Origin of the sequence: Amycolatopsis sp. NPDC005232, from assembly GCF_040607795.1 — a bacterium.
GTDB lineage: Bacteria > Actinomycetota > Actinomycetes > Mycobacteriales > Pseudonocardiaceae > Amycolatopsis.
The window spans coordinates 222860-278586 of sequence record NZ_JBEXHL010000011.1 but is presented as its reverse complement, the minus strand read 5'-3'; the positions used below and the strand labels follow the sequence as shown (position 1 = coordinate 278586).

55 protein-coding genes (2 of these 55 running past the window's edge) are annotated in these 55727 nt (G+C 71.5%); 25 read left to right on the top strand and 30 right to left on the bottom strand.

The annotated features are described in order from the left end of the window. A protein-coding gene (locus ABZU76_RS22835) for a VC0807 family protein (protein WP_354872780.1) crosses the window boundary here: on the top strand, window positions 1-555 show its 3' portion. 99 nt of this gene lie to the left of the window's left edge; the window shows 555 of its 654 coding nt (coding positions 100-654); its start codon lies off the left edge, out of view; it ends in the stop codon at window positions 553-555. Further along, window positions 555-1313 (top strand): SDR family NAD(P)-dependent oxidoreductase, encoded by a 759-nt coding sequence (locus ABZU76_RS22830; protein ID WP_354872777.1) that lies wholly within the window; start codon window positions 555-557, stop codon window positions 1311-1313. The genes ABZU76_RS22835 and ABZU76_RS22830 overlap by 1 nt, the downstream gene beginning before the upstream one ends. Window positions 1314-1452: 139 nt before the next feature. On the opposite strand, the gene ABZU76_RS22825 is transcribed toward ABZU76_RS22830, so the two are convergent. Continuing rightward, entirely contained in the window at window positions 1453-2649 is a 1197-nt protein-coding gene (locus ABZU76_RS22825) for a helix-turn-helix domain-containing protein (RefSeq protein WP_354872775.1), read from the bottom strand. Between the two features lie 154 nt (window positions 2650-2803). On the opposite strand from ABZU76_RS22825, the gene hpnC reads away from it, so the two are divergent. Genes hpnC through hpnH form a run of 7 tightly spaced genes read left to right on the top strand, consistent with a single transcriptional unit; the run spans window position 2804 to window position 11325 of the window. Further along, entirely contained in the window at window positions 2804-3679 is an 876-nt protein-coding gene (gene hpnC / locus ABZU76_RS22820) for a squalene synthase HpnC (protein ID WP_354872772.1), read from the top strand. Further along, the gene (gene hpnD, locus ABZU76_RS22815; RefSeq protein WP_354872770.1) at window positions 3676-4533 is read left to right on the top strand and encodes a presqualene diphosphate synthase HpnD; all 858 of its coding nucleotides are present in this window, start codon (window positions 3676-3678) and stop codon (window positions 4531-4533) included. The genes hpnC and hpnD overlap by 4 nt, the downstream gene beginning before the upstream one ends. Beyond that, window positions 4530-5882 (top strand): hydroxysqualene dehydroxylase HpnE, encoded by a 1353-nt coding sequence (gene hpnE, locus ABZU76_RS22810; protein WP_354872768.1) that lies wholly within the window; start codon window positions 4530-4532, stop codon window positions 5880-5882. Before hpnD ends, hpnE begins: the two co-directional genes overlap by 4 nt. Then, window positions 5879-6928 carry a polyprenyl synthetase family protein gene (locus ABZU76_RS22805; protein WP_354872765.1) on the top strand — a complete coding sequence of 350 codons (1050 nt, stop codon included), beginning with the start codon at window positions 5879-5881 and terminating at the stop codon, window positions 6926-6928. Before hpnE ends, ABZU76_RS22805 begins: the two co-directional genes overlap by 4 nt. Further along, window positions 6929-8851, top strand: a complete 1923-nt coding sequence (gene shc, locus ABZU76_RS22800; protein ID WP_354872763.1) for a squalene--hopene cyclase — start codon at window positions 6929-6931, stop codon at window positions 8849-8851. Beyond that, on the top strand, window positions 8848-10320 hold the full coding sequence (gene ispH / locus ABZU76_RS22795) for a 4-hydroxy-3-methylbut-2-enyl diphosphate reductase (RefSeq protein ID WP_354872761.1): 1473 nt from the start codon (window positions 8848-8850) through the stop codon (window positions 10318-10320). The genes shc and ispH overlap by 4 nt, the downstream gene beginning before the upstream one ends. A gap of 3 nt (window positions 10321-10323) precedes the next feature. Beyond that, entirely contained in the window at window positions 10324-11325 is a 1002-nt protein-coding gene (gene hpnH / locus ABZU76_RS22790) for an adenosyl-hopene transferase HpnH (protein ID WP_354872759.1), read from the top strand. A 77-nt stretch (window positions 11326-11402) separates the two neighbouring features. Here the strand turns inward: hpnH and ABZU76_RS22785 are convergent, their stop codons facing one another. The 8 genes from ABZU76_RS22785 to ABZU76_RS22750 form a co-directional block, all read right to left on the bottom strand. Further along, window positions 11403-12377 carry a zinc-dependent alcohol dehydrogenase family protein gene (locus tag ABZU76_RS22785; protein ID WP_354872757.1) on the bottom strand — a complete coding sequence of 325 codons (975 nt, stop codon included), beginning with the start codon at window positions 12375-12377 and terminating at the stop codon, window positions 11403-11405. A gap of 216 nt (window positions 12378-12593) precedes the next feature. Next, window positions 12594-13451, bottom strand: a complete 858-nt coding sequence (locus ABZU76_RS22780) for an alpha/beta hydrolase (protein WP_354872754.1) — start codon at window positions 13449-13451, stop codon at window positions 12594-12596. Window positions 13452-13514: 63 nt separating this feature from the next. Further along, window positions 13515-14450: a polysaccharide deacetylase family protein gene (locus ABZU76_RS22775; RefSeq protein ID WP_354872751.1), complete on the bottom strand. Its 936-nt coding sequence runs from the start codon at window positions 14448-14450 to the stop codon at window positions 13515-13517. Between the two features lie 37 nt (window positions 14451-14487). Further along, complete coding sequence (locus tag ABZU76_RS22770) at window positions 14488-14793, bottom strand: antibiotic biosynthesis monooxygenase (RefSeq protein WP_354872749.1); 306 nt, start codon at window positions 14791-14793, stop codon at window positions 14488-14490. A 111-nt stretch (window positions 14794-14904) separates the two neighbouring features. Beyond that, window positions 14905-15921, bottom strand: coding sequence for a helix-turn-helix domain-containing protein (locus tag ABZU76_RS22765; RefSeq protein ID WP_354872746.1), 1017 nt, complete (start codon window positions 15919-15921; stop codon window positions 14905-14907). A gap of 56 nt (window positions 15922-15977) precedes the next feature. Continuing rightward, complete coding sequence (locus ABZU76_RS22760; RefSeq protein WP_354872744.1) at window positions 15978-16997, bottom strand: alpha/beta hydrolase; 1020 nt, start codon at window positions 16995-16997, stop codon at window positions 15978-15980. Between the two features lie 29 nt (window positions 16998-17026). Next, entirely contained in the window at window positions 17027-17452 is a 426-nt protein-coding gene (locus tag ABZU76_RS22755) for an Ohr family peroxiredoxin (protein ID WP_354872741.1), read from the bottom strand. A gap of 32 nt (window positions 17453-17484) precedes the next feature. Then, entirely contained in the window at window positions 17485-17946 is a 462-nt protein-coding gene (locus tag ABZU76_RS22750) for a DUF664 domain-containing protein (RefSeq protein ID WP_354872739.1), read from the bottom strand. Between the two features lie 298 nt (window positions 17947-18244). On the opposite strand from ABZU76_RS22750, the gene ABZU76_RS22745 reads away from it, so the two are divergent. After that, the gene (locus ABZU76_RS22745) at window positions 18245-18817 is read left to right on the top strand and encodes an ABATE domain-containing protein (protein ID WP_354872737.1); all 573 of its coding nucleotides are present in this window, start codon (window positions 18245-18247) and stop codon (window positions 18815-18817) included. A 135-nt stretch (window positions 18818-18952) separates the two neighbouring features. Further along, window positions 18953-20545 (top strand): cytochrome c biogenesis protein DipZ, encoded by a 1593-nt coding sequence (locus tag ABZU76_RS22740; protein ID WP_354872734.1) that lies wholly within the window; start codon window positions 18953-18955, stop codon window positions 20543-20545. 40 nt (window positions 20546-20585) lie between these two features. Here ABZU76_RS22740 and ABZU76_RS22735 read toward each other — a convergent pair whose 3' ends face one another. Beyond that, entirely contained in the window at window positions 20586-22100 is a 1515-nt protein-coding gene (locus ABZU76_RS22735; protein ID WP_354872732.1) for a long-chain fatty acid--CoA ligase, read from the bottom strand. Between the two features lie 152 nt (window positions 22101-22252). Between ABZU76_RS22735 and ABZU76_RS22730 the strand changes: the two genes are divergently transcribed. Further along, the gene (locus ABZU76_RS22730; protein WP_354872730.1) at window positions 22253-22702 is read left to right on the top strand and encodes a MarR family winged helix-turn-helix transcriptional regulator; all 450 of its coding nucleotides are present in this window, start codon (window positions 22253-22255) and stop codon (window positions 22700-22702) included. Beyond that, window positions 22699-26523: an ABC transporter ATP-binding protein gene (locus tag ABZU76_RS22725; RefSeq protein ID WP_354872728.1), complete on the top strand. Its 3825-nt coding sequence runs from the start codon at window positions 22699-22701 to the stop codon at window positions 26521-26523. Before ABZU76_RS22730 ends, ABZU76_RS22725 begins: the two co-directional genes overlap by 4 nt. Before the next feature lie 56 nt (window positions 26524-26579). Here ABZU76_RS22725 and ABZU76_RS22720 read toward each other — a convergent pair whose 3' ends face one another. Genes ABZU76_RS22720 through ABZU76_RS22705 form a run of 4 tightly spaced genes read right to left on the bottom strand, consistent with a single transcriptional unit; the run spans window position 26580 to window position 31237 of the window. Further along, the gene (locus tag ABZU76_RS22720) at window positions 26580-27920 is read right to left on the bottom strand and encodes an MFS transporter (protein WP_354872725.1); all 1341 of its coding nucleotides are present in this window, start codon (window positions 27918-27920) and stop codon (window positions 26580-26582) included. Then, window positions 27898-28911 (bottom strand): 2-hydroxyacid dehydrogenase, encoded by a 1014-nt coding sequence (locus ABZU76_RS22715; protein WP_354872722.1) that lies wholly within the window; start codon window positions 28909-28911, stop codon window positions 27898-27900. The genes ABZU76_RS22720 and ABZU76_RS22715 overlap by 23 nt, the downstream gene beginning before the upstream one ends. Then, window positions 28908-30038: a maleylacetate reductase gene (locus tag ABZU76_RS22710; protein WP_354872719.1), complete on the bottom strand. Its 1131-nt coding sequence runs from the start codon at window positions 30036-30038 to the stop codon at window positions 28908-28910. Before ABZU76_RS22710 ends, ABZU76_RS22715 begins: the two co-directional genes overlap by 4 nt. Beyond that, window positions 30035-31237, bottom strand: coding sequence for an enolase C-terminal domain-like protein (locus ABZU76_RS22705; RefSeq protein ID WP_354872717.1), 1203 nt, complete (start codon window positions 31235-31237; stop codon window positions 30035-30037). Before ABZU76_RS22705 ends, ABZU76_RS22710 begins: the two co-directional genes overlap by 4 nt. Window positions 31238-31353: 116 nt before the next feature. On the opposite strand from ABZU76_RS22705, the gene ABZU76_RS22700 reads away from it, so the two are divergent. From ABZU76_RS22700 to ABZU76_RS22675, 6 genes are all read left to right on the top strand, one after another. Then, complete coding sequence (locus tag ABZU76_RS22700) at window positions 31354-32244, top strand: LysR family transcriptional regulator (protein ID WP_220239192.1); 891 nt, start codon at window positions 31354-31356, stop codon at window positions 32242-32244. A 150-nt stretch (window positions 32245-32394) separates the two neighbouring features. Next, a complete protein-coding gene (locus tag ABZU76_RS22695) occupies window positions 32395-32913 on the top strand; it encodes a lytic polysaccharide monooxygenase auxiliary activity family 9 protein (protein ID WP_354872713.1) in 519 nt (172 codons plus the stop codon). 74 nt (window positions 32914-32987) lie between these two features. After that, window positions 32988-34160 (top strand): glycoside hydrolase family 64 protein, encoded by a 1173-nt coding sequence (locus ABZU76_RS22690; protein WP_354872710.1) that lies wholly within the window; start codon window positions 32988-32990, stop codon window positions 34158-34160. 88 nt (window positions 34161-34248) lie between these two features. Continuing rightward, window positions 34249-35145, top strand: coding sequence for a sulfurtransferase (locus ABZU76_RS22685; protein WP_354872707.1), 897 nt, complete (start codon window positions 34249-34251; stop codon window positions 35143-35145). An 11-nt stretch (window positions 35146-35156) separates the two neighbouring features. Next, complete coding sequence (locus tag ABZU76_RS22680) at window positions 35157-35453, top strand: antibiotic biosynthesis monooxygenase family protein (RefSeq protein WP_354872704.1); 297 nt, start codon at window positions 35157-35159, stop codon at window positions 35451-35453. Continuing rightward, complete coding sequence (locus ABZU76_RS22675; protein WP_354872702.1) at window positions 35454-36038, top strand: TetR/AcrR family transcriptional regulator; 585 nt, start codon at window positions 35454-35456, stop codon at window positions 36036-36038. On the opposite strand, the gene ABZU76_RS22670 is transcribed toward ABZU76_RS22675, so the two are convergent. Together ABZU76_RS22670 and ABZU76_RS22665 are read right to left on the bottom strand one after the other, a co-directional pair. Next, window positions 36028-37155 carry an enolase C-terminal domain-like protein gene (locus ABZU76_RS22670; protein WP_354872699.1) on the bottom strand — a complete coding sequence of 376 codons (1128 nt, stop codon included), beginning with the start codon at window positions 37153-37155 and terminating at the stop codon, window positions 36028-36030. The two genes, ABZU76_RS22675 and ABZU76_RS22670, sit on opposite strands and share 11 nt — an antisense overlap. Next, window positions 37152-37910, bottom strand: a complete 759-nt coding sequence (locus ABZU76_RS22665) for a creatininase family protein (RefSeq protein WP_354872696.1) — start codon at window positions 37908-37910, stop codon at window positions 37152-37154. Before ABZU76_RS22665 ends, ABZU76_RS22670 begins: the two co-directional genes overlap by 4 nt. Window positions 37911-37951: 41 nt before the next feature. Here ABZU76_RS22665 and ABZU76_RS22660 point away from each other — a divergent pair, with 41 nt between their 5' ends. Next, window positions 37952-38881, top strand: a complete 930-nt coding sequence (locus ABZU76_RS22660) for an ROK family protein (RefSeq protein ID WP_354872694.1) — start codon at window positions 37952-37954, stop codon at window positions 38879-38881. 16 nt (window positions 38882-38897) lie between these two features. On the opposite strand, the gene ABZU76_RS22655 is transcribed toward ABZU76_RS22660, so the two are convergent. Genes ABZU76_RS22655 through ABZU76_RS22635 form a run of 5 tightly spaced genes read right to left on the bottom strand, consistent with a single transcriptional unit; the run spans window position 38898 to window position 43888 of the window. Next, window positions 38898-39698, bottom strand: coding sequence for an ATP-binding cassette domain-containing protein (locus tag ABZU76_RS22655; RefSeq protein ID WP_354872692.1), 801 nt, complete (start codon window positions 39696-39698; stop codon window positions 38898-38900). Continuing rightward, window positions 39695-40486 (bottom strand): ABC transporter ATP-binding protein, encoded by a 792-nt coding sequence (locus ABZU76_RS22650; protein WP_354872690.1) that lies wholly within the window; start codon window positions 40484-40486, stop codon window positions 39695-39697. Before ABZU76_RS22650 ends, ABZU76_RS22655 begins: the two co-directional genes overlap by 4 nt. Further along, window positions 40483-41373, bottom strand: a complete 891-nt coding sequence (locus ABZU76_RS22645; protein ID WP_354872684.1) for an ABC transporter permease — start codon at window positions 41371-41373, stop codon at window positions 40483-40485. Before ABZU76_RS22645 ends, ABZU76_RS22650 begins: the two co-directional genes overlap by 4 nt. Continuing rightward, window positions 41370-42344, bottom strand: a complete 975-nt coding sequence (locus ABZU76_RS22640; protein ID WP_354872681.1) for an ABC transporter permease — start codon at window positions 42342-42344, stop codon at window positions 41370-41372. The genes ABZU76_RS22645 and ABZU76_RS22640 overlap by 4 nt, the downstream gene beginning before the upstream one ends. Continuing rightward, a complete protein-coding gene (locus tag ABZU76_RS22635; RefSeq protein WP_354872679.1) occupies window positions 42341-43888 on the bottom strand; it encodes an ABC transporter substrate-binding protein in 1548 nt (515 codons plus the stop codon). The genes ABZU76_RS22640 and ABZU76_RS22635 overlap by 4 nt, the downstream gene beginning before the upstream one ends. Window positions 43889-43970: 82 nt before the next feature. On the opposite strand from ABZU76_RS22635, the gene ABZU76_RS22630 reads away from it, so the two are divergent. The 3 genes from ABZU76_RS22630 to ABZU76_RS22620 all read left to right on the top strand — a co-directional run bounded on the left by ABZU76_RS22630 (window position 43971) and on the right by ABZU76_RS22620 (window position 47625). Beyond that, window positions 43971-44774 (top strand): IclR family transcriptional regulator, encoded by an 804-nt coding sequence (locus ABZU76_RS22630; protein WP_354872676.1) that lies wholly within the window; start codon window positions 43971-43973, stop codon window positions 44772-44774. Further along, window positions 44764-45786: a serine hydrolase domain-containing protein gene (locus ABZU76_RS22625; RefSeq protein ID WP_354872673.1), complete on the top strand. Its 1023-nt coding sequence runs from the start codon at window positions 44764-44766 to the stop codon at window positions 45784-45786. The genes ABZU76_RS22630 and ABZU76_RS22625 overlap by 11 nt, the downstream gene beginning before the upstream one ends. 213 nt (window positions 45787-45999) lie before the next feature. After that, entirely contained in the window at window positions 46000-47625 is a 1626-nt protein-coding gene (locus tag ABZU76_RS22620; protein ID WP_354872671.1) for a M4 family metallopeptidase, read from the top strand. Window positions 47626-47878: 253 nt separating this feature from the next. Here the strand turns inward: ABZU76_RS22620 and ABZU76_RS22615 are convergent, their stop codons facing one another. Then, window positions 47879-48232, bottom strand: coding sequence for a DUF488 family protein (locus ABZU76_RS22615; protein ID WP_220239176.1), 354 nt, complete (start codon window positions 48230-48232; stop codon window positions 47879-47881). 121 nt (window positions 48233-48353) lie between these two features. Here ABZU76_RS22615 and ABZU76_RS22610 point away from each other — a divergent pair, with 121 nt between their 5' ends. Beyond that, window positions 48354-48968 carry a hypothetical protein gene (locus ABZU76_RS22610; RefSeq protein WP_354872669.1) on the top strand — a complete coding sequence of 205 codons (615 nt, stop codon included), beginning with the start codon at window positions 48354-48356 and terminating at the stop codon, window positions 48966-48968. Between the two features lie 19 nt (window positions 48969-48987). Here ABZU76_RS22610 and ABZU76_RS22605 read toward each other — a convergent pair whose 3' ends face one another. Next, window positions 48988-49719 (bottom strand): TetR family transcriptional regulator, encoded by a 732-nt coding sequence (locus ABZU76_RS22605; protein ID WP_354872667.1) that lies wholly within the window; start codon window positions 49717-49719, stop codon window positions 48988-48990. A gap of 108 nt (window positions 49720-49827) precedes the next feature. On the opposite strand from ABZU76_RS22605, the gene ABZU76_RS22600 reads away from it, so the two are divergent. Next, window positions 49828-50295: a hypothetical protein gene (locus ABZU76_RS22600; protein WP_354872665.1), complete on the top strand. Its 468-nt coding sequence runs from the start codon at window positions 49828-49830 to the stop codon at window positions 50293-50295. A gap of 264 nt (window positions 50296-50559) precedes the next feature. Here the strand turns inward: ABZU76_RS22600 and ABZU76_RS22595 are convergent, their stop codons facing one another. The 7 genes from ABZU76_RS22595 to ABZU76_RS22565 all read right to left on the bottom strand — a co-directional run. After that, the gene (locus ABZU76_RS22595) at window positions 50560-50934 is read right to left on the bottom strand and encodes a hypothetical protein (protein ID WP_354872811.1); all 375 of its coding nucleotides are present in this window, start codon (window positions 50932-50934) and stop codon (window positions 50560-50562) included. A gap of 204 nt (window positions 50935-51138) precedes the next feature. Next, window positions 51139-51384: a hypothetical protein gene (locus tag ABZU76_RS22590; protein ID WP_354872664.1), complete on the bottom strand. Its 246-nt coding sequence runs from the start codon at window positions 51382-51384 to the stop codon at window positions 51139-51141. After that, window positions 51348-52217, bottom strand: coding sequence for a hypothetical protein (locus ABZU76_RS22585; protein ID WP_354872661.1), 870 nt, complete (start codon window positions 52215-52217; stop codon window positions 51348-51350). The genes ABZU76_RS22590 and ABZU76_RS22585 overlap by 37 nt, the downstream gene beginning before the upstream one ends. A gap of 110 nt (window positions 52218-52327) precedes the next feature. Beyond that, window positions 52328-53137 carry a DeoR/GlpR family DNA-binding transcription regulator gene (locus ABZU76_RS22580; protein WP_220239169.1) on the bottom strand — a complete coding sequence of 270 codons (810 nt, stop codon included), beginning with the start codon at window positions 53135-53137 and terminating at the stop codon, window positions 52328-52330. A 665-nt stretch (window positions 53138-53802) separates the two neighbouring features. After that, window positions 53803-54699, bottom strand: a complete 897-nt coding sequence (locus tag ABZU76_RS22575) for a cyclase family protein (RefSeq protein WP_354872658.1) — start codon at window positions 54697-54699, stop codon at window positions 53803-53805. 16 nt (window positions 54700-54715) lie between these two features. Then, window positions 54716-55420, bottom strand: a complete 705-nt coding sequence (locus ABZU76_RS22570; RefSeq protein ID WP_354872655.1) for an ATP-binding cassette domain-containing protein — start codon at window positions 55418-55420, stop codon at window positions 54716-54718. Further along, a protein-coding gene (locus tag ABZU76_RS22565) for an ATP-binding cassette domain-containing protein (protein ID WP_354872652.1) crosses the window boundary here: on the bottom strand, window positions 55407-55727 show its 3' end. It continues 1407 nt past the right edge of the window; the window shows 321 of its 1728 coding nt (coding positions 1408-1728); its start codon lies off the right edge, out of view; the stop codon is at window positions 55407-55409. Before ABZU76_RS22565 ends, ABZU76_RS22570 begins: the two co-directional genes overlap by 14 nt.

Genomic DNA, 55727 nt, shown 5'->3' with positions numbered 1-55727 from the left:
CTGACTTTGGTCAGCTTCGACAGCGGGGTCATCGCCGCGCTGTGCTGGTCGGTCGTCGTCATCGTGACGCGCCTGGTGATGCGTAAGACCGTCCCCGCGGTCCTGTGGCTCACCTCCGCGCTGCTGATCGCCCGGACCGCGTTGGGCCTGGCCACCGGCAGCGCCTTCCTGTATTTCCTGCAGCCGACCCTACAGAACTTCGTTATCGCCAGCCTGTTCCTCGTGTCCGCGCCGTTCAACAAACCGTTGCTCGCGCGGCTGGCTGGTGACTTCTGCTCGTTCCCGGACACGCTGTCAGGCCACCCCGGCATGCGGCGCTTCTTCCAGCGCGTGTCGGTGCTGTGGGCGCTGGTGTTCGCCGTGAACGGTTCCGTGACGCTGGTGATGCTCGCGAAGGCGACCGTCGGCAACTTCCTCATGGTCAGCACCGCGGGCTCGTACAGCCTGGTCGCGCTGGCGATCGTCGGCTCACTGCTGTGGTTCCGGCGCTCGCTGCGTTCGGAGGGCATCGTGCTGCGGATGGCCTCGCGCAAGCCCGCGCTCACCTCCGTCTGATGCCCGCTCCCCGCGGCACAGCGCTGGTCACCGGCGCTTCCTCGGGAATCGGCGAGGCCACCGCGCGGCTGCTCGCCGCCTCGGGAACCCACGTTCTGCTGCACGGACGCGACCGCGAGCGCCTGGCCGCGCTCGCCGCGGAAACCGGCGGCACCGCCCTCGAAGCCGACCTCGCGGACCCCGAAGCCGCGGGCAAACTGGCCGAACGCGCGCTGGCCGTCACCGGCCGCGTCGACACGCTCGTGAACAACGCGGGCCTCGGCTGGGCCGGTCCCCTGCCCGAGCTCTCCCCCGAGCTCCTCGCGCGGCTGGTCACCGTGAACCTGACCGCGCCGCTCGAGCTCACCCGCGCCCTGCTGCCCGGCATGCTGGCGCGGGGCCACGGCCGGATCGTGTTCGTGACGTCGATCGCCGGACGCACCGGTGTCGCGGGCGAAGCCGTGTACGCGGCGACCAAGTCCGGGCTCGACGCGTTCGCCGACAGTCTCCGCTTCGAGCTGCACGGCACGGGTGTGGACGTCGGCGTGGTCGTGCCCGGCGTGGTGCGCACCGCGTTCTTCGAGCGCCGCGGCCGGCCCTACACCCGCACGACCCCACGGCCGGTGTCCGCGCAGCGCGTGGCCGCCGCGGTCGTGCGCGCGACGCACCGGCCCGGTGACTACTACGTGCCCCGCTGGCTGCGCGTACCGGTCGCGCTCCGTGGCGCGGTGCCCGGTGCGTACCGCGCGCTGGCGACGCGGTTCGGCGCCGAAAGCTGACCGCTTCCCGCGCAGACCGCGCACGGCACCTCCCTCGCACCGAGTCATGCCTGCAAGCGTCTCCCGTGTCTCAGCTTGTCCTCGCCGTCAATGAACTTAGCCCTGCTAACCAACTCTGTCCTCGGGGTTATTCCCTGAGTCACTCGGACGTCGGCTGTCCCCCGGGCGGACCCCAGGCCAGGGCCAGCAGCAACGTCGCCCTGGCCTCCGGGTCGTCGAGCGCGGGCCCGAACAGCTCGTGCAGGCGGCCGAGGCGGTAGGACACCGTCTGCGGGTGGATGTGCAGGTCCTCGGCCACGGCCTTGCGGTCGCCGAGGTGCAGCAGCCACGAGCGGAGCGTGGTCTGCAGGCGCTCGCGCGAGGAGTCGTTGAGATCGTCCAGCGGCGCCAGCGACCGCTTGCGCAGGACCTCCAGCAGCCGGTCGTCGCGGTGCACGATGATCGCGTCGAGGTGCTCGTCGGCGAACACGGGGTCGTCGGACAGCAGGTGGTCGCGGCGCAGCCGGGCCGTCACCTCCGCGATCCGCAGGCTCGCCGGGAGCCGGTCGACGGGCACGGTCGCGCCGACCACCGCGCCGCCGCCGCGCAGCGCCCGGGCCAGCCACGCGCGTCGGCCCGGCCCGCCCGGGTCCGGCACGATCGTCACGAGCTGGCCCGGCCGCCGCAGCCGCAGGCAGGTGTCGTCGAGCCGCGCCACGAGCTCGCGGCCCAGCTGGTTCTCGTCCTCCACCAGCACCACCGTGGCCGAACGCGGCAGCCGCCACTCCGCCCGCAGCGCGGCGGCCTGCACCGCCGCCCCGTCGGCGCGGTCGGACAGCAGCAGCTCGGTCAGCTCGTCGCGCAGCCGCTCGCGCATGCGCACGGCGTCGGACTGCTCCTGCAGGTAGCCCTTGAGCGAGGACTCCGACAGCTGGTCCACCAGCGCGAACACCGTGGTGGCGAGCGAGGCGAACAGCTCCGCCGGCACCTCGAGGTCCAGCGCGGCCTCCGACACGTGGCGCCACGCGACCCGCGCGCCCACGCGGTAGGCCGAGAGCAGGCTGGTCACGCGACGGCCCTGGCGGTACTGCGTCCGCCCGATCTCCTCGAACACCACTTGCTCGACGCCCGAGCCGAGCTCGGGCAGGTCCTCGTCCGGCTGTTCGGCGAGGTTGATGAGCCGGCGCACGAACCCGGCGCTGGCCGTCACGATCTCCGCCAGCTCTTCGGTGAGGAACGCAGCGTAGTCGGGGTGCTGCTCGACGAGCTGATCACGAACCTCGTTCAGAATGGCCGGGAGTCGCCTGGTCACGACGGTCTCCAGCTCACCCAGACGGGTCACCTGGTCTGATCCCATGAGCGCAGCTCGTCCTTCCGTAGCAGGTAGCAGGTCTACGGGTTCGGTCCGCTTTATCCTCACCCCACTTTGTCCGCTCGTGCCAAGTCGAAGCCAGCAAAATTCTTCTTCCGGTCGCAGAAGCCGCCCATCCGTGCGAGTCAGACTGTGTTCAATGAGATCGACTTCACCTGGTGGTCACGCAGCGGACACGGACGGTCTGCGGGAGAAGCGGCACGCGGAGAACTTCCCGGTCGCGCTCCGAGTGCTGCCCCGGCGGCTGCGGTCGGATCTGCAGGCCGTGTACGCCGTCGCGCGCACGATCGACGACCTCGGCGACGAAGCCGAAGGCGACCGCGTCGCGCTGCTGCAGGCGTTCGGCGACGAGCTCTCGGCCGCCTTCGACGGCGCCGATCCCACCGACCCCGCGATCCGCGGCCTGGTGCCGGCGATGCGCGCGGGGCGGGTGGAGTTCGCGCCGTTCCGCCGGCTGGTCGAGGCCAATCTGCAGGACCAGCGCGTGACGCGGTACGCGACGTACGACGACCTCCGCGCGTACTGCCGGCTGTCGGCCGACCCGGTGGGCCGGATCGTGCTGCGGCTGTTCGACGTGCACGACCCCGAGGCCGAGGAGCTCTCGGACCGCGTGTGCACCGCGCTGCAGCTGCTGGAGCACTGGCAGGACGTGGCCGAGGACCACGGCAACGGCCGGATCTACCTGCCGCAAGAGGACCTCGCGGCCTTTCGCGTCACCGAAGACGAGCTCGGCGCGGCGCGGGCGTCGCGCCGGCTGAGAGAGCTGATGCGCTTCGAGATCGACCGCGCCGCGGCCCTTCTGGGCAGCGGCGCTGGTCTGGTCGGGCTCTTGTCCGGCTGGGGCCGGCTGGCCGTGAGCGGGTTCGTGGCCGGCGGGCTGGCGACCGTCGACGCGCTGAGGGAGACGAACGGAGACGTGCTCGCCACGCAGGCCAAGCCGGGCAAAGCGAGTGTGCTGGCGTGGCTCGTGTGGCTGCAGGTGGGTGAGCCCAGGACGGGGAGGCGGTCGGGATGAGCACGGTCGAAGAGGCGTACGAGCACTGCGCGCTGGTCACCAAGGAGCAAGCGCGCAACTTCTACTACGGGATCCGGCTGCTGCCGCCCGACAAGCGCTCGGCGCTGTGCGCGGTCTACGCGCTGGCCCGGATCGTCGACGACATCGGCGACGGCGTTCTCGCGCCCGCGGCGAAGCTGCAGGGCCTGGCCGACATCCGAAAGTCGCTCGGGGACCTGTCCGCCAGCACCGACCCGGTGTATGTCGCGCTGGCCGACGCGGCGCGGCGGTACCCGATCCCGCTCGGCGCGTTCGACGAGCTGCTCGACGGCGTGGAGATGGACGTGACCGGCCGCGAGTACGTGCGGTTCGAGGACCTCGTCGAGTACTGCCGGTGCGTCGCCGGTTCGGTCGGGCGGCTGTGCCTCGGTGTGTTCGGCAGCAAGCCGGAGCCCGAGGCACCGACGTATGCCGACGAGCTCGGGATCGCGTTGCAGCAGACCAACATCCTGCGCGACATCCGCGAAGACCTCCTCAACGGGCGCGTGTACCTGCCCAAGGAAGACCTCGACCGGTTCGGCGTGGAGCTGAAAGTCGGCGAGGACGGCCGGCTGGCCGACGACGGCGGCGGGCTGACCGCGCTGGTCCACTTCAGCGCCGCGCGCGCCCGCGACTGGTACGCCCGCGGCCTGAAGCTCGTGCCCTCACTCGACCGCCGCAGCGCCGCGTGCTGCACGGCGATGTCCGGGATCTACCGCACGCTGCTCGACCGCATCGACGAGCAGCCCTCGCTCGTGTTCGACCGCAGGCTTTCCTTGTCCGGCAGGGAAAAGGCGGTGGTCGCGGTTCGGGCGCTCACGGGGATCGGCCGATGACCTCCGACGTCGCGGTCGTCGGCGGCGGGCTCGGGGGCATCGCCACCGCGCTGCACTGCGCCGACGCCGGGCGCCCGGTGACGCTGTTCGAGGCCCGGCCGCACCTTGGCGGGCTCACGCACTCGTTCACGCGCGGCGAGCTGCACGTGGACAACGGCCAGCACGTGTTTCTCCGCTGCTGCACCGCCTACCTCGCGCTGCTGGACCGCCTCGGCGTCGCCGACCGCGTGATGCTGCAGCCACGCCTGGAGATCCCGATCCGCACGCCAGGTTCGACGGAGTCGACGTGGCTGCGCCGCGGCGACCTGCCCGCGCCACTGCACCTGGCCGCGTCCCTGCTGCGCTACGACCCGCTGCGCCCGCTCGACCGCGCGCGCTTCGCGTTGGCAGCGCTGGCGTTGCGCCGCGTGGACCCGACCGCCGACCGCACGGACCGGCAGTCGTTCGGCGAATGGCTGCGCCGCCACGGGCAGAGCGCCGCCGCGATCGAGGCGCTGTGGGACCTCGTCGGCGTCGCGACGCTCAACGCGACGGCCGACGAAGCGTCGCTGGCCCTCGCGGCAACGGTGTTCCAGGAAGGCCTGCTCACCGACCCGGCCGCGGCCGACATCGGCTGGTCGCTCGTGCCGTTGCGTGAGCTGCACGGCGACGCGGCGCTCGACGCGCTCACCACGGCCGGCGCCGACGTGCGGACCGGCACGAAGGTGCGCGGCATCGAGCAGACGGCCGGCGGCTGGCGCGTGCGCACCGACGACGGCGAGGCCACCTTCGCCCACGTCGTGCTCGCCGCTCCCCCGCCCGTCACGGAGAAACTCGCGCCGCCGGGCGCGATCCCGTTGCCGCCCGGCTGGTCTGGCGGGCTGGGCAGCTCGCCGATCGTGAACGTCCACGTGGTGCTCGACCGCCGCGTGCTGGACGAGCCGTTCGTGGCCGGCGTGCGCACGCCGGTGCAGTGGGTCTTCGACCGCACGCGCCAATCGGGCCTCGAATCGGGGCAATACCTGGCGATGTCGCTCTCGGCCGCCGACGACCTGATCGACCTGCCGACCGCGACGTTGCGCGAGCGCCTGCTGCCGGAGCTCACCAGCCTGCTGCCCGAAGCTCGCGGCGCGCAGGTGCTGGATTTCTTCGTGACCCGGGAACGGCACGCGACGTTCCGGCCCGGCCCGGGCACGGCGTCGCTGCGCCCGGGCGCGGAGACGTCCGCGCGGGGGCTCTACCTGGCCGGGGCGTGGACCGCCACCGGCTGGCCCGCGACGATGGAGGGCGCTGCCCGCAGCGGTGCGGCCGCGGCGACCGCCCTCCTCGAGAAGAACGTGCACGAGGAGAGGGAGGGAGTCGGAGCATGACCGCCACCATGCGACCCGCCGCCAAGGCGGCCCCTGCGGTGCCGGCCACACTCGGCCGCACCCGTGACGTCGTGCAGCCCGCGCTGCGCGAGGCCGTCGACCGGCTGGACGAGACCAGTCGCGCGATCAGCGCGTACCACCTCGGCTGGACCGACGCCGACGGCACGCCGGTGAGCGGCAACGGCGGCAAGGCCGTGCGATCCGCGCTCGCGGTGCTCTCGGCGCTGGCGGCCGGCGCGCCCGCCGAGACCGGCGTGCCCGGAGCCGTCGCCGTCGAGCTGGTGCACAACTTCTCGCTCGTCCACGACGATCTCATGGACGGCGACACCGAACGCCGCCACCGCCCCACCGTGTGGGCGCTGTGGGGTGCGCCGGCCGCCATCCTCACCGGCGACGCGATGCTCGCGCTCGCGCAGGAAGTGGTGTTGGACAGCGATTCCCCGCACGCGATCCCTGCCGCGCGGCTGCTGTCGGAGACCACCCGCCGGCTCATCCACGGCCAGGTGCTCGACGTCCAGTTCGAGCAGCGCGACGACGTGACACTCCCCGAGTGCGTCACGATGGCCCGCGGCAAGACCGGCGCGCTGCTGTCCTGCAGCGCCGCGATCGGCGCCGTGCTCGCCGGCGCGCCCGCCGAGACCGTCGACGCACTCGCGGTGTTCGGCGAAGAGGTCGGGCTGGCGTTCCAGCTCGTGGACGACGTGCTCGGCATCTGGGGCGACGCTGCCGTGACCGGCAAGCCCGTGTACTCCGATCTGCGGGCGCGCAAGAAGTCGCTGCCCGTCACCTACGCGATCACCCACGGCGGCGAGAAGGGCCGCGAGCTCGCGGAGTGGCTCGCGGGCGAGGAAACGGGCGGTGTTGCCGACGAGGCCGAGCTGGCGCGCGTCGCCGCGCTCGTGGAGTCGGCCGGCGGCCGCGAGTGGGCCACGGCCGAGGCCGCGCGCCGCGTCGGTACGGCCGAGCGCGCGCTGTCGGCGATCCCCCAGGGGCCGCGCGGAGAGCTCATCGGCATCGCCCGTTTCATCGTGCACAGGGAGGCGTGAATGACGCAGACCGTTTCCGGGACGTCCACTTCGGACACCCCGCGCGAACGCTCGCGTACTCCGGAAGAAACCCTCGCCGCCGGCGTCGAGTTCCTGCGCGGCGAGCAGGACCCGGCGGGCTGGTGGAAGGGTGAGCTCGCCACCAACGTCACGATGGATGCCGAAGACCTGCTGCTGCGCCAGTTCCTCGGCATCCTCACCGAACAGCAGAAAGAAGAGTCGGCGCGCTGGATCCGTTCGCAGCAGCGCGACGACGGTACGTGGGCCAACTTCCCCGGCGGCCCGGCCGATCTGTCGACCACCGTGGAGGCGTGGGTCGCCCTGCGACTGGCGGGTGACCCGGCCGGCGCGCCGTGGCTCGTCGAGGCGGCCGGCTGGATCCGCGCGCACGGCGGCCTGGAGAGCACCCGCGTGTTCACGCGGATCTGGCTCGCGATGTTCGGGCAGTGGTCTTGGGACGACCTGCCGAACATGCCGCCGGAGCTGATCTTCCTGCCGTCTTGGTTTCCGCTCAACGTCTACGACTTCGCGTGCTGGGCACGCCAGACCATCGTGCCGCTCACGATCGTCGGCACGCTGCGGCCGAAGCGAAAGCTGCCGTTCGACGTGGCCGAGCTGCGCGTCGGTGAGAGCCCGAAGAAGTCCGCGGCGCCGTGGACGTGGGACGGGGTGTTCCAGAACCTCGACACCGCGCTGCACACGTATGCGAAGCTGCCGTTCAACCCGGTGCGCAAGGTCGCGATGCGCCAGGCCGCCGAGTGGATCCTGGCGCGCCAGGAGTCCGACGGCTCGTGGGGCGGCATCCAGCCGCCGTGGGTGTACTCGATCCTCGCGCTGCACCTGCTCGGCTATTCGCTCGACCACCCCGCGCTCAAAGCCGGCCTCGAAGGTCTCGAAGACTTCACCGTCCGCGAGGAGACCGAGCAGGGCTGGGTGCGCCGGCTCGAGGCGTGCCAGTCGCCGGTGTGGGACACCGCGCTCGCGATGACCGCGCTGCTCGACGCGGGCGTCTCCCCCGGCGACGAGACGCTGGTGCGCGCGACGGAGTGGATGCTGGGCGAGGAGATCACCGTGCCGGGCGACTGGATGGTGCGCCGCCCAACGCTGGCGCCGGGCGGGTTCGCGTTCGAGTTCGCCAACGACGGTTACCCCGACACCGACGACACCGCCGAGGTGGTGCTGGCGCTGCGGCGTATGGGCCGGCCCGACCACCTGCGCATCCGCGGGGCGATCGACCGCAGCGTGAAGTGGCTCGAAGGCATGCAGTCGAGCGACGGCGGCTGGGGCGCGTTCGACGCGGACAACACGCAGGTGCTCGCCACGAAGCTGCCGTTCTGTGATTTCGGTGCCGTGATCGACCCGCCGTCGGCGGACGTCACCGCGCACGTCGTGGAGATGCTGGCGGCCGAGGGCAAGGCGGACACGATCGAATGCCGCCGCGGCGTGAAGTGGTTGCTGGACAACCAGGAGGCCGACGGTTCGTGGTTCGGCCGGTGGGGCGCGAACTACGTGTACGGCACGGGCGCGGTCGTGCCCGCGCTGGTCCTCGCCGGGATGCCCGCGTCCGACGTCCGGATTCGCCGCGCCGTGCGGTACCTGACCGAGCACCAGAACCCCGACGGCGGCTGGGGCGAGGACCTGCGCTCCTACGACGACCCGGGGAAGTGGTCGGGCCGTGGCGAGTCGACGCCGTCGCAGACCGCGTGGGCGCTGCTCGCGCTGCTGGCCGCCGGCGAGCGGGACTCCGCCGCGACGACCGAGGGCGTGGCATGGCTGTGCGAGCAGCAGCGCGCAGACGGCGGCTGGGACGAGGACTTCCACACCGGCACCGGCTTCCCCGGCGATTTCTACCTGTCGTACCACCTCTACCGCGTCGTGTTCCCGCTGTCGGCGCTGGGCCGGTACGTGCGGAGCTCCTCGTGAGACCGGCCGTGCTGTGCGCGCCGCTGCGGATCGAGCGGGCCGCGTTGCGCGCGGCCGGGCTGCCGGTGGTGCGCACCGGCCTGGGTCCGCGGCGGGCGGCGGCCACCGCGGCCGGGTTGCCAGAGGGGCCTCGCGTGGTCGCCGGGATCGGCGGTGGTCTCGCGGCGCACGTGCGCCCGGGCGACGTGGTGGTGGCCGACGAGGTGCGCGGGCCGGACGGGGTGGTCGAGGTGCCGACCGCTGCACTGCTGGCCGGTGCGTTGCGGCGGCTCGGGTTGACGGTCCACCTCGGACCGGTGCTCGGCGTCGACCACGTGGTGGGGGAACGGGAACGCGACGCGCTGGCCGCGTCGGGTGCGCTGGCGGTCGACATGGAGTCACACCGGCTGGCCGCTGCCGGGCAGCCGTTCGCCGTTATACGATCCATTGTGGACACGGTCGGCGCGCCACTGGTCCGGCCCAGCACGGTTTCCCACGGCCTGGCCGGGCTGCGCAGCCTGCGGGCGGCGGTGCCCGCTTTGACGGCGTGGGCGGCGGCGACCGGGCCGCGGCAGCTGCTGATGGCGAGCCCGCGGTCGTTCTGCGCCGGCGTGGAGCGGGCGATCGACATCGTGGACCGCGCGTTGGCCAAGCACGGCGCGCCCGTGTACGTGCGGCGCCAGATCGTGCACAACACCCACGTGGTGCGGAAATTGCAGGAGCGCGGCGCGGTGTTCGTCGACGAGGTCGGGGAAGTGCCGGAGGGCGCGACGCTCGTGTTCGCCGCCCACGGCGTGACCCCCGGGGTGCGGCGCGACGCGGCGGATCGCGGCCTGTCGGTGATCGACGCGACGTGCCCGCTGGTGACCAAGGTGCACAACGAGGTGCGCCGCTACAGCGGGCGCGGCGACACGGTGTTCCTCATCGGGCACGCCGAGCACGAAGAAGTGGAAGGCACCGTCGGGGAGGCTCCCCGTTCGGTCGTGGTGGTGGAGGACGTCGCGGCGGCCCGCACCGTGACCGCGCCCGCCGCTCAGGGTTTCGCGTACACCATGCAGACCACGCTGGCGCTCGACGAGGCCGAGGAGATCGCGTCCGTGCTGCGCTCGCGTTTCCCCGGGTTGTCGGCGCCCCGCAAGGACGACATCTGCTACGCCACCACCAACCGGCAGCAGGCGCTGCGGGCGATCGCGCGCGAGGTCGACCTCGTGCTGGTGGTGGGCTCCGCCAACTCGTCCAACTCGCGCCGGCTCGTGGAAGTCGCGGAGCGCGAGGGAACGCCGGCCGTGCTGGTCGACGGAGTTTCGGACATCGACCTGCGCCGCCTCGCGGGCGCGGGCCGGATCGGCCTCACCGCGGGCGCTTCGGCGCCGCCGCACCTCGTGGACGAGGTCGTGGCGGGCCTGGGCGGACTCGGGCCGGTCACCGTCGCCGAAAACCGGCTGACGGAGGAAGAAATCACTTTCACCCTACCTCGGGAGGTGCTCTGAGCCATGGCCATGCCGTTGCGTCAGTCCGTGCGACTGGGCGGTTATCTGATGAAGCAGAAGCTGCTGCGCAAGGAAAAGTTCCCGCTGCTGGTCGAGCTTGAGCCGCTGTTCGCCTGCAACCTCAAGTGCGCCGGCTGCGGCAAGATCGCGCAACCCCACACCCTGCTCAAGCAGCGCATGCCGGTGGAGCAGGCCGTGGGCGCCATCGAGGAGAGCGGCGCGCCGATGGTGTCCATCGCCGGCGGCGAGCCGCTGATGCACCCGAAGATCGACGAGATCGTGCGGCAGCTGCTCGACCGGCGCAAGATCGTGTTCCTCTGCACCAACGCCCTGCTGCTGCACAAGCACATCCACAAGTTCAAGCCCCACCACAACTTCGCGTGGATGGTGCACATCGACGGCCTCGAAGCCCGCCACGACGCGTCGGTGCGCAAGGAGGGCGGGTTCGCCGCGGCCGTCGAGGCGATCAAGCTCGCCAAGGAAAAGGGCTTCCGGGTCATGACGAACACGACGTTCTTCGACGGGGACACCGCCGAAGACGTCGTCGACGTGCTCAACTACCTCAACGACCTGGGCGTCGACAACATGCAGATCTCGCCCGCGTACGCCTACGAGAAGGCGCCGGACCAGGAACACTGGCTCGGCGTGCAGCAGACCCGCGAGCTCTTCACGAAGGCCTTCGGCGGCGGCAACCGCAAACGCTGGCGCCTCAACCACTCGCCGGTGTTCCTCGACTTCCTCGAAGGCAAGCGCGACCTGGAGTGCACCCCGTGGGGCATCCCGTCCTACTCGCTGCTCGGCTGGCAGCGCCCGTGCTACCTCCTCGACGACGGCTACGCGAAGACCTACAAGGAACTCATCGAGGACACCGACTGGGACGCCTTCGGCCGCGGCAAGGACCCGCGCTGCGACAACTGCATGGCCCACTGCGGCTATGAGCCGACCGCGGTGATCGCCACGCTGGGCTCACTGAAGGAGTCGGTGCGGGCGGCTGTGGGGCACTGAGGTTTCGCGTTTTGGAGGAAGCCGCAGGTCTTTCCAGACTTGCGGCTTTCTTCTTGCCTCGACGGAGATGCCGGCCTTCACTCGCCGAAGGTGAAGAGGATCTTGCCTCGGCGACCAGGGGTCAGGGAGTGCGCGAAGGCTTCCTCGTAGTTCTCCAGCCGGTACGTCGCTTCGACCGGCGCGGTCAGCTCGCCGGTGGCGACCAGGTCGGCCAAGTCGGAGTACAAGGTGGTCACCTCGGCGGCCGTGGCGGTGCGGAGCCAGTTCATCAGCCAGAAGCCCGTGAGGGTGATCCCGCGGAAGACGAGGTCGGCCGGGGAGATCCGTGGGGCGCCTTCGGGGAAGGCGTAGGTGACGACGGTGCCGCCGTCTTCGAGGACGCGGGTGAGGTCCTTGACGACCGGGCCGCCGGTGGCGTCGAGGATCAGGGACAGCCGCTCGCCGGCCAGGGCGGATTTCAGGGAGGCGCGGAGGTTGTCGTCGGAGACCACAGCCGCGTCGCCGCCCGCGGAGAGGACTTCGGCGGCGGCTTCGGGGCGGCGGACGACGTTCAGGGTGCGCAGGCCGGCGCGCCGGGCCAGGGTGATGAGGTAGCGGCCCATGGCGGAGTTCGCGGCTGTCTGGGCGATCCACGAACCCGGCTCGAGCCGGCCGTGCAGGCGCAGCAGTTGGTAAGCCGTCGCGGGGTTGACGGCGAGCATGGACAGCTGGAGGACGTCGACGTCCTCGCGGATCGGCAGCACGTTTCGCCGCGGGAGCACCACTTTGTCGGCCCACAGGCCCTGTTCCATGGTCGGCAGGATGAGCACGCGCTTGCCCACCAGCTCGGCCTCGCCCTCGACGACCCGGCCCACGCCCTCCGCGCCGAGGGGCGCGGGCAGCGCCGGGCGGACACCGTAGAGGCCGCGCATCAGCAGGAAGTCCGCGGGGTTGAGCGGGGCGGCGAGCATCTCGACCACGACGTCGTCCGGCCCGGGCTTCGGAGCCGGGGTGTCGTCGAGGCGGACGGAAGTGGCGGGGTCGCCGAACTCGGTCAACAGAAGGCGGGCCATCGGTGAAGTCCTTTCAGGAAGTCGGCAGAAGGAACGGATCAGTGCGAACCCGCGAACGGCGGATCGCCAGGCGCAACGCCGCCCTCGGAACCGGCCGAGCCCGCCCCGCTCTCGGCAACAGCAGCCGGAGAAGAACCAGGGATCGGCCACCCCCGAAGGCTATGACAACCGTCATAATTGTCAAGCGCGGGAGAAACACCCAACCCGACAACGGCTCTATCGGGCCAGCAGATCGTGCAGCGCCGCACCGACGACGGCCGCGCCCGAGTGGGTCATGATCGTGGCCGCGTGGTCGGCGCCGGTGATGCGCCGGGGGCGGCGCAGGGAGGGCAGGGCGGCGCGGAAACCGGCCAGAGCCTTGTCGCCGTACGCGGGCGGCGTGTCCGCTCCCGAGCTCCACTCGGCGCACACCAGCTCGGTCGGCACGGCGATCTCCTGCCAGCGCGACTCGCCGAAGAACACGTCGGTCGCGTCGGCCAGCACGGCTTCGCGGCTGAGGAACACGCGGCCGTCGGACAGATCGTGGTCGAGGCAGTCGCGCAGGAGCGGGTCGGCGGCGTCGAGCAAGGGGTTGGTGCGCGTGAAATAGGCCAAGTACTCGTCGAGGTCCGCCCAGCGCCGCGAGACGCGATCCAGCTGCGGGGCGAACGCGGCGGGCACCGTATCGGCAGTGAGGCCCGAGGGCACGGCCATCGGGAGCCCGCCGTCGACCAGCACGAGCCCGCGGACACGGTCCGGCCGGCGCGTGGCGAGCTCCACCGCGACGAACCCGCCCAGGGACATCCCGCACACGTCGACCACCGGGTGGCCCAGCGCGTCGAGCACCCGGACCAGGTCAGAAGCGTGCTGCCGCAACGAAGACGGGCCGGCGACCGCGAAGCTGCCCGCGCGCCCACGCAGGTCCGGCATCACCAGCGACAGGTCCGGCCCCTCGGCCCGCAGCCAGTTCCACAGCCGGCGGTTGCTGGTCACCCCGTGGACGGCGAGCACCGGCGCCGAAGCCGCGGCCACCACCTCCACGGCCAGCGCCCCGCCCTCGACCGGCACCGACACCGTCCTCGCGTCACCCACCATGAGGACACCGTAACGACCGAGGACCACTGTGGACAGTCACGGCCCGACAGTAACGGCCGACAGTCACGGCCCGATCGGCTCCCAGTCCCGGTGGTGGTCCGACCACCACTGCGCGATGTCGAGCCGCCGCAGGAAGCGCACACCCGGCTGCTCCGTGGCATACCTGACGAAATCCCGCACGGCCGCCGCGCGTCCGGCCTGACCGCTCCACCGCGGGTGCAGCCCGACGGTCATCATCCGCGCCCCGAAGCCGTCGTCGGCTTCCTCACACAGGTAGTCGAGCGCGAGCCGCAGGCTCTCGAAGAACTGCGCCGGCGAGCCGTAGGTCGGGCTCAGCAGGTAGCGGGTGTCGTTGTACACCTTGGAATACGGCACGATCAGCAGCCCGCGCTCCGAAAAGTACGGCAGCTCGTCGTTGCAGGGATCCGAATCGTAGAGAAACCCGCCTTCCTCCACGAGCAGGTCGAGCGTGTGCTCGCTCGGGAACGACCGCACGTACCACCCGCGCGGCCGCTGTCCCGTCGTCCGCTCCAGCGACTCGATCGCGCGGTGCAGGTGGTCGCGCTCCTCGTCGACGGACATCCGCGCGTAGTCGAGCCAGCGGTAGCCGTGGCCGATCACGTCGTGGCCGCGTTCGCGGATCCACTCCGCGACGGCCGGGTTGCGCTCCAGCGCCACCGCGCACGCGCCGACGCTCACCGGCACCGAGTACCGGTCGAAGATCCGCGCCAGCCGCCAGATGCCGACGCGGCTGCCGAACTCGTAGTGCGTCTCGGTACCGAGGTCACGCACCTCGGGGCCGACCTCGTAGGCGTACTCGCCCCAGCCGTCGTTGCGGCCGTCGCCGTCGGGGATCGAGTACTCGGCCCCCTCCTCGTAGTTCACGACGACGTTGACCACGACCTTGGCGTCGCCGGGCCAGCGCACGCGCGGCGGGTACCGGCCGTAGCCGACGAAGTCACGCGGGGACGCGCTGGCCGGGTCACGGGGTTCGGGCACGAACCCAGCGTGGCACGGCCGCCGCGTCGCGGCAGGGTCAGTGCGGCGGGAGCTTCGTGGCCAGCAGGTCCACCGCTGTGATCGTGGGCGGCACGGCGAAAAGCTCGTCACCGCGCAGCTCGATCTGCCGTCTGACCTCACCCTGGAGGTGGGCCTCGCGGTCCTCCTCCGTCTCGAACGCGTCGAAGATCCGGAACGACGACGGCCCGAGGCGGAAGCTGAACCAGGCCAGGGTGCCCGGTTCGGCGTCCACAAGGGACTTCGCGTCGGTCAGGAACTGCGCCACGTCGTCCTCCTTCCCGGTCTTCGCTTCGAACTGGACTAAAAATCCGTACGCCGGCATGGTTTCCTCCTCGCCGGGGCCACCGTGGCCCCGCTCTTCGACGCTAGCTGGCGGGAAGCGTGGCCGAAGCTCAGATCCCGCCAGATAGAGCCTCACCCGGCGCCGGGTTCGTCACGAAGCGGCCGGAGTGGCGCGAAAGGTGGCCCGGTAGCTGCCCGCCGTGGTGCCGACCTGGCGTTCGAAGTGGCGGCGCAGCGTCTCCGCGGACCCGAACCCCACCATCGCGGCGATCTCCGAGATCCGGTGGTCCGTCGTCTCCAGCAGCACCTTGGCGGCCGCCACGCGCTCGCGGTTGATCCAGTCGAACACCGTCATCCCGGTGGCCCGCCGGAACTTCCGCACCAGGCTCCGCTCGCTCAGGTGCACCTGCGAGGCCAGCCCGGCCAGCGTCAACGGCTCGTGCAGGTGCTCCCGCAGCCACGCCAGGAACGAACCGAGCGCCGGCTCCCCCGCGATCCGGATCGAGTCCTTCACGAACTGCGCCTGCCCACCCGGGCGCCGCGGCGCCGTCACCAGCAGCCGCCCGACGTCGCCGGCATAGGCCTGGCCGAGATCCTCGGCCAGCAGGTGCAACGCGAGGTCCGTCGCCGAGAAGATCCCGCCCGACGTGTGCACCCTGCCGTCGTCCACATACAGGCAGCCCGGCTCCAGCTTGACCTGCGGGAACTCCCGGCAGAACTCCTCGGTGAACAGCCAGTGCGTGGTCGCCCGGCGCCCGTCCAGCAACCCGGCCCGCGCCAGCAGGAACGCGCCCCCGCAGAACGACACCATGCGCGCGCCGGCCTCCGCCGCGCCCCGCAACGCCCGCACCACGGCCCGCGGCCGCTCCGCCAGCGGCTCCTCGACACCCGGCACCATCACCGTGTCGGCCGTCAGCAGCGTCTCCAACGGCGCGAGCTCCCCGAAGTCCACGCCCGAAGACAGCACCTGACGCGGCTCCTCGCCGCACAGCACCACCTCGTACGCGCTGTCGGCATCGCCGGTCAGCTCGGCGATCGCCGCCATCCGCGGGCCGAACACCTGGTGCACCACGGTGACCTCCAGCGCCACGGAATCGGGCACGACGAGCACCGCGATCACGTGCTTGGCGCGGCCGCGCGAGGTGACGGGCGTTTTGGCGGGGTGCATCACTGCTCCTGATCCGGCGGGTGCACAGGAGACCGGGGCCCCGCCGCCGAGCGGGGTCACAGCCGGACCGCTTCGAGCACGGCGTCCACGAACGCTCGCGGCTTCTCCTGGGGCAGGTTGTGCCCAGCCCCGGGCACGCGGTGGTGCACGCGCGGGCCCGTGAAATGTTTCGCCGACGCCGTGCCGTCGGTCGCCGGGAAGCTGCCGTCGACGAGCCCGTCGAGCGTCACCGCCGGCACCGTGATCGGTGGCTGCGCCAGCAGCCGCGCCTCGAGGCCGGCGTAACGAGGATCGCCCGGCGCCGCGCCCTGGCGCACGCGGTAGTTGTGGATGACGACGTCCACGTAGTCCGGATTGTCCATCGCGGCGGCCGCGATGTCGAGGTCGGCACTCGTGAAGCGCCACTGCGGCGAGTTGCGCCGCCACACCACTTCCGCCAGGTCACGCCGCGAACGCGTCAGCGCCGTGCGGCCGCGCTCGGTCAAGAAGAAGTAGAAGTACCAGTGCGCCGATTCGGTGCCGGGCGCGTCCGGGGAGGACGCGAGCACGCCCGGGTCCAGGTTCTGGATCAGGTAGCTGTTCACCGACACCAGCGCGCGGCACCGCCGCGGCCACAGCGCCGCAGCGACGTCGAGGGCGCGCCCGCCCCAGTCGTAGCCGCCGAACACCGCGCTTTCGACGCCGAGCGCGTCGAGGAACGCGATCAGGTCCGCGCCGAGCGCGGCCTGCTGGCCGGAGCGCATCGTCGTGGCGTCGCGGAAGCGGGTGGCGCCGTGACCGCGCAGGTACGGCACGAGCACGCGGTAGCCGCGGCGCGCCAGCGCGGGCGCGACCTCGGCGTAGGCGTGCGGGCTGTACGGCCAGCCGTGGCCGAGCAGCACCACGTCGCCGCGGGCCGGGCCGACCTCGTGGTAGGCGAGGTCGAGCAGGTCGGTGCGTACGTGGCGGACCGGGCCCAGCCCACCCGCCACGGCAGCCGCCGCCGGAGTGGACAGGGCCGCGGCCGAATAGCCCGGGAGCGAGGCGACGACCGCCCCCGCTCCCACGGCCTTCCCGAACGCCCGCCGGGAGATCATGGTGTGCTCCTCGTCAGTCGGGCGCACCGTCAGGCGACGGTCGCGTCGATAGTGACCTCGACGTTGCCCCGGGTCGCCTTCGAGTACGGGCAGATCTGGTGCGCGGCTTGACCCAGCTCTTCGGCCGTCGCCTGGTCCACACCGGACACTTCGAGGTGCAGGGCGGCGCTGAGCCAGAAGTCGGCCGACTCGTTGTGCAGGGTGATGTCGGCGACCACGGCGAGGTCGGCGAGCTGCACCTTCTTCTGCGCGGCAACGATCTTCACCGCACCGAGGAAACACGAGGCCCAGCCGGCGCCGAGCAGCTGCTCCGGGTTGGTCGCGCCGCCCTTGCCGCCGAGCTCCTTCGGGATGGCGAGGGTGACGTCGAGCGAACCGTCGGAGGCGGTGGCGCGCCCGCCGTTGCGGCCCTCGCCGGTGGCGGTGACGACCGCGGTGTAGGTGGTTTCAGTCATGGCAACTGTCCTTTCTCGACAGAACTTCGGGGTCAGGCTGCGGTACGGGCTTGCGCGAGCAGGACGTCGCGCAGGATTTCGAGCTGGCCGTGGTGCTGGACGAGATCGGCGCACAGGTGCAGCAGCGCGCCACCGGCGTCGAGTGGGTCGCCGAAGCCGGCCAGCGCGACGGGCACGGTCGCGTGCGGGTCCGCGCGGGTCACGTCTTTCTTGAGCTGCCGCACGGTCTTGCGCACGCGGTCGAGCAGCGGCGCGACCGGGCCGGCGGCGGTGAACTCGGCGTCGCGGTCGCGGTGGGCGGCGCGGGCGGAGACGACCTCGCCGGCCCAGTAGGCCGTGGCGCCGAGACAGTGGTTGAGCACCGCGTACGGCGTGTTGGCGCCGGGCAGCTCGAGGCGGGTGTTGGCCAGGTCGTCGCCGAGCTGCTCGACGACGGCCGCCATGCCGGTCAGCGCCCGGGTGACGACGTGCAGGTACTGGCCGGTGGTGATCACAGGTACTCCCCCGGCACGAAACCGGGCACCGGGGTGCCGGTGAGCGCGCCCATCATGACGAGCACGTTCCGCAGGACGAGCAGGAGCGAGACAGTCGGATCCATCGAAGGCGAGACCTTTCCGGACGGGGGCCGCCAACCGCGGTTTCCGCGGGGCCCCGGTGGTGATGACGAAACTTTCGCACGCAAATTCATCACCAGTCAAGACGGTTACGCATTTTTGCCGCACATTCCAGTTAAATTGCTTTTACCGGTTAGCGATTGTTGCGTTCTTTTTCGTCACCTGTCAGACTGGTGCAATGGAACACGCCTTCCCCTGCGGGAACCCGGCACTCGACTTCGTCGGGACCCTGCGCGCCCGGCGCAACGCCGAACCCCTGGAGAAGCTCGGTTCACCGCGCAACCTCGACGCGTGGTTCCGCGAGTCGGGCGTCACCGACACCGACCCGGGGAGCCGGCCGCAGGACGTGACCGCCGCGATCGAGCTACGCGAGGCGATCTACGCGCTGGTCGCGGCGCGGCTGACCCACCACGAGCCCGACCTGCGGGCGATGGACGTGGTCAACGAGTTCGCGGCGCATCCCTCGACCGTTCCGCAGCTGGCACCGGAGGGTCGCCTGCTCGAAGCGACTCCCGCGCAAGCGCTGTCGTCGGTCGCCCGCGAGGCCGTGGAGATCCTCGGCGGGCCGGACGCCGACCTGCTCAAGGAGTGCGGCCGGCCCGAGTGCACCCAGGTCTACCTCGACCACTCCCGTGGCTCACGGCGCGAGTGGTGCGCCATGGCGACCTGCGGGAACAAGATGAAGGCCGCCGCCTACCGGGCACGCCAGCGCGGCAACCCGCCCCTGTCCCCGTCGCGACAGGTCGGCTGACCCGCTCCCCGACACGATCAGGCCGGTGAAGGCATTCCGCCTTCACCGGCCTTTTTCGTGTCTCAAGTCATAACCATCTTGAGAGGTTACGAATAGCCGCTACGCTACGAGCAAATTCGTCCCCGGGGAGAAACCATGCTCACTCTTGTGCTCGCCGGCCTGCTCGCGGGCGCGGTCACGAGCATTTCGCCGTGCGTGCTGCCGGTCCTGCCCGTGGTCCTCACGGCCGGGTCGCGCCGGCCCGTGCGCGTGGTCGCCGGGCTCGTGGTGAGCTTCAGCCTCGCGACGCTGTTCGGCTCACTCGTGCTCAGTGCGTTCCACCTGCCGCAGGACCTGCTGCGCGACGCCGGGATCGCGGTCCTCGCCCTGCTCGGGCTGGGCCTGGTCTCGCGGCGCGTCGGCGAGCTGCTGGAACGGCCGTTCGCGCGGCTTCGCGGACGTGCGGCCGACCCGGACGCGGGCGGGTTCGCCGTCGGCCTCGCCCTCGGCCTGGTCTACGTGCCGTGCGCGGGCCCGGTGCTCGCGACCATCGCCGTGCTCGGCGCGACGCACCAGGTCGGGTTCGGCGCGCTGCTCCTCACGGCGGCGTTCGGCGTCGGCGCCGGGATCCCGCTGCTCGCGCTCGCGCTGGCCGGCGACGCGCTGACCCGCCGCGTCCGGTCCCTGCGCGCCCGCGCCCGGGCGATCCGTGTGACCACCGGCGTCGCGCTGCTGGCGGTCGCGGTGGCCACGGCGGTCGACCTCACCGCCGGCCTTCAGCGCGCCGTGCCCGACTACACCGCGGCGCTGCAGAAGTCGTTCGAGGCCGGCACTTCCGCGACCGCGAGCCTGCACGAGCTCGCCGCCGCGCCCGAACCGACGGGCATCACCGCGTGGCTCAACACCCCCGGCGGGCGGCCGCTGACGCTCGCGAGCCGGCACGGGAAGGTCGTGCTCGTCACGTTCTGGACCTACAGCTGCGTGAACTGCCTGCGCGCCCTGCCGCACTACGAAAGCTGGTACCGCACCTACCGAGATTCGGGGCTCGAGGTACTCGGGGTGCACACGCCCGAGTTCGCGTTCGAGCACGAACCCGCCAACGTCGCCGCCCAGGTGAAGGCCCTCGGCGTCGACTACCCCGTGGCGATCGACAACGACTACGCCACCTGGAACGCCTACGGCAACCAGTACTGGCCCGCCTCCTACCTCGTCGACGCCTCCGGCCAGGTCCGCGGCTCCCACTTCGGCGAAGGCGCGTACGCGGACACCGAACAGCAGCTCCGCGGCCTCCTCACCGACGCCGGCGCCGGTCCCTTGCCGCCGCCCACCGACGTCCCCGACCGGACCCCGGTCCAAGCCTCCACGCCGGAGACCTACCTCGGCCCGGCCAACGCGCCCCTCGACATCACCGGCGACCAGCCACCGCCGGGCCGGACCCGCACGCTGCGCTTCCCCGCCGCCGTCGCCTCCGACACCTTCGCCCTGGACGGCACCTGGACCGCTTCAGGCGAGTCCCTCACCGCGGGCCCGGGCGCGCGCCTGCGCCTGAACTTCCGCGCCCGCGCCGTCCACCTCGTCCTCGCCGGGACGGGCACGCTCACCGTCGATCTCGACGGCACCCGCACGACAGTGGCGGCTTCGGGCGTCCCGAAGCTCTACACCCTGGTTTCCGGCCCGGCGGCCCGCCATTCGACGCTGACGCTGTCGCTCACCCCGGGGCTCCAGGCGTACGACTTCACGTTCGACTGAGCCGGCTGAACGAGCCGAACCGTCCGACCACAGTGGACGGTCAGTGCCCCCGCAACGGCAGCTTCGTGATCTTCCCCGTCGGCCCCTTCGGCAGCTCGTCGACGATCCGCACCCGGCGCGGGTACTTGTACGCGGCGATCCGTTCTTTCGCCCACGCCACGATCTCCTCCGGTTCCGCCGACGCACCCGCTTTCAGTGAGACCACGGCGACGATCTCCTCGCCCAGCCGCTCGTCCGGCTCCCCGATCACCGCGGCTTCCCCGATGGCCGGGTGCCGGTAGAGGAGTTCCTCCACCTCACGCGGGTACACGTTGTACCCGCCCCGGATCACGAGGTCCTTCTTGCGGTCCACGACGAACACGAACCCGTCCTCGTCGACGTAACCCAGGTCCCCGGTGTGGAACCACCCACTCCGGAACGCTTCGGCGGTCTCGGCGGGCCGCTTGTAGTAGCCCTTCGTGATGTTGTGCCCGCGCAGCACGATCTCGCCCACGTGGTCCGCACCGGGCGGCAGCGGCCGGTCCTGCGCGTCGACGATGCGCAGCTGCACGCCCCAGATCGGCTTGCCGATGGAGAGCACCTTGCGGTTGGCGGCGCCCGGGTTCACCGTGGTCGTCGACGCGGACTCGGACAGGCCGTAGCCCTCCAGCACGGGGATGCCGTACTTCTCCTCGAACGCCAGCAGCACCTGCTCCGGGATCGCCGCGCCGCCGGAGCTGCCGATGCGCAGGCTGCTCGTGTCGTACGCGGAGCTGTCGGCAATGGCCAGCGCGTGGTACATCGTGGGCACGCCGGCCATGATCGTCACGCGGTCGCGCTCGATGGCCTCCAGCACCGCCTTCGGCTCGAACCGCCGGACGACCGACACCGTGCGCGCGTGACGGGCGGCGGAGTTGAGGATGCTGGACAGGCCGTAGACGTGGAAGAACGGCAGCACCGCGAGCACCACGTCCTCGGGCTCCGTGCCGAACGTCTGGCCGCCGATCGTGCACGTCATGTACAGCGAGAAATGCGACAGCTCGGCGCCTTTCGGGCGCCCAGTGGTGCCGCTCGTGTACAGCAGCACGGCGGTGTCGTCGGCCGCGCCGGGGTACAGGTCGCCGTCGTCCTCGGCGTCGAGCAGCTCGGCGAACCCGACCGCGCCGGCGGGCCACCCGTCCAGCCCGCCCACGACGACCGCGGCCACCTCCGGCACCTCGGCGAGCGCCTTCGCCACCTCGCCGGCCAGCGCCGTGTCGGCGATGAGCAGCCGCGAGTCGGAGTCGGCCAGGTGGTAGGCGATCTCGTCGGCCTTGAGCAGCGGGTTCAGCGGCACCATGGTGAGCCCGGCCTTGAGGATCCCGAAGTACGCGAACACGAACTCGGGCACATTGGCCAGCTGCACGGCGATCTTGTCGCCCGGCGCGAAACGCCGTGCGCGCAACGCCGTCGCGACCCGGCCGGACGCCTCGTCCACCGCGGCATAGGAGTGGATTCCACCCGGAAAACGCAGAAAGTCCTTTTCCGGCTGGGCGAGTGCGGACTCGTGCAAGATCGTGGCCAGGTTGAAGCTCACGCTACCTCCGAACCTCGTTCTGCCCACGGCGCGCGTGAGCAGAGAACTCCGTTGTCGACCCAGTCCGGTCGAGCCCAGGCTACCGAATCTTGTTCGGTCCGCCGAGACCCACTAGTTCGACGATCGAACAAACAGGGGTTACAGTCGGGATCATGCCCTCCCCCGGAGAATCCCGCGAGCAGACCGCGACGAGCGCCGTGCGCGCACTGGCCCGCGTCTCGCGGCTGCTGGAGCGCTCGTCGGGAGAGCTGAACCTCGCCCACTACCGCGTGCTGTCCGCCGTCGCCTCGGGCGACGAGCGCGCCTCCCGTGTGGCCCGGCGGCTCGCGCTCGGCCGTCCGGCGATCAGCGCCGCCGTCGACGCGCTCACGAAACGCGGCCTCCTGGTCCGCGGCGATGTCGACGCCGACCACCGGGCCACGGCGCTTTCCCTGACACCGGAAGGCGAACGGCTGCTCGCCGCCACCGAGGCCGAGATGATCAAGGGGCTCCTCGCGCTGGTCGCCCGCACGCCCGACGGCGACGTGGTGCTCGAGTCGCTTGGCCGGCTCGGTGACGCGATCGACGAGGTCATGGCCGAGCGGTCGGCCGGAAACCGGTGAGCGAACCCGAAGAGAAGTCCCGCTGGTTGCGCCGCCTCGGCGGCTATGTCCTGCGCCACCGCCGCGAGCTGCTGATCGCCTTCGGCGCCGCCGTGCTCGGCAGCGCCTGCCAGACCGTGGTGCCGCTGCTGGAACGCCAGATCGTGGACGGGGTGATCCTCAGCCGCTCGGCGTCGCTGTGGCCGTGGCTGATCGCGCTGCTCGTGCTCGCCGCGGCCGCGTTCGTGTTCGCCTACCAGCGGCGCTACCGCGGCGGCCGGGTCGCGCTGGCCGTGCAGTACGACCTGCGCAACGACATCCAGGCCCACCTGCAGCGCATGGACTTCGCGAACCTCGATCGCATGCCCACGGGCCAGCTCGTGTCGCGCGCGACGTCCGACTCCGCGCTCGTACAGGGCCTGCTGAGCCTGTTGCCCATCATGAGCGGCAACATCCTGCTGGTCCTGCTCTCGCTCGGCGTGATGCTGGTCCTCTCGCCGCTGCTCGCGCTGGTGAGCCTGGTCGTGGTGCCGCTGCTGCTCATGGTGTCCTACCGGATGCGCCGGCGGATCTTCCCCGCCACCTGGGCCGCGCAGCAGCGCGAGGGCGACGTGGTGCAGATCGTCGACGAGGACGTCAACGGCGTGCGCGTGGTCAAGGCGTTCGGTCAGGAGGACCGGGAGCTGGGCCGCCTGGCCGACACCGCCGGCGACCTCTACGGCATGCAGCTTCGGGCCGTGCGGCTGCAGTCGCGGTACCAGCCGCTGCTTCAGGCGATCCCCGCGCTCGGGCAGGTCGCGATTCTCGTGCTCGGCGGCTGGCTCGCGCTGCACCACGGGCTCAGCCTCGGCACGTTCCTCGCCTTCTCCACCTACGTCGGGCAGCTGATGGCCCCCGCCCGTCAGCTCGCGGGTGTGCTCGCGATCAGCCAGCAGGCCCGCGCGGGCGTCGAGCGGATCTTCCAGCTGATCGACCTGGAGCCGGACATCGCCGACGCCCCCGACGCCGTGGAACTGCCGACGGCCAAGGGCGAGATCAGGTTCGAGAACGTCCACTTCGGATACTCGCCCGACGCGCCGGTGCTGCGTGGCTTCGACCTGCACATCGCGGCCGGCGAGCGCGTCGCGCTGATCGGCCCGAGCGGCAGCGGCAAGACCACCGCGACCACGCTCGTGTCCCGTTTCCACGACCCGGAGTCCGGCGCCGTGCTACTCGACGGGCACGACCTGCGCACGGTTCGGCTCGAATCCCTGCGGTCCCAGGTCGGTGTGGTGTTCGAGGAGAGTTTCCTGTTCTCCGACACCATCCGCGCCAACATCGCCTACGGCCGGTCAGACGCCACCGACGAGGAGATCGTCGCCGCCGCCGAGGTCGCCGAGGCCGACGCTTTCATCCGCGCCCTGCCGCAGGGCTACGAAACCGTGGTCGGCGAACGCGGGCTCTCGCTCTCGGGCGGGCAACGCCAGCGAGTGGCGCTGGCCCGCGCGATCCTCACCGACCCGCGGGTTCTCGTGCTCGACGACGCCACCAGCGCCGTCGACGCCAACACCGAGGAGTCGATCAACGCGTCGCTGCGCACGGTGCTGGCCGGGCGCACCACGCTGCTCGTCGCGCACCGCCGCTCGACGCTGCACCTGGCCGACCGCGTGGTGGTGCTCGACGGCGGCGTGGTCGCCGACCAGGGCACCCACGAGGAGCTGGTCGAGCGCAGTGCCCTCTACCGCACGCTGCTCACCGGCCTCGAGGAGGAAGCCGCCGAACGAGTCGGCGACCGCATCGAGGCCCTCACCGTGGCGGGCACCACCGCGTCGGCCTGGCGGGGGGAACGCAACGGGCAGAACGGCAACGGCCGGCGCGTCACGGCCCGCGCCGCCGGAGCCGTGGGCATCGGCGCCGGCCTCGGCGGCTCCGCCGGCGGCAGCGGGTGGCGCGCCGCACTGCCTCCGACCCCGCAGCTGCTCGCCCGCGTCGACCAGTTGAAACCCGTGCGGGACTTCGCGAAGGTCGACCTCGCCACCGAAGCCCGCCAGGAGCGCACGTTCTCCCTGCGCACGCTGCTGCGCGAGTTCCGCCGGCCGCTGCTGTTCGGGCTGCTGCTCGTGGTGATCGACGCCGTCGCGTCGGTGATCGGGCCGGTGTTCGTCAAGAGCGGCATCGACGACGGCGTGCTGCAGGGCGCGCAGGCCGTGCTCTTCGGTGCCGCAGGGCTGTTCCTGCTGATCACGCTGATCGCGTTCCTCGACGAGGTGGCGCAGACGTTCGTGACCGGCCGGACCGCTCAGCGCGTGATGCTGTCGCTGCGGATCCGGATCTGGGCGCAGTTGCAACGCCTTTCGCTCGACTACTACGAGCGCGAGATGGCCGGCCGGATCATGACGCGGATGACCACCGACGTCGACCAGTTCGAGTCGCTCATCCAGAACGGGCTGCTCTCGGCGCTGGTCGCGTTCGTGACGTTCGCCGGGGTCGGCGTGACGCTCGTCGTGGTCAACCCGCTGCTGGGCCTGTGCACGCTGTCGGTGGTGGTGCCGCTGGCCATCGGCACGGTGATCTTCCGCCGGCGCGCCGCGAAGCTCTACGAAGTGGCGCGCGACCGCGTGGCGATCGTGAACGCCGACTTCCAGGAGAGCCTCTCGGGCGTGCGCGAGTCCCAGGCGTTCGCCCACGAGGACGAGACGATCCGCCGGTTCCGCCGGCTCGGGCGCGACTACCTCGATTCGCGCTACTCCGCGCAGCGGCTGGCCGCCACGTACTTCCCGTTCGTGCAGTTCCTCTCGGCGGGCGCCGACGCGATCGTGCTCGGGGTCGGCGCCGGGATGATCTACACCGGCCGCCTGACGCCGGGCGCGCTGATCGCGTTCATCCTCTACATCGATCTGTTCTTCTCCCCCATCCAGCAGCTGTCGCAGGTGTTCGACTCGTGGCTGCAGACGCGCGTGTCGGTGAGCCGCATCTCCGACCTGATGCGGCTGGAGACGCTCACCCCACCCGCCGTCCAGGCGATCGACCCCGGCCGGCTACGCGGCGAAATCACCTTCGACGGGGTGCGCTTCGCGTATCCGTCGGCGCCGGCGCTCGGCACGGGTGAACGCCGTGGTCCCGCCGACCCGCGGCTGGTCGCGGGCTCGCAGGCCGTGGCGAAACCGCCGGAGGCGCTGCGCGAGGTCGACCTGACGATCGCGGCCGGCGAGACCGTGGCGCTGGTCGGCGAGACGGGCGCGGGCAAGTCGACGCTGGTGAAGCTGCTCGCGCGCTTCTACGACCCGGACACCGGCAGCGTCCGCGTCGACGGCCACGACCTGCGCTCGCTCGACCTCGCCGCCTACCGTCGCGCGCTCGGCTACGTGCCCCAGGAGGCGTTCCTGTTCACCGGCACCGTGCGCGACAACATCGCCTACGGCCGCGCCGACGCCACCGACGCCGAGGTGGAGGCGGCCGCGCGGGCCGTCGGGGCGCACGAGTTCGTGGCCACACTGCCCGGCGGCTACCTGCACGAGATCGCCGAACGCGGCCGCTCGCTCTCGGCCGGGCAGCGCCAGCTCCTCGCGCTTGCCCGCGCCCAGCTCGTGGACCCGGCGATCCTGCTGCTCGACGAGGCGACATCGAACCTCGACCTCGCGGCCGAAGCCCATGTCGCCGAGGCGATGCGGACGCTCTCGGCCGGGCGCACGACCATCGTGATCGCCCACCGGCTGCAGACCGCGCAGTCGGCCGACCGCATCGTGGTGCTCGACCGCGGCCGCATCGCCGAGGCCGGCGGCCACGACGAGCTGCTCGCCCGCGGCGGCCGCTACTCCGGGATGTGGGAGGCGTTCGAGCTGCTGTCGGGACAGCGTTCTTAGGACGTGGTGTGGAACCCGTTCCGGACCGGTGGGGGGCAGCCGGCCCGGAACGGGGGTCAGGCGCCCGCGCGCTCGGTCACCGCGGGAAAGGGCTCGACCATCGGTGCCAGGTCGATGCCGCGGGTCTCCGGCAGGGCGAGCACCGCGAGCAGGCCGGCGACGGCGACCACGACCATCGCGACCGCCACGAGGCTCGGGGAACCGGCGCCGAGCGTCACGAGGCCGACGCAGATCACCGGGGCGGGTCCCGACAGCACCGCGCCGGGGATCTCGCGGCCCAGCGCGAAACCGCTGAAGCGGTACTGCGCGGGGAACAGCTCGGCATAGAACGCGGCCTGCGAACCGAACATCGCGAGGCAGCCGCCGAGCGCGAGGGCGAAGGCGAGCACGATCAGGCCCACGTTGCGGGTGTCCAGCAGCCAGAAGAACGGGAACGGCACCAGCGCGCAGAAAGCGCTCACCGCGAGGTACACCGGCTTGCGCCCGGAGCGGTCGGAAACCTTGCCCAGCACGGGGATCACCGCCGCACCGACCGCGCAGCCGACCAGCACCGCCACGAGCGCGCTGCTCTTGGCCACGCCCTTGCCCGCCAGGTAGCTGAGCGAATAGGTCTGCACCACGTAGATGTTGAACGCCAGCACGCCGTTGGCGACCATCACCAGCAGCAGCCGCTTCGGCATCGCCTTGATCATGGTGAGGGCAGGCACCTTGGTGCGGGCCCGGGCTTCCTTCAGCTCGGAGAACACCGGCGACTCGGGCACGCGCAGGCGGATGAGCAGGCCGATGCCGACTACGACGAAGCTCAGCAGGAACGGCACTCGCCAGCCCCAGCTCATCAGCTGGTCGTTCGGCAGCGCCGAGACGCTCGCGCTCACCGCGGCCGCCAGCCCGATCCCGAGGAACACCCCCGAGGCGGGCAGCGAGGCGAAGTAGCCGCGCTTCTTCGCCGGCGCGAACTCCGCGACCATGGTCACGGCGCCCACGTACTCGGCGCCGACGCCCAGCCCCTGCAGCAGCCGGCAGACCACGAGCAGCACCGGCGCGAGCATCCCGATGCCCGCGTAGGTGGGCAACAGCCCGATCACGACAGTCGCGATCCCCATCAGCAGCAGCGTGCAGACGAGGGAGAACCGGCGACCGTACTTGTCCCCCACGTGGCCGAAGATCATCGCGCCGAGCGGCCGGGCGAAGTAGCCCACGCCGAAGGTCGCGAACGCGGCGACGCGTCCGGCGGTGTCGGAGAACTGGGGGAAGAACAGCGTGCCGAAAACGAGCGCCGCGGCCTGGCCGTAGACGGCGATGTCGTACCACTCGATGAGGCTCCCGATCACCGTCCCCGGGATGAGGCGGCGCCGGGACTCGGCCCAGATCTGGTCAGGTGTTCCGGTGGGGGTCATGGCTTGCTCCTCCTTGAGCGGTGCCATTCGGCGGGCGAACGACGTGGCGCAACGGCTCCCCTGCGGCGAGCCGGTTGATGTTTTCCGCGATGACCGCGTAGCGGCGGCGCGGCAGCTGGGTGGTCCAGGCGCTGGAGTGCGGCGTGCACCAGGCGTTCGGCAGGTCCCACAGCGGGTGTGCCGCGGGGGCCACGGCCTCCCCGCCGCTGCCGGGGTAGCGGTACCAGACGTCGAGGATCGCGCCGCCGATCCCGTTGTCCCGCAAGGCTTCGTAGAGCGCGGTCTCCTCGACGATCGGCGCGCGGGAGATGTTCACCAGCACGGCGTGGGCCGGCATCCGCGCCAATGCCGCGGCGTCGATCAGCCCCGTCGTCTCGGCCGTGAGCGGGCAGGCGAGCACGAGGTAGTCGGCCGTTTCCTGCACCTGCGCCAGCCGGGCGGTCGGCAGCACCTTCGCGATGCCGTCACCCCTCGCGAAGTCGTCCACCGCGAGCACCTCGACGCCGAACCCGGCGGCGCGCTCGGCGATGGCCCGCCCGATGCGCCCGTAGCCGACGAGACCGAGCGTCTTGCCGTACAGCTCGCCGTGCGGGACGCGGTGCGCATAGAGCTCCGGCCACGCGTCCGCGCCGAACGACGCCTGCAGTTCTGCCGCCCGGATCTCCCACTCCAGCAGCCGGGCGAGGACGAACTCCGCGATCGGCGCCTCGTGCTCGAACACGTTGGCCACGGCGGTTTCCGGGGTCAGCGCGGCGAAGTCGATCCGGTCGAGGCCCGCGCCAGGCACGTGCAGCAGCCGGAACGGCGGCGCCTGGCCCTCCGGGCGGGAGAAGCGCAACGAGACGACGACGTCGTCCGGCCCGAGTTCGGCGTCGAACCTCGCCGAGTCGGCGGCCGCCCACGGCAATCCGGCCACCTCGTACGGCTGCGCGAGGTGCGCGCGCAGGTCGTCCTCGTGGTCCGCGGCTTCGCCGATCAGCAGGATCCTCATCGCGAACCACCCGGCCGGGTCCCGTCGGCAGCCGCGCGGAGGATGGCGCGCACGGCGTCCGGCGTGACCGGCGCCGGGTTGCCCGCCCGGCCGCCATCGTGGGTGTCGAGCGTGGCCGGAGCACCGTCGGCCGTGGTCGCGATCTCGACGGCGCGGTCCTCGTCGCCGGGGCCGAAGCCGACGTCGGCGAGGCGCACCGGGAGTCCCGAGCCGGTGGCGAGGTCCCACAGGGCGCCGGCGAGGTCGTCGGTGCCGAGCGCGGCCGCGATCCGGCCGAGCGGCCCCGGCGCGTGGCGCACGAGGTGGTCGGTCACGTAGGGCAGCACCACGGCGTGCGCGACACCGTGCTCCACGTCGTAGCTGCCGCCGAGCATGTGCGCGATCGCGTGCTGCATCGCGAAGCCGCCGGTGAGCGCGGCCCCGGAAAGGTAGGCGCCGTAGAGCATTTCGTTGCGCAGCGCGAGATCGCCCGGGTTCGCGAGCAGCGCCGGCAGCGTGGTCGCCACCACCCGGGCGCCCTCGACCGCGGCGGGCGCGATCAGCGGGCTCAGGCTGGGCAGGTAGATCGCGTCGATGCAGTGCGCCAGCGCGTTCATCGCGCTCGACGCGCTGGTCGCCGGCGGCAGCGACAGCGACAGCTCGGCGTCGTAGATCACTGTGGACGGTCGCATCGCGAGGCTTTCGTGCATGCGCTTCACGCCGTCGGCGGTCATCCCGCAGAAGCCCGTCATCTCCGAGCCGGAGTACGTGGTGGGCACGGCGATGATGGGCAGTCCGGAGAGGTACGCGATGCCCTTGCACAGGCCTGTCGCCGCGCCGCCGCCGATCGCGACGAGGCAGTCGGCGCCGCGGCTCTCCGCCTTCTCGGCGCCGCGGCGCGTGAGCTCCACCGGCACCTGGCTCACGGCCTCGGGCAGCAGCCCCGCGCAGCGATCGCCGATCGCGGTCGCGAACCGGTCACCGAGCTCGGTGCGGCCCGGGGTCGTGACGACCAGCGCCCGGCTCGCGCCGAGGCGCTCCACCTCGTCGCGCAGGCCAGCCGAGGTGCCGGGGCCGAAGACCACCCGCGGCGGCGTGGCGTTGTGCACGCCGGCGGGGTGGGCGAACGTCCGCATCGTGGTGGTCACCAGTCCACCACCGTTCCGTCGGCCAGCACGGCCGAGCTGCTGTGCGGCACTTCCGGTTTGAACGGGTGCTTCGCGGCCTCCCGCTCGTCCACCTCGACCCCGAGTCCGGGTGCGTCGGGGACCTGCCAGTGGCTGCCCACCCGGGTCATCGGGGTGCGCACGACGTCGTCGTACCAGCTCACCGCGCCGCTCATCTCCTCTTGGATCACGAAGTTCGGGGTGCTCACGTCGAAGTGCAGGGCCGCGGCCCCGGCGATCGGGCCGTTGGGGTTGTGCGGCGCGACGCCCACGAGCTCGGTGTCGGCGACGGCCGCGATGCGCTTGCCCTCCAGCAGCCCACCGGTGTGGTTGAGGTCGGGCTGCGCGACGTGCACCGCCTTCGCCGCGAACACCGGCAGGAATTCCCCGAGGCCCACCAGCCGTTCCCCGGTCGCGATCGGCACGCGCGAACGCTCGGCGACCTGCCGCAGTGCTTCCGTGTCACCGGGCTGCACGGGTTCTTCGCAGAAGAGCGGCTCGTACGGCGCCAGCACCTCGATGTACTGCAAGGCCGCGGCGACGGACGCGGTGCGGCCGTGGAAATCGACCATGATGTCCACGTCGGGGCCGACGGTGTCGCGCAGCGTCGCCATCAGCTTGTCGACGTGTCGGCGCTCCGCGGCGACGGTGAGGTGGTTGCCGTAGGGGATGAACACGACTTTGAGCGCGTCGTAGCCCTGCTCGACGACCGCCGCGGCCTTCTCGCGCAGCCGGCCGGCGTCGGCCGTGTCGTAGACCGAGCTCATGTCGCCGAGCCCGAGGTGGGTGTACACGCGCACCGAGTCGCGGACCCGGCCGCCGAGCAGCCGCCACACCGGCAGCCCGACGGACTTGCCGAAGATGTCCCACAGCGCGTGCTCGATGCCGCTGATCGCGGTGGCCCCGATGATGCCGAGGCGGTAGTAGCTGTGCTTGGTCAGCACGCGCACGATCTGCTCGATGTCCCGTGGGTCGCGGCCGATCACCAGCGGCGCGAGGTCCTCGATCGCTCCGGTCACGGCCCGGGTCTTCCAGTTGAGGCTCGCCTCGCCCCAGCCGTACAGGCCGTCCTGGTCGGTGCGGACCTTGACCAGGATCCAGTTCCGCAGCTCCGCGTTGACGACGGTCGTCTCCACGGACGTGACGCGGATCGGCGGACCGTCGGACGTCGGCAACAGCATTCGGTGCTCTCCGTTCTTCGAGTGGCGCAGGCCACGGTAAGAGCGCCGAGACGATTGGGTCCAACTCTTTGTCTGGATCTATTGATTTGTTTTAATTATCAGAGTTGGCTGGGCCAATGGACCGGACCGGACTCGAGTGCTTCGTGGCGCTCGCCGAAGAACTGCACTTCAGCCGTGCCGCCGAGCGCTGTCACATCAGCCAGCCGGCGATGAGCCAGCAGATCCTGCGCCTCGAGCGAGCACTCGACGTGCGTCTCGCCCACCGGAACAAGCGCTCGGTCTCGCTCACCCGGGCGGGAGAGGTCTTCCTGGCCGAGGCGCGCAAGGTGCTGCGGCAGATGGACGACGCCGCGGCGCTCACCCTGCGAACCGACCGCGGTGAGGTCGGTCAGCTCACGGTCGGCGTCACCTCGCCCGCGCTCTACGTCGTCTACCCGGAGATCGCCGCATTGTTCCGCGCACGGCTGCCGAACGTCGGCCTCGTGGTCCGCGAGCTGACCACCGCGGAGCAGGAGCACGCGTTGCGCCGCGGCGACCTCGACGTCGGCGTGGTGCACCCGCCACTGGACGACGCCGGCCTCGCGGTCGAAGAGATCGGCCGGGCACCGTTCCAGCTCGCGCTCCCGGAAGGCCACCCGCTGACGGCGCACGAGTCACTCGAGCTGGGCGACCTCGAAGGCGAGCAGGTGGTGATCTTCCCGCGTCAGATCGCGCCGCAGCTCTACGACACCGTGCTGCTGCTGTGCCGCGAAGCGGGCTTCAGCCTGAAGATCGCGATGGAAGCCCACCCCGCGCAGTCGATCATCGCGCTGGTCGCGGCCGGCCTCGGTCTCGGGTTCATCGCCTCGGAGACGCAGCGCCTCACCCGCGCCGGCGTGGTCTACCGGCCGATTCGGGGCCCACGGCCACAGCTGGGCATCGGGGTCGCGTACCACGCCGACGGGATCGCCCCGGCGGTGCGCACGTTCGTCCACGCGGCGCGGGAAGCCGGCGCTTCGATGCACTGAACCATGACGATCAGTTGCCCGATAACCAACTTCCGTATGCACTTCGCCAGTTGTTGACCGAGTCCGGTTCCTGTGGTTATGGTCTAGACCACGAATCGATCCTTCGCTCGCCGTTCCCTCGGGTCGCGAGCAGTCCCCGAAGGAGCTCGGATGAAAGCGAACCGGAAGATCATCGCCGGCCTCACCGGCGCCGCCCTCGCACCCGTGCTCGTGCTCGTCGGACCCACCGGCATCGCGAGCGCCCACGGCTACGTCAACTCCCCCGCCAGCCGGCAGGCGCAGTGCGCGCAGGGGATCGTGGACTGCGGGGCGATCAAGTACGAACCGCAGAGCGTCGAAGGGCCCAAGGGCCTGCACGGCTGCAACGGCGGCAAGGAAGAGTACGCCGAGCTGAACGACAACTCCAAGCCCTGGCAGGCCGCGTCCGTCGGCTCCACGGTCACGTTCACGTGGACCTTCACCGCGCGCCACAGCACCGCGAGCTACGAGTACTTCATCGGCGACGAGCAGATCGCGAGCTTCGACGGCCACAACCAGCAGCCGCCGGAAACCGTGACACACCAGGTGGACCTGGGCGGCCACACCGGCCGCCAGACCGTGCTCGCCGTGTGGAACATCGCGGACACGGCCAACGCGTTCTACTCCTGCATCGACCTCCAGGTCGGCTGACCCGGCCGGTGAGGCCTGCGGCGGCGGGCCCCACCGGCCCACCGAACACTCCCCGTCCCCAGGAGGCGTTTTCCTTGATTTCCCGACGAGCTTTCCTCGGCGCGTCCGCCGCGGCGGCCACCTTTCCGTTGTGGGGCAAGGGCATCGCCTCCGCGGCGACGCCCGACACGGTGAAGGTCGCGTTCGACGACCGCTCCGGCGCCGGCGAAACCTACGCCTACATCACGGGTATCGCACCAGGCAACAAGGTCGTGATCCTCAAGGCCGACGGCACGCCGTACTACCCGCCCTCCCCAGCAGCGGACCAGACACCGCTCACCGAGGACTGCGCCATCCCGGTGAAATCGCTGCCGCAGGTGAGCGTGCCGAAGATGGCGGGTGCGCGGATCTACGTGGTGACCGACGCGAAGCTCGACTTCTTCGTCAACTCCGGCCCCGCGCTGGTGCACCCGAGCTTCGTCAACACCGCGGACCCGAACCACGGCCGCGACTGGTCGTTCTGCGAGTTCACCTTCAACGACGCGGTGCTGTTCGCCAACATCAGCTACGTCGACTTCGTCGCGATCCCCCTTGGCCTGCACCTGCGGACCACCGGCTCGGGCGACCAGACCGTGCCCGGCCTGCCCGCCCGCTCGCTCGACCCGATCTGCGACGCGCTCAAGGCCCAGGGCGGCGCGTGGGCCGAACTCGTGGACGCCGGCTCCGACGGCCGTCCGTTGCGCGCGTTGTCCGCGCAGCACCGCGCCGACCGCTTCACCGGTTACCTCGACGGGTACATCGACTCGGCCTGGCAGAAGTACGCGGGCGCCGACCTCACCGTCGACTCTCAGATCCCGGGCCTGGGCAAGTTCACCGGTCGCGTCGGCAGCGACGGCATGCTCGCCTTCACCAACGGCGAACTGTTCGCCAAACCAGTCACCGCGGACGTGTGGAGCTGCGACAGCGGCCCGTTCGCGCTGAAGGACGGTGACAGCGACGCACGCAAGGCCATCGTTCCGCGGCTGGCGGCCGCACTGAACCGCACGACGCTGCTCGACAACCCGAACCAGCCGGACGGCGAAGACCCCGCAAAGTTCTACACCGCCACCGAAACCAACCACTACGCCCGCATCGTCCACAGCCGCCTGCCGGACAACCGCGGCTACGCCTTCCCCTACGACGACGTCTCCCCCGGCCCGGACTTCAGCGGCGCCGTACAGGCGGGTGACCCGGACACGCTGACCATCACGATCAACGCGCTGCGCTGACCTGCCGGGAATGACACTGTCCAGAACTGTACTGTATGGTACAGACTGAAGGCGGGCACCGACCCGCCGAAGGGACGGGCCCGAGCCGATGCCACGCACCGATTTCCTGGTCACCACCGAGTGGCTGGCCGCACACCTGCACGATCCGGACGTCCGGGTCGTCGACATCCGCGGCTCCGTGCCGCCGCTGCCCGGCCAGGGCGCGGGGACCTCTTCACCGCGGCCGGCCGGCCTCGGCTACGAGAGCTCGGCCGACGAGTACGCGGCCGGTCACGTGCCCGGCGCGGTGTTCCTCGACTGGACGCGCGACATCGTCGACCCGGACGACGCCGTGCCCGTGCAGGTGGCCACCGAGCGGCAGTTCGCCGACGCGATGGCGCGGGCCGGGATCGGTGACGAGCACCTCGTGGTGGCCTACGACACGCACCCGGCGTCGACGTTCGCCACGCGGCTGTGGTGGGCGCTGCACTACTACGGCCACCACCGCGTGGTCGTGCTCGACGGCGGCTTCACGCGGTGGCAGCGGGAAAACCGGTCCGTCGACACGGCCGTGCCGCAGCACCCCCGCGCGGTGTTCACCCCGCGCACCCGCCCGGAACTGCGGGCCACGGCCGAGGACGTGCTGGCCGCTTTGGACAAACCGGAGATCCAGCTCGTCGACGCCCGTGATCCCGGCCAGTACACCGGCGAGATCGCGCGTCCCGGCAACCGGCCGGGGCACATCCCCGGTGCCGTGAACGTGCCGCGCGAAGACCTCGTGGACCTCGCCACCGGCACCTGGCGCTCCGCGGCCGAGCTGAAAGACCTCTTCACCGCGGCCGAGCTCGACCCCGGCCGGCCGATCGTGGCCTACTGCAACGGCGGCGTCGCGGCCTCGACCGTCCTCTTCGGACTCGCCATCGCCGGTTATCCCCTCGGGACCAACTACGACGGCTCGTGGAACGAGTGGAGCGCCCGCACCGACCTGCCCGTCGAAATCGCCTGAGGGAGGCAGTCATGGTCACGGAAGTCGCCACCCTCACCGCGCTGCCCGGCGGTGAAGACGAGCTGGGCCGGGCCATCGCTTCGGGTGTGCCCTACCTGCGTGCGCACCCGGACTGCCTGTCGGCGACGGTCAGCCGCTGCGTGGAAGAACCCGGCCGCTTCACCGTGGCGGTGGACTGGACGTCGGTCGAGGCGCACGAGCGGGGTTTCCGCGCCGGCCCGCTGTTCAAGCAGTGGATCGGCTCGATCGCAGGCAAGTTCGACCCCGCGACGCTCGACACCCGACACTACGAGACCTATCCCGCGTAGATGCGCCCCGAACCGACCACGAGCCGCGGCCGCCGCACGCGCGAGAAGATCGTGACCACGGCCGCGCGGCTGATGCACGAGCGCGGCATCGGCGGCACGCCGCTGGAAGAGGTGCTCGCCGAGAGCGGCACCGGCAAATCCCAGCTGTACCACTACTTCGGCGGCAAGCAGGACCTCGCCGTCGCCGTGCTGGAGTACCAGCTGGAGCGCGTGCTGGCCGCGCAGCCGTCGCTGCACGACGAGGAGTGCACCGATCTGCGCCGCTGGCGCGACGAGGTGCTCGCCGCGGCCGACGAGAGCGGCTACGGCAACTGCCCGCTCGGCGCCTTCGTCGGCCAGGTCGACGACGACGCCGAGCTGCGCACCACCCTCGCGCGCCTCTTCGACCGCTGGCAGGACGCCATCACCACGCTCGTCCGCCGCGCCCAAGCGGCGGGCGAGATCCCCGCGGACGTCTCCGCGGAGCACCTCGCCCTGACGCTGCTCACCGCCCAGCAGGGCGGCACCGCGCTGTCCCACCTGCACGGCTCGCCCGAAGCGCTGGTGCGCTCCCTCGACGACGTGCTCGCGCGCGTCAGCCCGTGAGGTCGCCTTCGGCGGCGTTCTTCGCGGCGTAGAAGGCCAGCTTGTCCTCGTCGACCTCCACACCCAGGCCGGGGCCGGTCGGCACGCGCAGACGGCCGGCCTCCAGGCGCAGCGGCTCGACGATGTCGTCCACGTGCAGGTAGTACATGCTGTCGATCGCGCGCGAGAGCACAGGCGTGCTGGCGACCACGGCGAGGTGCGCGGCCGTCGCGATGCCCAGCTCGCCGCCGCTGTGCAGGTTCATGCCGAGGCCGAACGTCTCGCAGTGCGCGGCGAGCGCCTTCGTCGCCGCGATGCCGCCCCACTTGTAGACGTCGCCGTGGATCACGTCAACCGCGCCGAGGCGCATCGCCGGGGCGAACTCCTCGAACCGCACCACACACATGTTGGTGCACAAGGGGATCCGCACCTTCGCGCGGACCTGGCTCATGCCCTCGATGCCCACGCACGGGTCCTCGAGGTACTCCAGGTCGAGCTCCTCCATCGCCAGCCCCGCGCGGATCGAGTCAGGCACGGACCACGCGGCGTTCGGGTCCACGCGCAGCTCGACGTCCGGCAGCGCCCGCCGCAGCTCCCGCATGATCTTGACGTCCCCGAAGACATCCGTGGTGCCCTTGAGCTTCACGGCCGTGAAGCCACCCTCGGCCACGACCTTCGCCGCGTGCTCGGCGATCCCCTGCGCCAGCTCACTGCCCTGCGCGCCGGGCGCGTCGGCGCGGGTCACCAGCGCGGTGATCGGCACCTCCTCGCGCACCGGGCCACCGAGCAGGTCGGTCACGCGCTGGCCGGTGGCCTTGCCCATCACGTCCCAGCACGCGACGTCCAGCGCCGCCAGCGCCGCGTAGCCCAGGTAGCCGTGGAAGAAGGGCACCATGTGGTGCCGCTGGTGGAACGCCTCCAGCGCGAACGGGCTCTTGCCCACCAGCTCCGCGCCGAGCTGGCGCGTGAGCTCCGCGACCGGGCGACCCCACATCGTCTCGCCCCAGCCCTCCACACCGGTATCGGTGCGCAGGCGCACGACCGTGCGGGTCTCCCCCGTCTTGGTCTCGAACGAGCTGGTGAACGGGTTGGTCAACGGCAGGTTCACGACCTGCACGTCGACGTCGGTGATCTTCATGCCTCCCCTTCGGTGTGTACGTGTTCTCCGGTGGCCGCGGTGGCGTTGTCGAACGCGCGGATCGCGGCCGCCAAGGCCGCCACCCGCCGGTCGAGCAGGTCGGCACCGCGGTCGGCGGTCGCCGCCGTGGCGTCGTCGGTGGAGCCGCCGACGCGGGCCCACTCGCCGTGGCGCTCCACCGTCAGCCCGGGGTAGGGCGGCCGGTCGAACAACGGCGGCGGGGTCACGTCGGGCCGCGGCGCGGGTTCGCGCACCAGGTCCGGCTTCGCGGCAAGCATCAGCGACGTCTCGAACAGCCCGGCGTGACCCGGCGAAGCGGCTTCGCCGAGCGACCAGTACGAGCACGCGGCGAGCGCGACGTCGGCCTGCAGCGCGTACTGCTTCACCGCCAGGCGCATGATCTCGTCGTTGCCGCCGTGGCCGTTGACCACGAACACGCGCCGGAAGCCGCTGCGCACGAGCGAATCGAGCACGTCGGCGAGCACGGCCTGCAGCGTGGCGGCCGAGAGCGACACGGCCGCGGCGAACAGGTGGTGCGGGCTGTGGCCGAACGGCAGCGCGGGCAGCCGCACGACCTCCGGATCTCCGCCGAGGCGGGTGAGCGCGCCGTCGACCACGGCCTCGGCGAGCATCGTGTCGGTGCCCATCGGCAGGTGGCCCGCGTGCTGCTCCTGCGAGCCGATCGGCAGCACCGCGATGGCCGACGGCGCGGCCGCGCGCACCTCCCGCCAGGTCATCCGCGTCAGTTCGGGCATGTGGGCTCCCCTCGTCGGGCCGGGCGTGGCATCGTGACCGCATGAATTCCGGCGAACGGCCAGCACTGCGGCTGGTCCCGGCTGCCGAGCCGCGCACGCCGGACGCACCGCTGCTCGGCGCCGTCGAGCTGGTGCCCGGCCGCGTCCGCGCCGCGTTGCTCGACTTGTCGGGCACGGTGCTCTGGCAGGCCGAGGCGATGTACCCGCACGGCACGGCCGACCGCGGCGAGATCGACGCCGCGCTCGCCTCGGCGCTGCGGTTCCCGAGCCCGCCGGCCGGTGTCGGGATCGCCGCCGCGGGCCTGGTCGACGCGTCGGCGGGCGTGATCATCGAGGTCCACGAGGTGCCCGCGCTGCACGGCTACCCGGTCGCCGACGTCGTGACCCGGCTCGTGGGTGTCCCCGTGCACGTGGAGCACCTCGCGCGCGTGCAGGTCCTCGGCGACCGCTGGTTCGGCCCGGGCCGCGGCCGCACGACGTTCGCGTCGGTGTCCACCGGCGAGGTCCTCGGCGTCGGCATCCTCTACGACGGCGAGGTGCTCGCCCCGCCGGGTGGGCGCAGCGGCGCGCACATGACGGTGGCCGCCAGCGGCCTGCCGTGCACCTGCGGCGCACGCGGCTGCTGGAAAACCGTCGCGACCACGTCGTGGCTGCGCGCCGAGGCCGAACGGCGCGGCCTGGCGGCCCGTGGCGTCCGTGAGCTGGCCGGCGACCCGCTGCTCGACGAGTACGCGGGCAACATCGCCCTGGGCCTGGTCAACATCCAGCAGCTGTTCGCCCCGGGCCTCTTCATCCTCCACGGCGAAGCGTCCGAAGGCGGCGAAGCGTTCCGCGCCCGCATCGAGCACCGGCTGCGCGAGGACTCGTCGTGGGCCACCGGCGCGGAACCCCCGCGGGTGCTGGTCAACACGGGCCCGGCCGACGACATCGTGCTGCTCGGCGGCGCGGGCCTGGTGCTGTCGCGGCACTGAGCTCACGTCGGCCACCTCAGGACACGGCCCATCGCCGGGCCCGCCGCGGATCCGGGTCCGGCACCGCGTCGAGCAACGTCCGCGTGTAATCGTGCTCCGGCGCCGAGAAGAGCCGCTGTTTCGACGCGAGCTCCACGATCCGGCCCGCCCGCATCACCGCCACCCGGTCGGCGATCTGCTGCACCACCGCGAGGTTGTGCGACACGAACACGTACGTCAGCTGCAGCCGCGACTGCAGTTCGGCGAGCAGGTCGAGCACCTGCGCCTGCACGGAGACGTCGAGGGCGCTCGTCGGCTCGTCCAGCACGACGAGCCGCGGTTCGAGGGCGAGCGCGCGGGCGATGGAGATGCGCTGGCGCTGCCCGCCGGAGAACTCGTGCGGGTAGCGGTCCTGCACCTCCGGCGCGAGGCCGACGGCGTCGAGCAGCTCGCCGACCCGCGCGCGCAACCGAGTGCGGCCACGCCGACCGCGCAATCCGCGCTCGTGCGTGACCAGCGGTTCCCCCACGATCTCGGTGACGCGCAGGCGCGGGTTCATGCTGGAGTACGGATCCTGCAGCACCACCTGCATCTCGCGGCGCACCTTGCGCAGGCGGGCCGCGGGCAGCGTCGCCAGGTCGGCGCCGTCGAAACGGACACTGCCCGCCGTCGGCTCGGCCAGCCGCAGCAACAGCCGCGTCAGCGTCGTCTTGCCCGACCCCGATTCGCCGACCACGGCCAGCGTCTCGCCGGAGACCACGTCGAGGTCGACGTCGTCCACGGCGGCCACCGCGCCGTAGTCCTTGCGCAGGCCCCGGATCTCGACCAGGTTCGTCATACCCGCTCCAGCTTCGGTGTGGCGCGCAGCAGCTCGCGCGTGTACTCCTCTTGCGGTGTCTCGAACACCGGCAGCACTGCCCCGGTCTCGACCACGCGGCCCGAGCGCATCACCACGACCCGGTCGGCGACCTCGGCCACCACACCCAGGTCGTGGGTGATGAGCACAATCGCCATGCCGTGGCGGCGCTGCAGCTCCACGAGCAGCTCCAGGATCTGTGCCTGCACGGTCACGTCGAGCGCGGTTGTCGGCTCGTCGGCCACGAGCACCCGCGGCCGGCCGATCAGCGCCATCGCGATCATCACGCGCTGGCGCAGCCCACCGGAAAGCTGGTGCGGGTACTGGGCCGCCCGCCGTTCCGCGTCCGGGATCCCCGCCTCGGCCAGCGCTTCGACGGCGGCTTTGGCGGCTTCGGCCCGCGAAGCACGTGCGTGCCGGCGGACGACTTCCGCGACCTGCGCACCCACGCGTTTCACCGGGTTGAGGCTCGTCATCGGGTCCTGGAAGACCATGGCGACGTCGTTGCCGCGGATGCTCCGGAGGTCCTTTTCGGACAGTCGCAGTACGTCACGCCCGTCGAGCAGCACCTCACCCTCGTACACGCACGGCGGTTCGGGGTTCAGTCGAAGCAACGACAGGGCCGTGGCCGTCTTGCCGCTGCCCGACTCCCCCACCACCGCCAGCGTCTCGCCCTCGTCCACGGCGAAGCTCACGCCGTCGACGGCCGTGACCGTGCCGGTGTCGAGCCGGAACTCGACCCTCAGGTCCTTGATCTCCACGAGGCTCATGAGCGGTACGCCTTCGGGTCCGCGACGTCGCGCAGGACGTCTCCGGTGATGTTGACGGACAGCGCGGTGAGCATCAGCGCGATGCCGGGGAACACGGCCACCCACCACGACGTGCCCAGGTACAGCTGGCCGTCGCTGAGCATGCCACCCCAGGTCACGGTCTGTTTCGGCACGCCGAGGCCGAGGTAGCTCAGCGACGCCTCGGCCACGATCGCGGCGGCCACGTGCAGCGTGCCGATGGTGGCGAGCGGCGCCATCACGTTGGGCAGCAGGTGGCGGCGCATGATCGCGAGGTCCGTGACGCCGATCGCCCGCGCCTCCGTGACGAACTCCCTCGTGCGCAAGGAAAGCACCTCGGAGCGGATCACACGGGCGTAGGAGACCCAGCCCGTGAAGCCGAGCACCAGCACCACGTACCACAGGCCGGAGCCGAGGAACCCGACGATGGCGAGAGCGAGCAGGATCGGCGGGAAGGCGAGCTGGATGTCCGCCAGGCGCATGAGGATCCGATCGAACCAGCCACCGAGGAACCCCGCCACCAGCCCGATTGCCGCGCCGACGATCCCGGCGAGCAGCGCCGCGCACGCGCCCACCAGCAACGAAATCCGTGCGCCGTAACAAAGCCGCGAAAGGATGTCGCGCCCGAGCTGGTCGGTGCCGAGCAGGTGGCTCGCGTCACCGCCCGATTGCCACGCGGGCGGGTGCAGGCGCACCAGCAGGTCCTGCGCGCCCGGGTCGTACGGTGCGATCAGCGGCGCGAACACCGCGACCAGCACCATCAGCGCGAGCACGGCCACGGCGACGGCGCCGAGCCGATTGCGCAGCATCGCGCGCACGGCGCTCGGCCGGACGGATCGCACAGTGGCGACAGCGGTGATGGCGGTCATGAGGTCACCCGCACCCTCGGGTCGAGAATCGTGTAGGACAGGTCCACCAGCAGGTTCACGATCACGAACGTGGCGGCGAAGAACAGCACCGCCGCCTGCACGAGCGGGAAGTCGCGGTTCTGGATCGCCTCGACCGTGAGCCGGCCGAGGCCGGGCCACGAGAACACCTGCTCGGTGAGGATCGCGCCGCCCAGCAGCGAGCCGACCTCGAGGCCGATGACCGTGACCACGGGCAGCGCGGCGTTGCGCATGCCGTGGCCGAGCACGATCCCGCCAGTGCCGAGGCCCTTGGCTTTCGCGGTGCGGATGAAGTCCGAACCGAGCACGTCGATCAGCGACGAGCGCAGCAGCCGCGCGATCACCGCCACCGAGTACACGGCGAGCGTGACCGCGGGCAGGATCAGGTGTTCGATTCCGCCGTAGCCCGACGCGGGCAGGATCTTCAGCTGCACGGCGAAGATCAGGATGAGCAGGATCCCGACCCAGAAGGCCGGAGTGGACTGTCCGACCAGGACACCGGCCATCACGCCGGAGTCGCCGGCGCGGCCGCGGCGCATCGCGGCGAACGTGCCCGCCGGCACCGCGAGTGCCAGCGCCACGAGCAGCGCGGCCCCGGCCAGCTCCAGCGTCGCCGGGACGCGGGAGAACAGCACGTCGGTCACCGGCTGGTCGTAGACGAGCGAGGTGCCGAGCTGAAGCCGCGGCAGGCCGGCGAGGTAGTCGAGGTACTGCGTGATGAGCGGCCGGTCGAGCCCGAGGCTCGCCCGCAGCGTCGCCTCCTGCGCCGCGGTGGCGTCGGGCGGCAGGATCAGCTTCACGGGGTCGCCCGAGAGCCGCACGAGCAGGAACGCCGCCGTGGCCACGAAGAACAGCACGACGATCGCGGTGAGCACCTTCGTCACGACCACCCGCAGCACGCCCGCCCCGGCTCGCGCGACCGGCCGGGTGGCGGTGGTGACCGGCGCCGTCACGGGGTCACCTTCGCCGAGGCCATGGCGAGCACGCCGACGACACCGGGCTGCCACGTCGGCCTCGTGTTGACCGCGTAGGTGTTGTCGATCTGGTAGAGGAACACGAACGGCGCCTCCTGCTTCAGAAGTTTCTGCAGCGACGTGAACGCCTGCTGCCGGGCGGCGGGTGCGAGGGAGAGCTCCTCGGCGTCGATGAGCCGGTCGGCGTCGGCGTTGTGCCAGCGGCTCTGCCGCCGGTCGTGGCGGACGTTGGACTGCACGAGGCTCTCGGCGTCGAGCGTCCAGCCGGTGCTGGCGGCGAGGTAGATCGGGCCGAGCGCGCTGCGGTTGTTCGAGGTGAGGCGGCTGGTGTAGGTGCCGGAGTCCATCAGGTCGACGCGCGCCCGCACGCCGACCTTCGCCAGCAGCCCGGAGATCGCTTCGGCGACGTTGGAGTCGGCCGTCAGCGCGGTGATCGAGGTGTCGAAGCCGTTCGGGAAACCGGCTTCGGTGAGCAACCGCTTGGCTTCGCCGAGGTCACGGGTGTACGGCGCGATCGACGGGTCGAAGCCGAACGACTCGCGCGGGAACATCGTCGGCACCTCGCGGGCCTTGCCGTCGAGCACCGCCTTGATCAGCAGCGGCACGTCGACGGCGTGGTTGAGCGCCTGGCGCACCCGCACGTCGCGCAACGGGCCCTGCGTGGTGTCGAGCGAGAGGTACGAGGTGCGGATGCCCGGGAAGTGGCGGATCTCGACGCCCGGGTACCCCTGGATCTGCAGCGCGGCATCGGGCGTCAGGCCCGCGACGATGTCGACCTCGTCGCTCTGCAGCGACGCGAGCGAGGACGACGGGTCGGCCATCGGCAGGAACACGAGCTCGTCGTAGGCCGGTTTGCCGCCCCAGTACGCGGGATTCGCGCGCATCCGCAGCTGGTGGTCGCGCTCGAACTCCTCGAAGGTGAACGGCCCGGTGCCCACCGGATGCTTCGCGAAGCCCGCAGAACCGACCTGCTTCAGGTACTCCGGTGGCACGGCGACGCCGCCGAACAGCGAGACCTTGGCGGGGATGATCGGGTCGGCCTCGCTGCAGCGCAGGTCCACCGTCAGCGGGTCGACGACCACGGCCTGCTTCACATAGCGCAGCTCGACGATCGGTGACTTCGTGGCGGGGTCGAGCAGCCGGTTGATGCTGAAGGCCACGGCCTTGGCGTCACACGGCTCGCCGTTGTGGAACTTCACGCCGGGCCGGAGCTTGAAGCGCCAGGTCAGCGGGTCGGGCGAGGACCACGACAGGGCCAGCCCGGGTTTGAGCTGGTTGTCCGGACCTCGCGTGGTGAGCGTGTCGAACATGTTGATCAGCACGTTCATGGAGGTCAGGTCGCCCTGTTTCTGGGGATCCAGGGTTTTCGGGTCCGAGGTCTGGGCCACGCGCAGCACGGTGCCGGGAGTGCCGGCGGCGCTGCCGCACGCGGTGAGCAAGCTCGGCAGCGCGAGTGCGGGCAGCGCGAGGCCGCCGAGCCGGAGGGCGTCGCGGCGGGACAGGCGGGGACGCGGAGGTGCCACGGGGTGCCTACTCCTTTCGATCGTTTCGTGAAGTGAAAGACCGTTCCGTCAGATGGAATGCGATTGCGCTAAGGTAGGCGCCGTGACCAAGGCTGTCAACGACTCGGCGAACAGTCCCCGCGGCGCGGTGGACAAGGCACTGGAAGTGCTGGCGACCCTCGCGCTCCCGGGTGGGCCGCACCGGCTCGCCGACGTCGCGAAGGCCTGCGACCTGCCGAAACCCACCGCGCACCGGATGCTACAGACGTTCGCGGACGCCGGTTTCGCCGCCGCGACGGGCGGTGGCCAGTACGACGTCGGGCCACGACTGCTCGGGCTCTCGGCCGCCGTGCTCGCCGGCAGCCGCGCCACCCGGTCCACCCGCCCCGTGCTCGCTGACCTGCGGCGGCGGACCGGGCACACGGTGCACTACGCGGTGCGCCACGCCGACCGGGCGGTGTACGTGGAGAAGCTCGAGCCGGAGCAGGCGTACCGGCTGAACACGCGGCCGGGCGGCGAAGTGCCGCTGTACTGCACGGGAGTCGGGCGGGCAATCCTGTCGCGGTTGCCGGACGCCGAGGTCGACGCGGTGCTCTCCGGGCCGTTGAAGGCGTGGACGGCGAAGACTTCGACGGATCCGGCCGCCATCCGCGCTTCACTGGCCACTGTGGACAGTCTCGGGTACGTCGTCGACGACGAGCAGTACGAGGCGCATGTGCGGTGCGTGGCCGCGCCGGTGGTGGATGCCGACGGGGTGGTCGCCGGGGCGGTCAGCGTGTCGGGGCTGACGTTCACGCTGCAGCCGGAGGCGTTCGCGGCACTCGGCCCGCTGGTGGCCGAGGCGGCGAACCGGATTTCGGCGAAGCTGGGGCCGGCCAGCTTGCAGGCGGTGTCCGATGAGGACTGAGCTGCTCGATCTTCTTGCTTCTACATCGGGCTTGTACTCGGCCGCGGCGTGGTCGGTCGGCACAGCCGATGAGGTGCTCGACCGCGGGGTGCTCGGCACGCGTTGGCACGGCGGTCCGGAGACGACCGAGGAGAGCCGATGGGATCTCGCGTCGGTGACGAAGCCGGTCGTCGGGATCGTGGTGGTGGCGCTGGCCGAACGGGGGCTACTCGACCTCGACGAGCCACTCCCCCGGCACCTGCCGGCGTATGCGGGCGGCGACAAGGCCGGGATCACCGTGCGGCAGCTGCTCGCGCACACGTCCGGGCTGCCGGGCGGAACTCCGCTCTACCGCGAGCATCCGACGCGGGAAGCGCTGCTGGAGGCGATCCGGACCGGGCCGTTGCGTTCTTCACCCGGCACGCGGGTCGAGTATTCGTCGCAGGGGTTCATCCTGCTCGGGCTGATCGCCGAGGCCGCGGGTGGCGCACCGCTCGACCGGCTCGTGGCGGAGCTCGTCACACAGCCGTTGGGGCTCACGGCCACCGGTTTCGGTCCTGCTGAGGGGTTTCTGGCCGACGCGGTGGCCACTGAGGACTGTCCGTGGCGCGGCCGGGTCGTGTGTGGACAGGTGCACGACGAGAACGCCGTGGTGCTGGGCGGGATCTGCGGGCACGCCGGCTTGTTCGCCACGCTCGGCGACGTCGAGCGTCTCGGGCAGGCGCTGGCCGGCGGCGCGCAGGCGTTGCTCAAACCCGCGTCGCACGCGGAGATGATCGCCTGCCACACCGAAGATCTCGCGCTACGCCGCGGGCTCGCGTGGCAGGACCTCGACGTGCCGGGCTCCCCCGTCGGCACCGCCTTGGAACCCACCGCCTACGGCCACACCGGCTTCACCGGGACCAGTCTGTGGATCGAGCCGGATCGTGGCCGTTTCTACGTGCTGCTGACGAACCGTGTGCACCCTTCGCGGTCCACGCCCGGGATCGAAAAGGTGCGGCGCGAATTCCACGCGCGAGCCGCGGTTCTCTGATCCCACATCCTGGACATCGGCCATTTCGCCGCCGGGCCGGAAGTCGTTGGCGGAGAACGATATCCGCTCCAGCGTGTCCGTTTTGGGGGTTTTCCATCCAATGGCTGGACCACGATCCACTTCCTACTTTCGGCGCTTCTGAGTTTCGGACCGGAATCGGAAACTTCTTCCACGGGCCACTCGGGTTGGCCCTCTGTGCGGAAGGTAGACCGTATGTCTTCGAAACGACTGGCCGTGCTAGCTACAGCAGTGGCGGCTTCGTCGATCCTCGTGGCCGCCGGTGGCGCCGCGAGCGCGTCGCCCCAGCAGACCCAGGTGAGCACCGACTCCCTCGGCCGCGTCATCGCCGTCCAGCCCGCGGCACCCGTCGCCGCCGCACGCGGCCTCGCCGGGAACGCCGCCGCGGCCGCGCAGTCGCACACCGCGGACCTGGCCCGGCAGTTCGGTCTCGCCATCGGCGACCTCACGCTCACCAGCGTGCAGTCCCTTCCGGGCGGCAGCGTCGCGCGGCTGCAGCAGAACGTCGGCGGGGTGCCGGTGTACGGCGCGCAGATCGTGCAGGACCTCGACGGCAGCGGCGCGCTCATGGCCGCGCTCGGCAAGACCACGCAGCGCACGCAGGGCTCGTTCCCGGCCGACGCGAAGGGCGCCCAGGACCGCGCGGCCAAGGTTGCGCACGCCGCCGTGGCGCAGAAGGACGCCGGCGTGCTGAAGACCGGCGCGGAAACCGCGTACTGGTACGACGCGAGCCTGGGCGGCGACGGCGCGAGCGCCACCGCCGTGCCGACGTACTTCGTGCCCGTCAACGGCGTGGACCCCGAGGACAAGTGGACGGTCGTCGTCGGGGCCGACACCGGCAAGGTCCTGCAGGTGTGGGGCGAATCGGAGGCCGCCACCAACCGCGTGGTGTGCGACGCGAACCGCAAGGTCGTCGACCTCGACATCGCGACGCTGGCCGACCTGCGCTGCGGCGTGGGCACCGCGTTCGGCGTGACCCGCGGTGAGGGCCAGGCCGCGGTCGCGACGGCGGACGTCAACAGCGTCTACGACTTCTTCGGCGACGCACAGAACTTCTACTCCCAGTTCGCCTCGTACGACCTGACGGCCAACATCGGCACCGACTACCACGACGGCAAGGGCAAGGCCCTGCGCGGCACCGTGCGCATGTGCGAGGTGGAGACCGAATCGGACGGTCGCCGCCACACGCAGTGCCCGTGGGCCAACGCGTTCTGGGAAGGCGAGCAGATGGCCTTCGGCGAAGGCGTGACCACTATGGACATCACCGGACACGAGCTCACCCACGGCGTCACCCAGCACACCTCGCAGCTCGGCAACGGCTACGCGGGCGCGCTCAACGAGGGCATGTCCGACGTGATGGGCCAGTTCATCGCCATCAAGTCCGGCGACGCCAACGTACAGGGCGCGAACCGCTGGCTGATGGGCGCGGGCTCGTCCATCGGGCAGGTCCGGGACATGAAGAACCCGCCCAACTCGGGCGAGGGCCCCAGCCCCGACCGCGTCAACGGCCAGTTCTGGGTCGGCGCCAACGGCGACCCGCACATCGACGCCGGCGTCGTCGACAAGACGGACTACCTCATCACCGACGGCGACACCTTCAACGGCCAGACCGTCCGCGGCATCGGCGAGGACAAGGCCATCGCGCTGTGGTGGAAGGTCGAGAACCTGCTGCGCCCCACGTCCACCTTCAAGGACCTCGGCACGGCGCTGAACTCCGCCTGCACCACCAACGCCCGCACCGGCGTCGCCGGCACCACCACGGCCGACTGCACCCAGGTCGCCAACGCGGTGAAGGCCACGCAGCTGAACCTGGCTTCGTAGGGCTTTTTCTTCCTGGCCGCTGCCGGCGCTCGCTTCCGCGGGTGCCGGCAGCGGCTTTTCGCGTCGGTGTCGCGAATCCGGCCGTCTCCGACGCCGAGGGATGCGAGACACGCCCCGGTGCACGGGCCACTCGCTGCGGCAGCCGCGCAACCCGGCTGCCGCCGGCGCCCGTTCTTCGGCTGCCGGCAGTTTTCGCGTCGGTGTCGCGAACCTGCCAGCGCTCGGTGCTGCGAGCGGGGACGATGGGGCTGTGTCAGTCTTCCGAAAGCAGCTGCGCCAGGACGGCGGCCTGGCTGATGTCCAGGGCGCGGCTCGCGGTGAGCAGCGTGAGCGGGCCCTGTGCGGCGCGGTCGCGCAGGGCGGCCAGGGCGTCGGCGGCCGGGCCGGGCGCGGCGAGCTCCGCGCGGTAGCGGCGGGTGAACTCGGCGAACCGGTCGGGGTCGTGGGCGTACCACTTGCGCAGCTCGGTGGTGGGCGCGACGGCCTTGCACCAGTCGTCGAGGGCGGCCTTCGCCTTGGCCAGGCCGCGCGGCCAGACGCGGTCCACGAGGACGCGAGTGCCGTCGTCGGGGCCGGCGGGGTCGTAGACGCGTGCGATGCGGACCATCGGGTCATTGTCGTCCATCCGATTGTCCGGGACAGCGTGGTCCGGCACAGCGTGGTCCGGCACAGCGTGGTCCGGCACAGCATCGTCCGGCACAGCATCGTCCGGCACAGCGGAGCCGGCCGTGGCTAGCGCGCCCGAGCGCAACCGGGTGACGCCACTGGGCGAGATCGTCGCGATCCCGCTGCGCGGCGCGTGGACGGGCAACCGCGGCATTCTCCACTCCGGACACGAGATCGTGCGCACCCACGCGAGCGACCTGTGGCTCACCTGCCGACTCGAGTTCCGCGGCCGGTGGCGCGAGCAGTGGCTGCCGCACCGCTACACGCACCTGTACTTCCACGACGAGGCCGTCTCGTTCTCCGCCGGGCACCGGCCGTGCGGGGAATGCCGGCGCGCGGACTACGTGCGGTACCGCGACGGCTGGGCCGAGGCGCTGGACGTCGCGCCGCCGTCCGCGCGGGCCATGAACCGTCAGCTGCACGCCGAACGCCTCGCCGGTCGCCGGCGCCGGCTGCACGAGCTGCCGTGGGCAGAGCTGCCGGATGGCGTGTTCGTCCTGCGCGAAGACCGGCCCGCGCTGGTCGTGGACGGCGGCCTGACCGACTGGACGACCTCCGGCTACGGCCCACGCCACGCCCTGCCCCGCCGCGGAACGGCCCAGGTCATCACGCCACCCGCGACCATCGCCGTCCTCCGGGGCGGCTACCCGGTCGAGATCGCCGCGACGGCACGCTGAGCAATGGCACTGAGTGCACTTATCGGTCCGCTTCCGGGTCCTGGAAGACCGCGCCGAGCCGGGCCATGACCTCCGGCAACGGCGTCGCGGTACTCAACACCGCGACCACCGTCGTCTCGGCGTTCACCGGCCGAAAAGCCTCTCCGACCAGGGCAAACGCCCGCGCCGCACTCGCCGCGATGTCGTCCTTGCCGCCACTGCGCAGCCAGCGCCGCAGCACGTGGTTGTTCGCCGCCGCGATCGCCGCCGCGGCCACGGCCGCCCGCAGGCTCGCCGTGCCGTCACCCTGGTCGGCGAACCGCGTCTGCAGGTACCGCGCGAGCACGCGCTGGTACCGGTCGACGGTCGCGACTTCCTTGTCCCGCAACGAAGTCACCGTCCGCGTGAGCGTGAACCGCTTCAGCGACACGTCGAGGTCCGCGGCGTAGTAGTCGAGCACCAGGCTCACCGTCGAACACGCCACCTCGACCGGATCTCGCGACGGATCCGCGCGCTCGAAGGCCTGCTCCATCTCCGTGACGATCTCGTCGTGGTTGGCGAAGAGCACGTCGTCCTTGGTGTCGAAATACCGGAAGAACGTGCGGCGCCCGACCCCCGCCGCGGCGGCGATCTCGTCGACGGTCGTCGCCTCGTACCCGTTGGCCACGAACAGGTCCACGGCCGCCGAGGACAGCGCGCGGCGCAGCTGCCGTCGGCCGGCGGCCGTCGCCCCGACCCGGGTGGCCGGCGCGCGGCGCTGCGATTCCGTCATGCCCGAAGACGGTAGCAGGCCGCCTTGCTAGTGGCACTGAGTGCCGTTAGACTCGTGGTCGGACCTCGGACCCCTGTGACCATTTCCCCCGACCGGAAGGCATCGACGATGAGCCTCGACACCCAGCTCCAGCCGACCGAGCTCGCGCCGGTCGAGCACGCCCACGAACGGTTCGACGCCTACTACGGCCGCCTCTTCGGCTGGTCGGTGCGCTGGCAGGGCAGCCGGCTGTTCCTCGCGCTCGAAAACGGCCTGTGCGCCGTGACCCTGCCGAAGCTCGCCGCCGGCCCGGTGCTGCGCCACCTCGCCGACACCGGCTGCCAGGGCCCCGTCCTCGTCCTGCCCACGCAGCACGGCCCGCGTGTCGCCATCCTCGCCGAGACCGACGGCCTGGTCCCGCCCCGCACCACCCTGCCCGCCGACGTCGACCTCCTCGACTGCGGCGCCCTCGTCCCCCTGCCGATCGGCCCGCAGGTCCCCGGCGTCTCGACGGAGTGGCTCGCTGCTCCCGACCCGCGGCAGCGCTGGCTGCCGAGCCTCAGCGCGGTGCTGGCCGGGGTCCGCGTCCGCCACTGACGACGGTCAGGCGCGCCATGGTCGCTTCCCCGACCCACTGTTCTTCCCGACCCACCGTTCTCCCCGAACCACCGTTCTCCCCGACCCACTGTTCGCCCAGCCGGCCGACGTTCACGTCCGGCCGCGCCCCGACCGTAACGCCCTCGGGTGAGGTCCATGGTCGTCGGCAGTCACCTCGGCCCCGAAAAATGTGCGCGCCCAATCAAACGGCGAGGGGCGACGCACAAGTCCTGTGAGAATTCGGACACCCCGTGCGGGAAAGCGTCAGCGGCTGGCCGCCAGCTGTCCCCCGAGGATGGTCGCGGCCCGGTCCACGAGGTCGTCCACGCCGGCGACGAGCGTCTCGATCTCGGCCCACCGGCGGCGGTCGCGGTCGGCGTCGGGCGCCAGCGCGGTGTCGACGAGCAGCAGGAGCGTGTCGATCTCGTAGGCGAGCTCGGCGAGCTTCAGGAACGGCACGTGGTCCGGCGGCGAACCGGCGGCCGCGCGGGCGCACGCGGCGTGCCCCATCGAGCGGCAGACGGCCTGCAGCCCTGCCCGGATCTCCTCCTTGCGGGCCCCCGCCCGCGGGACGCCGGTGCGGATGTTCCAAGCCACCGAGAGGAGGCAGCGGCCGGCGTCGTCGAGGGAGGTGTTCATCACCGCGCGAGTCTCGTCCCAGACGCGCGGGTGACGGCCCCGCTCAGCCGTTCGACACGCGAAGGCCACCGGATCGGGTGAACGCCGCGTTGTCCTCCACCGAAAGGCGCTCAGTGTCCTTTGTAGATAACGATCGCTTCGGACAACAGCGACACTCCGACCATCAGCGAGACCCCGACCAGCACCGGCAGCGACCCGGCCACCTCAGCGTCCACTTCGGCCGGCGGCCACGGGTCCGCGGTCGGCCGCGGCGGCCAGGCTCGTGAGCATCATGTGCACCCACAGCGTGTGCTCGGCGGTCTTCTCGACGGCGTGGCTGTCGTTCGGCTCGGCGACGAGGAAGCCGCTCGGGACCCAGCTGCCGTCGGGGCGCTGGGAGTCGATGTACCAGCGGGCCATGCGCAGCACGTGCTTCAGGTGGTCGCCGGCCGGGTCGACCTCGGCGGCCATCGCGGAGCCCCAGCCGAACTTGCAGATCTGCATCGACTCCCAGTGGTTGTACTGCGCCTCGGTACCGGAAGCGGACAGCCGCAGCATGCCCGTGGCGATCTCGCGCGCCGCTCGTCGCGCGTGACCATGTAGTAGCGGCTGAGGAACGCGGCGCTGATGCCCGGGTTGTAGAACGCCTGGCGCGGCTCGCGGAAGTCGACGCGGCTGATGAACTCGTCTTCCTGGTCGGCGACGGTGCGCAGGCCGTTCGGACCCCAGGAGGCGTAGAGCACGTGCGGCAGTTCCGGTTGCGCGGCCCACAGCCGGTCGAACCAGCCGAACGCCGCCTGCGCCACGTCCGACTGTCCGCTCGCAAGCGCGGCCAGCCCAAGCTGTGCGGTCGGGAACACGAACTGTCGGCCGGTGCGCACTTCCTGTCGTTCCATGAACGCGCCGCCGGTTTCGGGATCCTGGAAGGACTTCCGCATGGTGTCCACGAGCGCCAGCGCGGTGTCGTAGCGCTCCAGCGCCCACGCGCCCTGCGCCAGCAGCGAATGCGGGTAGGTCGCCCAGCGCGAGGTGAACGCCTCGCGCGGCACGCCTTCGCGCAGGTCGCCGGTGGCGGTGAGCGCGTTGCGTTCGATCCAGGACATCACCTGCGCGGCGACTTCATGTTCGCCGACGAGCGCGAACGTCCACGGCATCCGGTAGTAGCCGTTGCGAAGGTCGGCTGCCGCGGGCTTGCCGTCGTCGCCAACGTGGTCGAGCAGCCACCGCACGCCGCGAGCCCGGACTTCGCGCAGTCCCTCGCGCGCCGTTTCGAGCTCCGCCTCGGGAACGACCTCGACCGTCATGCGACCCCGTCCTCTCACCCGGGCCGGCCGCCGCGCCGACGCCCACCCGAACCTAGGCGCGCCACACCAGCGATGTCAATAAAACAACATCCACTGACAGGAAAGCAACATCAGGCGATCGCGTGATCCTCCTCGATCGGCACCGTGATCACCTCGACCTTGTACTCGCGCAAGGCTTTGCGGTAGCGGTCGGGCAGCCGGTCGTCGGTCACGAACACGTCGACGTCGCCGAGCGAACACGCCCGCACCATCGCCGAGAGCTCGAACTTGCTGGAGTCGGCCAGCAGGATCACCTCGTCGGCCACCTCCACGAGGGCCCGCTTGGACACGGCGTCGAAGTGGTTGCCGCAGAACACACCTTCGCTCGTCAGCCCCGACGCCGCGAGCAGCAGCGTCCGCACGCGCAGCTCGCCGATCGCGGCCACGGTCATCGGGCCGGCGAACGACTGCGAGCTCTGGTGCAGCGTGCCGCCGAGGCTGATCACGTCGAAGCCTTCGCGGCCCAGCAACGTGTTGATGATCGGCAGCGACGCCGTCACCACCTGGAGGCGCGCGCCGTCGGGCAGGAGCTTGGCCACCTCGTGCGTGGTCGTACCGGCGTCGAACGCGACGGCGCCGGCGTCGGGCAGCAGCTCCAGCGCCTTGCGGGCGATCGCCTTCTTCGCGTCGCCGTGGCGCGTGGTGCGGGCGTGGAAGTCGGTCCCGTCGATGGCCGCGGCGGGCAACATGGTGATGCCGCCGTGCACACTGCGCATGCGGCCCTCGCCCATGAGCTGCCGCGCGTCCCGCCGGATGGTCATCTCGGAAACATCCAGCGCGACGGCCAGCTCGGCGACAGTGCAGAACCCCTGCGCCTCCACCAGCGCGACGAGCCTGCCCCGACGTTCCTGTGCGGGCGACAGCTGGGTCTCGGATGTCACGCGTTCCTCCGGGTCTCGGCGCTCCCGGCGGCCCCGTCACCGCGACGGGCCCTGCCGGATCCGTCCGATGTTAACCAGTGTCATTTCCCGAACACCACCTCGCGGCCCCACCACCGGTCCCCCGGCGCCGACTTTCTCGCCCACCCCCAGGTCGCGCAGTTTCCGGGCGGTCACGACCGGCCCCCTCGCCTGGGCGTTTTCCGGCCTTGTTCCAGGCCGATCGCGGGCGGGGGCGGCCCGAGGCAGCGACTTTCTCGCCCCGACCACCCAAGACCCGCCACCGCGCCCGCGAGCGACCCGATAGGCCGAGGTCCACGCCCGGCGCCACAAACGCACCTCGCGGCTTTATCCCGACAGCACCGAGTTCGCCGCCGCGCTTCCCGAGTTCACGGCGCCGGCATGACGTCACGGCGATCGCGGGCAGGGCGGTCCGAGGCAGCAACTTTCTCGCCCCCGACCACCCAAGACCCGCCACCGCGCCCGTACGAGCGGATCTAGGCCCCAGCGCTCCGGACGCACTTCGACGCTTCATCCCGACAGCACGCAGTTTGCCGCCGCGCTTCCCGAGTTCACGGCACCGGCCTGACGTCACGGCGATCGCGGGCGGGGCGGCCCGCAGGCAGCGACTTTCCCGCCCCGACCACTCGCGACCCGATCCACCGGCCTTACTTCAACGCGATCGCGTTGGCAGGAGAACCGACGCCGCCCCGCAGGTTGATCGGGGCGGAGGTGAGGAGGCATTCGTAGCGGCCGTCACGGGCGCAGTGGGCGGCGAGTTCGTCGAGCCACCACAGCTCGCCGAGCGGCACGCCCAGCAGTCCGATGAGCCGCGGGTGCAGGGCGACCTCGCCGAGCGGCAGCGCCTCGACGGCGATGTTGTCGCAGGCCAGCGAGCTGATGCCCCAGTCCCACAGGTAGGCGAGCACCGCCTCGTCGGCCGCCAGGCCCGGGCCCGTCGTGTCCTCGCGCACTGCCGCCCGCTCCGAGGCCGGCGCGCGCTCGTATTCCGTGGCCCAGCCCGTGCGGATCAGCAGGATGTCGCCCGGGCGCTGCTCGACCCCGCAGGCCGCGCGGCACGCCTCCAGGTCCGCCGCCGTGATCTCGGCGCGCGTGCGCCAGTCGAGCGGCCGGCCCTGATCCGCGAGGAAAACTCCGATGTCCAGCAGCACCGCGCGCCCGGCGATGCCACGCGCCGCCCAGACGTGAACGCCGTGGTCCGCGGCGGGCAGCCGGTTGTGGAAGCCGCCGTCCGGCCGGCGCGCGTGCAGGAACCCGTCCCACTGCGACGAAGCCTGGAGGTAGTAGCCGTCGAGCCAGTCGTCGAGGTTGCCGCGCGGGGTGGTGAACACGTGGTGTTCGACCTGTTCGCGGCTGAACAACGGCGGGTCCACCCAGTCGACGGGCGCGTTGAGGCTGAACACCGCGCCCTCGCGCACGAGCGTCGCCGCGTGCGCGATCGCCGCGGGCGTCTGCAGGTTCAGCGCGCCCAGCGCGTCGCCCGCCCCGAACACCCCGGCGGCGTCGCCGCCGGGCAGGTCCGCGTAGGCCGGCCGCTCAGTCATCCGTTCCTCCGATCGCTCACACCGCTCCCAGCAGGATCTCGCGCACCACCGAGGGATCGCGTTCGTACTCCACCGCCGGACGGTCGAACGGAATCGTCCCTCGGTCCACGATCGCCAGCCGATCCGCGTACTCGATCGCCTGGTCCACCAGCTGTTCGACGACCACCACCGCGCGCCCCGAGTCCGCGCGCGCCCGCAGCGCGGCCATGATCGGCGGGATCAGCACCTGCGCCACGCCCAGCGAAGGTTCGTCGCACAACAGAACGGGTGGGTCCAGCATCATCGCCTGTGCGATCGCGAGCACCTGCTGTTGCCCTCCGGACAGGTCGCCGGCGAACACGTCGAGCCGCTCGGCCAGCAGCGGGAACCCGGCCACCACTTCGTCGAACCGCTGCGTCCGCCGCGCGAGGCGCAGGCCGTAACCGCCAAGGCGCAGGTTGTCCCGCACGGTCAGCTCCCCGAACACGCGATGGCCCTGGTGCACCAGCCGCACGCCCGCGCGGGCCCGGGCCGAAGGGCCGCGGCGCAACGGAGTGCCGTCGAGCGTGGTGGTGCCGGCTTGTTCGGGAACGAACCCCGCGATCGTCGAGAGCAACGTGCTCTTGCCCGCGCCGTTCGCGCCGGCGATGAGCAGCAGCTCGCCCGCGTCGACGGCGAGGTCCACTCCGTGCAGCACGGTCATCGAGCCGTAGCCCGACCGCAGTCCTTCAACGCGCAGCACGGCCGCTCCCCACGATCACGTCCATCGACTCGCTCTCCCGCACCTCGGCCGCGGCACCGGTCGTGAGCACCCGGCCTTCGGACATCACCGTCACCGTGTCCGCGATCCCCCACACCAGGGGGAGATCGTGTTCGACGAGCACCACCGTCGCCCCGCTCACCGCGACGAGGCTGCGGATGAGCGAGACCAGCTGCTGCCGTTCGTTGAGCGACAACCCGGCCGCCGGTTCGTCGAGCAACACGAGCCGCGGCGCCGAAACGCAGATGCGCAGCAGCTCCAGCCAGCGACGCTCGGAATGGGTGAACGA

Bases quoted from the DNA above. Each gene is read 5' to 3' on its own strand.
- ABZU76_RS22645 (WP_354872684.1), bottom strand. From the start codon at position 41,373: ATGACCGCCATCACCGCTGTCGCCACTGTGCGATCCGTCCGGCCGAGC.
- ABZU76_RS22655 (WP_354872692.1), bottom strand. From the start codon at position 39,698: ATGACGAACCTGGTCGAGATCCGGGGCCTGCGCAAGGACTACGGCGCG.
- ABZU76_RS22700 (WP_220239192.1), top strand. From the start codon at position 31,354: ATGGACCGGACCGGACTCGAGTGCTTCGTGGCGCTCGCCGAAGAACTG.
- ABZU76_RS22615 (WP_220239176.1), bottom strand. From the start codon at position 48,232: ATGGTCCGCATCGCACGCGTCTACGACCCCGCCGGCCCCGACGACGGC.
- ABZU76_RS22805 (WP_354872765.1), top strand. From the start codon at position 5,879: ATGACCGCCACCATGCGACCCGCCGCCAAGGCGGCCCCTGCGGTGCCG.
- ABZU76_RS22705 (WP_354872717.1), bottom strand. From the start codon at position 31,237: ATGCTGTTGCCGACGTCCGACGGTCCGCCGATCCGCGTCACGTCCGTG.
- ABZU76_RS22765 (WP_354872746.1), bottom strand. From the start codon at position 15,921: ATGCACCCCGCCAAAACGCCCGTCACCTCGCGCGGCCGCGCCAAGCAC.
- ABZU76_RS22825 (WP_354872775.1), bottom strand. From the start codon at position 2,649: ATGGGATCAGACCAGGTGACCCGTCTGGGTGAGCTGGAGACCGTCGTG.
- ABZU76_RS22770 (WP_354872749.1), bottom strand. From the start codon at position 14,793: ATGCCGGCGTACGGATTTTTAGTCCAGTTCGAAGCGAAGACCGGGAAG.
- ABZU76_RS22605 (WP_354872667.1), bottom strand. From the start codon at position 49,719: ATGACGGAATCGCAGCGCCGCGCGCCGGCCACCCGGGTCGGGGCGACG.
- hpnD (WP_354872770.1), top strand. From the start codon at position 3,676: ATGAGCACGGTCGAAGAGGCGTACGAGCACTGCGCGCTGGTCACCAAG.
- ABZU76_RS22785 (WP_354872757.1), bottom strand. From the start codon at position 12,377: ATGGCCCGCCTTCTGTTGACCGAGTTCGGCGACCCCGCCACTTCCGTC.
- ABZU76_RS22585 (WP_354872661.1), bottom strand. From the start codon at position 52,217: ATGACGGTCGAGGTCGTTCCCGAGGCGGAGCTCGAAACGGCGCGCGAG.
- ABZU76_RS22740 (WP_354872734.1), top strand. From the start codon at position 18,953: ATGCTCACTCTTGTGCTCGCCGGCCTGCTCGCGGGCGCGGTCACGAGC.
- ABZU76_RS22715 (WP_354872722.1), bottom strand. From the start codon at position 28,911: ATGAGGATCCTGCTGATCGGCGAAGCCGCGGACCACGAGGACGACCTG.
- ABZU76_RS22720 (WP_354872725.1), bottom strand. From the start codon at position 27,920: ATGACCCCCACCGGAACACCTGACCAGATCTGGGCCGAGTCCCGGCGC.
- ABZU76_RS22665 (WP_354872696.1), bottom strand. From the start codon at position 37,910: ATGCCCGAACTGACGCGGATGACCTGGCGGGAGGTGCGCGCGGCCGCG.
- ABZU76_RS22650 (WP_354872690.1), bottom strand. From the start codon at position 40,486: ATGAGCCTCGTGGAGATCAAGGACCTGAGGGTCGAGTTCCGGCTCGAC.
- hpnE (WP_354872768.1), top strand. From the start codon at position 4,530: ATGACCTCCGACGTCGCGGTCGTCGGCGGCGGGCTCGGGGGCATCGCC.
- ABZU76_RS22755 (WP_354872741.1), bottom strand. From the start codon at position 17,452: ATGACTGAAACCACCTACACCGCGGTCGTCACCGCCACCGGCGAGGGC.
- ABZU76_RS22595 (WP_354872811.1), bottom strand. From the start codon at position 50,934: ATGAACACCTCCCTCGACGACGCCGGCCGCTGCCTCCTCTCGGTGGCT.
- ABZU76_RS22675 (WP_354872702.1), top strand. From the start codon at position 35,454: ATGCGCCCCGAACCGACCACGAGCCGCGGCCGCCGCACGCGCGAGAAG.
- ABZU76_RS22670 (WP_354872699.1), bottom strand. From the start codon at position 37,155: ATGAAGATCACCGACGTCGACGTGCAGGTCGTGAACCTGCCGTTGACC.
- shc (WP_354872763.1), top strand. From the start codon at position 6,929: ATGACGCAGACCGTTTCCGGGACGTCCACTTCGGACACCCCGCGCGAA.
- ABZU76_RS22590 (WP_354872664.1), bottom strand. From the start codon at position 51,384: ATGGCCGCCGAGGTCGACCCGGCCGGCGACCACCTGAAGCACGTGCTG.
- ABZU76_RS22695 (WP_354872713.1), top strand. From the start codon at position 32,395: ATGAAAGCGAACCGGAAGATCATCGCCGGCCTCACCGGCGCCGCCCTC.
- ABZU76_RS22620 (WP_354872671.1), top strand. From the start codon at position 46,000: ATGTCTTCGAAACGACTGGCCGTGCTAGCTACAGCAGTGGCGGCTTCG.
- ABZU76_RS22760 (WP_354872744.1), bottom strand. From the start codon at position 16,997: ATGATCTCCCGGCGGGCGTTCGGGAAGGCCGTGGGAGCGGGGGCGGTC.
- ABZU76_RS22730 (WP_354872730.1), top strand. From the start codon at position 22,253: ATGCCCTCCCCCGGAGAATCCCGCGAGCAGACCGCGACGAGCGCCGTG.
- ABZU76_RS22600 (WP_354872665.1), top strand. From the start codon at position 49,828: ATGAGCCTCGACACCCAGCTCCAGCCGACCGAGCTCGCGCCGGTCGAG.
- ABZU76_RS22625 (WP_354872673.1), top strand. From the start codon at position 44,764: ATGAGGACTGAGCTGCTCGATCTTCTTGCTTCTACATCGGGCTTGTAC.
- hpnC (WP_354872772.1), top strand. From the start codon at position 2,804: ATGAGATCGACTTCACCTGGTGGTCACGCAGCGGACACGGACGGTCTG.
- ABZU76_RS22685 (WP_354872707.1), top strand. From the start codon at position 34,249: ATGCCACGCACCGATTTCCTGGTCACCACCGAGTGGCTGGCCGCACAC.
- ABZU76_RS22680 (WP_354872704.1), top strand. From the start codon at position 35,157: ATGGTCACGGAAGTCGCCACCCTCACCGCGCTGCCCGGCGGTGAAGAC.
- ABZU76_RS22575 (WP_354872658.1), bottom strand. From the start codon at position 54,699: ATGACTGAGCGGCCGGCCTACGCGGACCTGCCCGGCGGCGACGCCGCC.
- ABZU76_RS22745 (WP_354872737.1), top strand. From the start codon at position 18,245: ATGGAACACGCCTTCCCCTGCGGGAACCCGGCACTCGACTTCGTCGGG.
- hpnH (WP_354872759.1), top strand. From the start codon at position 10,324: ATGGCCATGCCGTTGCGTCAGTCCGTGCGACTGGGCGGTTATCTGATG.
- ABZU76_RS22780 (WP_354872754.1), bottom strand. From the start codon at position 13,451: ATGGTGGGTGACGCGAGGACGGTGTCGGTGCCGGTCGAGGGCGGGGCG.
- ABZU76_RS22660 (WP_354872694.1), top strand. From the start codon at position 37,952: ATGAATTCCGGCGAACGGCCAGCACTGCGGCTGGTCCCGGCTGCCGAG.
- ABZU76_RS22830 (WP_354872777.1), top strand. From the start codon at position 555: ATGCCCGCTCCCCGCGGCACAGCGCTGGTCACCGGCGCTTCCTCGGGA.